Origin of the sequence: Pseudomonas cyclaminis (genome assembly GCF_015163715.1) — a bacterium.
In the GTDB taxonomy this organism is placed as follows: Bacteria; Pseudomonadota; Gammaproteobacteria; order Pseudomonadales; family Pseudomonadaceae; genus Aquipseudomonas; species Aquipseudomonas cyclaminis.
In genome coordinates this window covers 1-55165 of the sequence record NZ_JADDUM010000095.1, presented here as the reverse complement: position 1 = coordinate 55165, position 55165 = coordinate 1, and the positions used below count along the sequence as shown (strand labels likewise).

The window sequence follows — 55165 nt, the reverse complement described above, 5'->3', positions numbered from 1 at the left end:
TAATGGCTACGAAGATTTCGAGCGCTTGGGGCTCGATCGCTGGCTGGCGATGCTTGGTGGATTTAAGTTGGCATCCGGCGCTTGCTTGGTCCTGGACTTCGGCACGGCGGCGACGGCAGATTTTATAGCTGCGGATGGAGAGCACCTGGGGGGCTTCATTTGCCCGGGCATGTCTCTCATGAGGAATCAGCTGCGAACGCATACGCGCAAGATACGGTATGGCGATGCCGCCGCTGAAAGGGCCTTGGAGTGCTTGTCACCAGGTCGCACCACGGTCGAAGCTGTAGAGCGGGGCTGTACGTTGATGCTAAGAGGGTTTGTACTGACCCAGCTGGAGCTGGCCAGGAGCTACTGGGGTGATGACTTCACTGTGTTCCTGACAGGCGGCGACGCTGATCTGGTATTGGATGCTGTGCCGCAGGCTCGGCTCGTTCCTGATCTGATCTTCGTTGGTTTGGCGATGGCGTGCCCGTTATCTTGAGGTGTTTATGCGTTGGCTGTTTTTGCTTTTACTGATCCTCAACGCCTTTTACTACATATGGCATCAACAAGAGGCGCCGTTGCGCGCTAAGGATGTCACTCCTCTGAGTCTCTACCGAGGCACCCAGCAGGATATTCGTCTGCTGAGCGAGTCCTCTGACGCCGTGGTCCGCAGAGAGCGGGCAAAGGCGTCTGATGCGCAAAATACCTGTTTGTATATTGGTGGTTTTGAAGATCAGCGCCAGGCGCAATCTGTCGAGCAGCGCCTCATCAGCCTGGATATAAAGGTCAGGATTCAATTGCTGAGCTTGCCTGATGCCCAGGGTTACTGGCTCCGGGTTGCCCCGGAAAGCAGGCGTCTGGCTGACGATCTGCCCTTTGAAAACCTTGCTAAGGAATTCAATGAGTTAAAACATAAAATAATGCTGTGCGAAGGCATTGCAACTGTCGAATAGTTTGAATAGAATGGCGCCCGCTTCGCAGTGAAGACCTTTAGGGGGATTTGATGAGAGGCGGCGTCAATGCAGCTAACCTCATAATTTAAATGAGAAAATGCTTGACAGAAGGTCGGCGTGATGTAAAATGCCGGCTCGCTTAGGAGGGGTTCCCGAGCGGCCAAAGGGATCAGACTGTAAATCTGACGTCTACGACTTCGAAGGTTCGAATCCTTCCCCCTCCACCATTTTTAGCGTGAGCTGCAAGCTCCGCGGGTATAGTTTAGTGGTAGAACCTCAGCCTTCCAAGCTGATGATGCGGGTTCGATTCCCGCTACCCGCTCCAAGTTTGCAGGTTGTGCAGGTGTTTTGCTCTTGTAGCTCAGTTGGTAGAGCACACCCTTGGTAAGGGTGAGGTCAGCGGTTCAAATCCGCTCAAGAGCTCCATATAACAAGGCAGATATGAAAATATCTGCCTTTGTTTTAACAGCTGCCTCGGCTTGAGGGTTTTGTATCTGGCGATGTTGTCAGGTGATTTCAAGTCTAGTGGGGTTGGTTGTTGTAAAGTCTTTTTCAGGCCTGCATAATGGTCGGCCTGATTTTGTTTTAGGTCAGTAGCTCAATTGGCAGAGCGACGGTCTCCAAAACCGTAGGTTGGGGGTTCGATTCCCTCCTGACCTGCCAGATTCACGTGGTGTGTCTGGCTTTCTTTTCACAGGATCTTCATAGATGACTCCTAAGGCTGAAGCTCAAAGCTCTCGTTTCGATCTCGTCAAGTGGCTCGCTGTGGTCGCATTGGTGGTCGTAGGCGTTGTTGGCAATCAGTACTACTCTGCTTCGCCGATCCTGTACCGCGTTCTCGCTTTGCTTGCTCTTGCTGCTGTAGCTGCCTTTGTAGGCTTGCAGACTGCCAAAGGCAAGTCTTTCGCGGTTCTGGTAAAGGAAGCTCGCACCGAAATCCGTAAAGTCGTTTGGCCGACTCGCCAAGAAACCACGCAGACCACGTTGATTGTTGTGGCTGTTGTTCTGGTTATGGCGTTGCTGTTGTGGGGGCTTGATTCCCTGCTCGGCTGGCTTGTTTCCTTGATTGTTGGCTAAGGGTGTCCCGTGGCTAAGCGTTGGTACGTTGTGCATGCTTACTCGGGTTACGAGAAGCATGTTATGCGCTCTTTGCTGGAGCGCGTAAAGCTGGCAGGCATGGAAGATGGCTTCGGCGAAATTCTGGTTCCCACTGAAGAAGTGGTTGAAATGCGGAATGGTCAGAAGCGCAAAAGTGAGCGTAAGTTCTTCCCTGGCTACGTGCTGGTTCAGATGGACATGAATGAAGGTACTTGGCACTTGGTCAAGGACACTCCTCGTGTCATGGGTTTCATTGGCGGTACTGCTGATAAGCCTGCTCCGATCACTGACAAAGAGGCAGAAGCAATTCTGCGTCGCGTTGCTGATGGTAGCGACAAACCTAAGCCGAAGACGTTGTTCGAGCCGGGTGAGGTTGTTCGTGTCACAGATGGTCCGTTTGCTGATTTCAACGGTACCGTCGAAGAAGTTAACTACGAAAAGAGCCGGATCCAAGTGGCGGTGCTCATTTTCGGTCGCTCTACTCCGGTAGAGTTGGAGTTCAGCCAGGTCGAGAAGGTCTAGCTGAATAAGCATCCCAACCCCGCAGCCTTAGGCTGTGGGGTTTTGTCGTCACTGGGATAAACGCGCAAGTAACCGGGGAGCCTTTCGAGGCGTTTGAACCCGTAATTGGAGTGCCTCATGGCCAAGAAGATTACCGCTTACATCAAGCTGCAAGTGAAGGCCGCTCAGGCCAACCCAAGCCCACCTGTTGGTCCAGCTCTGGGTCAGCACGGCGTGAACATCATGGAATTCTGCAAGGCTTTCAACGCCCGTACTCAGGGTCTTGAGCCAGGTCTGCCGACTCCAGTGATCATCACTGTATACAGCGACCGTAGCTTCACTTTCGAAACCAAGTCGACCCCGGCTTCGGTTTTGCTTAAGAAAGCTGCTGGTCTGACTAGCGGTTCCGCTCGTCCTAACACCGTTAAGGTTGGCACCGTAACTCGTGCTCAGCTGGAAGAAATCGCGAAGACCAAAAACGCGGATCTGACTGCAGCTGATATGGATGCAGCCGTGCGTACCATCGCCGGTTCTGCTCGTAGCATGGGCCTTAACGTGGAGGGTGTGTAATGGCTAAGCTGACCAAGCGCCAAAAGGCTATCGCCGGCAAAATCGAAGCGGGCAAGTCCTACAACTTTGTAGACGCTGCTGCTCTGCTGACCGAGCTGTCGACTGTCAAGTTCAGCGAGTCTGTTGACGTTGCTGTAAACCTGGGTGTTGACCCACGTAAATCCGACCAGGTCGTTCGTAGCGCTACTGTGCTGCCACACGGTACTGGCAAGACTGTACGTGTAGCTGTCTTCACCCAAGGTCCAGCTGCTGAAGCAGCTCTGGCCGCTGGCGCTGATCGCGTTGGCATGGACGACCTGGCTGCCGAAATGAAAGGCGGCGACCTGAACTATGACGTAGTTATTGCTTCCCCGGATGCAATGCGCGTTGTAGGTCAATTGGGTCAGATCCTGGGTCCACGCGGCCTGATGCCTAACCCTAAAGTCGGCACCGTAACCCCAGACGTAGCTACCGCGGTTAAAAACGCCAAGGCTGGTCAGGTTCGTTATCGCACCGACAAAAACGGCATCATTCACACCTCCGTTGGCAAAGTCGGCTTCGACGCCGTCAAGCTGAAGGAAAACGTTGAAGCCCTGATCGCTGATCTGAAGCGTATCAAGCCAGCTTCCTCGAAAGGTATCTACGTCAAGCGCGTTACCCTGAGCACCACTATGGGCCCAGGTCTGGTCATCGACCAAGGCTCGCTGGACGTATAAGACACAGATTGGCGCAAGCGATTGCGTCAATTGGAAAAAATTGGGGTCCCTGCCTGGCGGGGGCTATCCAAGACCGTAGGCGACGCAAGTCTTAAACCAAAAGCCTACGCAGATGGTGCTCCCGGTTCCTTACCGAATCAGACACCAAAACGACATCCGGCTCCGGCCAGATGAAACGGTAACAAGCAGGAGTTAAACCCGTGGCAATTAATCTCGAAGACAAGAAGGCCATCGTCGCTGAAGTCAACGAGGCTGCCAAAGCTGCTCTGTCCGCTGTCGTGGCTGATGCCCGTGGTGTGACAGTAGGCGCTATGACCGGACTCCGTAAAGAGGCTCGTGAAGCTGGCGTATACGTACGTGTTGTACGTAACACCCTGCTCAAGCGCGCCGTTGCTGACACTGAATACAGTGTCCTCAACGATGTGTTCACTGGCCCGACTCTGATCGCGTTCTCCAAGGATCATCCAGGCGCTGCTGCCCGTTTGTTCAAGGAATTCGCCAAGAGTCAGGATAAGTTCGAGATCAAGGCAGCTGCGTTCGAGGGCAAGTTCCTCGCAGCTAACCAAATCGACGTACTGGCAACACTGCCGACCCGCGACGAAGCCATTTCGCAGCTGATGAGCGTGATTCAAGGCGCTACCAGCAAGCTGGCTCGTACTCTGGCTGCAGTTCGCGAGCAAAAAGAAGCTGCCGCAGCCTAAGGCTGAGCAAATTCTCTCGCGTATTTTTGTTTATTTCGATGGCCGCGTAGGCCGTCCCCCAATTCAGGAAATACAGCAATGTCTATCTCCCAAGACGATATCCTCAACGCCGTAGCTGAAATGTCGGTTCTGCAGGTTGTTGAGCTGATCAAAGCTTTCGAAGAAAAATTCGGCGTTTCCGCTGCCGCTGCTTCCGCTGGCCCAGCTGCTGCTGCTGCCGTTGTTGAAGAGCAAACCGAATTCAACGTCATGCTGCTTGAAGCTGGCGAGAAGAAAGTAAACGTGATCAAGGCAGTACGTGAACTGACCGGTCTGGGCTTGAAAGAAGCCAAGGCTGTAGTTGACGGCGCTCCTGCTATGGTTCTGGAAGCAGTGACCAAAGATGCAGGCGACAAAGCCAAGGCAACTCTGGAAGAAGCAGGCGCTAAAGTCGAGCTGAAGTAAGCATCGACATTGCGTCTCCAGCCCAAGCGTTAAGCTGAAGGCTGATGGCTGGTGGCTCTTGCCACCGGCCTTTTTCCGTTCTTGGCTGCCGACTCGGTCGCCGCCATTAACGCGCTGTAGCCACCCGATGCGGTGGTGCAAACCATGGGGTTTGCAAGATTTTCTGGCTGCTCCCGTCGGAGGGGCCAAACAAGCAGGTGACCAAGCTGGGGAACGCTGATGGCTTACTCATATACTGAGAAAAAACGTATCCGCAAGGACTTTAGCAAGTTGCCGGACGTCATGGATGTCCCGTACCTTCTGGCTATCCAGCTGGATTCGTATCGTGAATTCTTGCAGGCGGGAGCGACCAAAGATCAGTTCCGCGACGTGGGCCTGCATGCGGCCTTCAAATCCGTTTTCCCGATCATCAGCTACTCCGGCAATGCTGCGCTGGAGTACGTCGGTTATCGCCTGGGCGAACCGGCATTTGATGTCAAAGAATGCGTGTTGCGCGGTGTTACGTACGCCGTACCTTTGCGGGTAAAAGTCCGCCTGATCATTTTCGACAAAGAATCGTCGAACAAAGCGATCAAGGACATTAAAGAGCAAGAAGTCTACATGGGCGAAATCCCATTGATGACTGAGAACGGTACCTTCGTTATCAACGGTACCGAGCGTGTAATTGTTTCCCAGCTGCACCGTTCCCCGGGCGTGTTCTTTGACCACGACCGCGGCAAGACGCACAGCTCCGGTAAACTGTTGTACTCCGCACGCATCATTCCGTACCGCGGTTCGTGGTTGGACTTCGAGTTCGACCCGAAAGACTGCGTGTTCGTGCGTATCGACCGTCGTCGCAAGCTGCCGGCCTCGGTACTGCTGCGCGCGCTCGGTTACACCACTGAGCAAGTGCTGGACGCTTTCTATACCACCAACGTGTTCAGCCTTAAGGATGAAACTCTAAGCCTTGAGCTGATTGCTTCGCGTCTGCGTGGTGAAATTGCGGTCCTGGACATTCAGGATGAAAATGGCAAGGTCATTGTTGAAGCGGGTCGTCGTATTACTGCGCGCCACATCAACCAGATCGAAAAAGCCGGTATCAAATCGCTGGACGTGCCTCTGGACTACGTCCTGGGTCGCACGACCGCTAAAGTCATCGTTCACCCTGCTACTGGAGAAATCCTGGCTGAGTGCAACACCGAGCTGAACACTGAGATCCTGGCCAAGATTGCCAAGGCTCAGGTTGTTCGCATCGAGACTCTGTACACCAACGATATCGACTGCGGTCCGTTCGTCTCCGACACCCTGAAGATCGACTCCACCAGCAACCAATTGGAAGCGCTGGTCGAGATCTATCGCATGATGCGTCCTGGCGAGCCACCTACCAAAGACGCGGCCGAAACCCTGTTCAATAACCTGTTCTTCAGCCCTGAGCGCTATGACCTGTCTGCGGTCGGCCGGATGAAGTTCAACCGTCGTATCGGTCGTACCGAGATCGAAGGTTCGGGCGTGCTGTGCAAGGAAGACATCGTTGCGGTCTTGAAGACTCTGGTCGACATCCGTAACGGCAAAGGCATCGTCGATGACATCGACCACCTGGGTAACCGTCGTGTTCGCTGCGTAGGCGAAATGGCCGAGAACCAGTTCCGCGTTGGCCTGGTACGTGTTGAGCGTGCGGTCAAAGAGCGTCTGTCGATGGCTGAAAGCGAAGGCCTGATGCCGCAAGACCTGATCAACGCCAAGCCAGTGGCTGCGGCGGTGAAAGAGTTCTTCGGTTCCAGCCAGCTCTCGCAGTTCATGGACCAGAACAACCCGCTCTCCGAGATCACCCACAAGCGCCGTGTTTCTGCACTGGGCCCGGGCGGTCTGACCCGTGAGCGTGCAGGCTTTGAGGTTCGTGACGTTCACCCTACGCACTACGGTCGTGTATGCCCGATCGAAACGCCGGAAGGTCCGAACATCGGTCTGATCAACTCCCTGGCCGCTTATGCGCGCACCAACCAGTACGGCTTCCTTGAGAGCCCGTACCGTGTGGTGAAAGACGCTCTGGTCACCGACGAGATCGTGTTCCTGTCTGCCATCGAAGAAGCTGATCACGTGATCGCTCAGGCTTCGGCCACGATGAACGACAAGAAAGTCCTGATCGACGAGCTGGTAGCTGTTCGTCACTTGAACGAGTTCACCGTCAAGGCGCCGGAAGACGTCACCTTGATGGACGTTTCGCCGAAGCAGGTAGTTTCGGTTGCAGCGTCGCTGATCCCGTTCCTGGAGCACGATGACGCCAACCGTGCGTTGATGGGTTCCAACATGCAGCGTCAAGCTGTACCGACCCTGCGTGCTGACAAGCCGCTGGTAGGTACCGGCATGGAGCGTAACGTAGCCCGTGACTCCGGCGTTTGCGTCGTGGCTCGTCGTGGCGGCGTGATCGACTCCGTTGATGCCAGCCGTATCGTGGTTCGTGTTGCCGATGACGAAGTTGAAACTGGCGAAGCCGGTGTCGACATCTACAACCTGACCAAATACACCCGCTCGAACCAGAACACCTGCATCAACCAGCGTCCGCTGGTGAGCAAGGGTGATCGCGTTCAGCGTAGCGACATCATGGCTGATGGCCCGTCCACCGACATGGGTGAGCTGGCTCTGGGTCAGAACATGCGCATCGCGTTCATGGCATGGAACGGCTTCAACTTCGAAGACTCCATCTGCCTGTCCGAGCGTGTTGTTCAGGAAGACCGCTTCACCACGATCCACATTCAGGAACTGACCTGTGTGGCACGTGATACCAAGCTTGGGCCTGAAGAGATCACTGCAGACATCCCTAACGTGGGTGAAGCTGCACTGAACAAGCTGGACGAAGCCGGTATCGTTTATGTAGGTGCTGAAGTTGGCGCAGGCGACATCCTGGTCGGTAAGGTCACTCCGAAAGGCGAGACCCAACTGACTCCGGAAGAGAAGCTGTTGCGTGCCATTTTCGGTGAAAAAGCCAGCGACGTTAAAGACACCTCCCTGCGTGTACCTACCGGTACCAAAGGTACTGTCATCGACGTACAGGTCTTCACCCGTGACGGCGTTGAGCGTGATGCTCGTGCACTGTCCATCGAGAAGACTCAACTCGACGAGATCCGCAAGGACCTGAACGAAGAGTTCCGTATCGTTGAAGGCGCGACCTTCGAACGTCTGCGTTCCGCTCTGGTAGGCCACAAGGCCGAAGGCGGCGCAGGTCTGAAGAAAGGTCAGGACATCACCGACGAAATCCTCGACGGTCTTGAGCACGGCCAGTGGTTCAAACTGCGCATGGCTGAAGATGCTCTGAACGAGCAGCTCGAGAAGGCTCAGGCCTACATCGTTGATCGCCGCCGTCTGCTGGACGACAAGTTCGAAGACAAGAAGCGCAAACTGCAGCAGGGCGATGACCTGGCTCCAGGCGTGCTGAAAATCGTCAAGGTTTACCTGGCAATCCGTCGCCGCATCCAGCCGGGCGACAAGATGGCCGGTCGTCACGGTAACAAAGGTGTGGTCTCCGTGATCATGCCGGTTGAAGACATGCCGCACGATGCCAATGGCACCCCGGTCGACGTCGTCCTCAACCCGTTGGGCGTACCTTCGCGTATGAACGTTGGTCAGATCCTTGAAACCCACTTGGGCCTCGCGGCCAAAGGTCTGGGCGAGAAGATCAACCGTATGATCGAAGAGCAGCGTAAGGTCGCAGACCTGCGTAAGTTCCTGCACGAGATCTACAACGAGATCGGCGGTCGCAACGAAGAGCTGGATACCTTCTCCGACCAGGAAATCCTGGATCTGGCGAAGAACCTGCGCGGCGGCGTTCCAATGGCTACCCCGGTGTTCGACGGTGCCAAGGAAAGCGAAATCAAGGCCATGCTGAAACTGGCAGACCTGCCAGAAAGCGGCCAGATGCAGCTGTTCGACGGTCGTACCGGCAACAAGTTTGAGCGCCCGGTTACTGTTGGCTACATGTACATGCTGAAGCTGAACCACTTGGTAGACGATAAGATGCACGCTCGTTCTACCGGTTCGTACAGCCTGGTTACCCAGCAGCCGCTGGGTGGTAAGGCTCAGTTCGGTGGTCAGCGTTTCGGGGAGATGGAGGTCTGGGCACTGGAAGCATACGGTGCTGCATACACTCTGCAAGAAATGCTCACAGTGAAGTCGGACGATGTGAACGGTCGTACCAAGATGTACAAAAACATCGTGGACGGCGATCACCGTATGGAGCCGGGCATGCCCGAGTCCTTCAACGTGTTGATCAAAGAAATTCGTTCCCTCGGCATCGATATCGATCTGGAAACCGAATAACACGTGACGCGAATCGAGAGCGGGGCTGTTTAGCCCGCTCTCTGCTCCGCCAGGAGGAAAGGCCTTGAAAGACCTACTGAATTTGCTGAAAAACCAGGGTCAAGTCGAAGAGTTCGACGCCATCCGTATTGGATTGGCATCGCCTGAGATGATCCGTTCGTGGTCGTTCGGTGAAGTTAAAAAACCGGAAACCATCAACTACCGTACGTTCAAACCTGAGCGTGACGGCCTGTTCTGCGCCAAAATCTTTGGCCCGGTAAAGGATTACGAGTGCCTGTGCGGTAAGTACAAGCGCTTGAAGCACCGTGGTGTGATCTGCGAGAAGTGCGGCGTTGAAGTCGCGCTGGCCAAGGTTCGTCGTGAGCGCATGGCGCACATCGAACTGGCTTCGCCGGTTGCCCACATCTGGTTCCTGAAATCGCTGCCGTCCCGTATCGGCTTGCTGATGGACATGACCCTGCGTGATATCGAGCGCGTTCTCTACTTCGAGAGCTATGTCGTTATCGATCCAGGCATGACCACCCTTGAAAAAGGTCAGCTGTTGAACGACGAGCAGTACTTCGAAGCGCTGGAAGAGTTCGGCGACGATTTCGATGCCCGCATGGGTGCCGAAGCTGTCCGCGAACTGCTGCACGCTATCGACCTGGAACACGAGATTGGCCGTCTGCGCGAAGAGATTCCGCAAACCAACTCCGAAACCAAGATCAAGAAGCTGTCCAAGCGTCTGAAGTTGATGGAAGCCTTCCAGGGTTCCGGCAACCTGCCAGAGTGGATGGTGCTGACCGTTCTGCCGGTTCTGCCGCCAGACCTGCGTCCGCTGGTACCGTTGGATGGTGGTCGTTTCGCAACGTCCGACCTCAACGACCTGTACCGCCGCGTGATCAACCGTAACAACCGCTTGAAGCGTCTGCTCGATCTGTCCGCTCCGGACATCATCGTGCGCAACGAAAAGCGTATGTTGCAAGAAGCGGTCGATGCCCTGCTCGACAACGGCCGTCGTGGTCGCGCTATCACCGGTTCGAACAAGCGTCCTCTGAAATCCTTGGCTGACATGATCAAGGGTAAGCAAGGTCGTTTCCGTCAGAACTTGCTCGGCAAGCGTGTTGACTACTCCGGTCGTTCGGTAATTACCGTAGGCCCGACCCTGCGTCTGCACCAGTGCGGTCTGCCTAAGAAGATGGCACTTGAGCTGTTCAAACCGTTCATCTTCGGCAAGCTGGAAATGCGCGGTCTCGCGACCACCATCAAAGCGGCCAAGAAAATGGTCGAGCGCGAACTGCCAGAGGTTTGGGACGTTCTCGCTGAAGTGATCCGCGAACACCCGGTTCTCCTCAACCGTGCACCGACCCTTCACCGTTTGGGTATCCAAGCGTTTGAACCGGTACTGATCGAAGGTAAGGCTATCCAGCTGCACCCTCTGGTCTGTGCTGCGTACAACGCCGACTTCGACGGCGACCAAATGGCCGTGCACGTACCGCTGACACTGGAAGCCCAGTTGGAAGCGCGTGCGTTGATGATGTCGACCAACAACATTCTGTCGCCAGCCAACGGTGAGCCAATCATCGTTCCGTCGCAGGACGTTGTATTGGGTCTGTACTACATGACCCGTGAAGCGATCAACGCCAAAGGCGAAGGTCGTGTGTTCGCTGACCTGCAAGAAGTTGACCGTGTGTTCCGTGCCGGCGAAGCCGCACTGCACGCCAAGGTCAAAGTGCGGATCAACGAAACCGTCAACGACCGTGACGGCGGCAGCGTGAGCGGCACCCGTATCGTCGACACCACTGTCGGCCGTGCGCTGCTGTATCAAGTTGTGCCAAAAGGTCTGTCCTACGACGTCGTCAACCTGCCGATGAAGAAAAAGGCGATCTCCAAGCTGATCAACCAGTGCTACCGCGTGGTTGGTTTGAAAGAGACCGTGATCTTCGCTGACCAGTTGATGTACACCGGTTTTGCTTATTCGACCATCTCCGGCGTTTCCATCGGTGTTAACGACTTCGTTATCCCGGATGAAAAAGCCCGCATCATCGCAGCTGCAACCGATGAAGTGAAAGAGATCGAAAGCCAGTACGCCTCGGGCCTGGTAACACAGGGCGAGAAGTACAACAAAGTGATCGACCTTTGGTCCAAGGCCAACGACGAAGTCTCCAAGGCGATGATGGCCAACCTCTCGAAAGAGAAAGTCATCGACCGTCACGGCGACGAAGTTGACCAGGAATCCTTCAACTCGATGTACATGATGGCCGACTCGGGCGCACGGGGTTCTGCTGCGCAGATCCGTCAGCTCGCCGGTATGCGTGGCCTGATGGCCAAGCCGGACGGTTCCATCATCGAAACGCCGATTACTGCGAACTTCCGTGAAGGTTTGAGCGTACTCCAGTACTTCATCTCCACTCACGGTGCTCGTAAGGGTCTTGCGGATACCGCGTTGAAAACCGCTAACTCCGGTTACCTGACTCGTCGTCTGGTAGACGTTGCACAAGATCTGGTTGTAACCGAGATCGACTGCGGCACCGAGCACGGCTTGCTGATGACTCCGCACATTGAAGGCGGTGACGTTGTAGAGCCGCTGGGTGAACGCGTATTGGGTCGTGTAATTGCCCGTGACGTATTCAAGCCAGGCACCGAGGAAATTATCGTTCCTGCCGGCACCTTGGTAGATGAAAAGTGGGTCGAGTTCATCGAACTCAACAGCATCGACGAAGTGATCGTTCGTTCGCCGATCAGCTGTGAAACCCGCTACGGCATCTGCGCCAAGTGCTACGGCCGTGACTTGGCTCGTGGTCACCAGGTGAACATCGGTGAAGCTGTCGGCGTTATCGCTGCCCAGTCGATCGGTGAGCCTGGTACCCAGCTGACCATGCGTACGTTCCACATCGGTGGTGCGGCAAGCCGGACCTCCGCTGCGGACAGCGTTCAGGTGAAGAATGGCGGTACCGTTCGTCTGCACAATTTGAAGCACGTTGAGCGAGTGGATGGTCATCTGGTTGCTGTGTCCCGTTCCGGTGAACTGGCCATCGCTGATGACTACGGTCGTGAGCGTGAGCGCTACAAGCTGCCGTACGGTGCTGTGATTTCGGTTAAAGAAGGTGACAAGGTCGACGCTGGCGCTATCGTGGCGAAGTGGGATCCGCACACTCACCCAATCGTTACCGAAATGAAAGGTACCGTGACCTACGTGGGCATGGAAGAAGGCATCACGATCAAGCGTCAGACTGACGAATTGACCGGTATGACCAACATTGAAGTACTCGACGCCAAAGATCGTCCAGCTGCCGGTAAAGACATCCGTCCTGCCGTGAAGATGGTCGATGACAACGGCAAGGATCTGTTGCTGCCAGGCACTGACGTAATCGCTCAGTACTTCCTGCCAGCCAACGCCCTCGTCGGTGTAGCGGATGGTGCGAAGATCGCGATCGGTGATGTTATCGCGCGTATCCCGCAAGAAACTTCGAAGACCCGCGACATCACCGGTGGTCTGCCGCGTGTTGCCGACTTGTTCGAAGCTCGTCGTCCGAAAGAAGCGTCGATTCTGGCAGAAGTCAGCGGCACCATCGCGTTCGGCAAAGAGACCAAGGGCAAGCGCCGTCTGGTTATCACCCCGAACGACGGTACCGATCCGTACGAAGAGCTGATTCCAAAGTGGCGTCACCTGAACGTCTTCGAAGGCGAACAGGTAAACCGCGGCGAAGTAATCTCCGACGGCCCAAGCGATCCACACGACATCCTGCGTCTGCTGGGTGTGAGTGCGCTGGCCAAGTACATCGTTAACGAGATCCAGGACGTTTACCGTCTGCAAGGCGTGAAAATCAACGACAAGCACATCGAGACCATTTTGCGTCAGATGCTGCGGAAAGTTGAAATCGCTGAATCCGGCGATTCCAGTTTCATCAAGGGCGACCAGATGGAGCTGACTCACGTACTGGTAGAAAACGAGCGTCTGGCTGGCGACGAGAAATTCGTTTCCAAGTTCACTCGTGTGCTGCTGGGTATCACCAAGGCGTCGTTGTCCACTGAGTCGTTCATCTCGGCGGCCTCCTTCCAGGAGACCACTCGCGTACTGACCGAAGCAGCGGTAACCGGCAAGCGCGATTACCTGCGCGGCCTGAAAGAGAACGTGGTCGTGGGTCGTTTGATCCCGGCGGGTACCGGTTTGGCTTATCACAGCGAGCGTAAGCGTCGCCGTGATGCTGACAAGCCGTTGCGCGTTAGCGCCAGTGAAGTGGAAGCTGCACTGACCGAAGCACTGAACTCAAGCGGTAACTGAGTTCTGCACTAGATAAGACTGGGCCCTGGCAGCCCCATTCGTCGGATCGAGGCAGTTTTGCCCTGGTTCGACGAGTGGGGAGGTCGGGGCCTTGCCTTGACTGGGGACAAGATCCTCTTTAGACTCTTGTACCCCTAAATTTGGCGGGAATTCGTTCCTGCCATTTTGCTTTTCTTGCAAGACAATAGCGTCGCAAGACAACAGTGGAGCTAGTAGATGGCAACTATCAACCAGCTGGTACGTCAGCCGCGTAAGCGTATCGTCGAGAAATCCGACGTGCCTGCGCTGCAGAACTGCCCGCAACGTCGTGGCGTATGCACCCGTGTGTATACCACCACGCCGAAAAAACCTAACTCGGCACTGCGTAAAGTATGCCGTGTGCGTCTGACCAACGGTTTCGAGGTTTCCTCGTACATCGGCGGTGAAGGCCACAACCTGCAAGAGCACAGCGTGGTACTGATCCGCGGCGGTCGTGTAAAAGACTTGCCAGGTGTTCGTTACCACACCGTACGCGGCTCCTTGGATACTTCCGGCGTTAAAGGTCGTAACCAGGGTCGTTCGAAGTACGGTACCAAGAAGCCTAAGTAGTAGCGGCTTTTTGTAAAACTGAATCATCTTATTTTCTGAGTCGATAAGAGTAAGGTCGGAGGCGTCCCGTAAGGGCACCGATTCCGAACGAACCTGAAGACCGTTTGAGGGCTTATCCATGCCAAGAAGACGCGTAGCAGCCAAGCGCGAAGTGCTTGACGATCCAAAATACGGAAGCCAAATCCTGGCCAAGTTCATGAACCACGTGATGGAAAGCGGCAAGAAAGCCGTTGCCGAGCGTATCGTTTATGGCGCGCTGGAAAAGGTTAAAGAACGCAAGAACAGCGATCCCCTGGAAATCTTCGAGAAAGCTCTCGACGCCATCGCTCCGCTGGTCGAAGTGAAGTCGCGCCGTGTAGGCGGTGCTACTTACCAGGTTCCGGTCGAAGTTCGTCCGTCCCGTCGTAACGCTCTGGCAATGCGCTGGTTGGTAGACTTCGCCCGTAAGCGTGGCGAGAAGTCTATGGCTCTGCGTTTGGCCGGCGAACTGTTGGACGCTGCTGAAGGTAAAGGTGCTGCTGTTAAGAAGCGTGAAGACGTGCACCGTATGGCTGAAGCTAACAAAGCTTTCTCGCACTACCGCTTCTAATCTTAGCTTCACTAATTTTGCGAGGGCTTTATGGCTCGTACTACTCCGATTAGCCGCTACCGTAACATCGGTATCGTTGCTCACGTGGATGCTGGTAAAACCACCACCACCGAGCGCGTACTGTTTTACACCGGCAAAAGTCACAAGATGGGCGAGGTGCATGATGGCGCCGCGACCACAGACTGGATGGTTCAGGAGCAGGAGCGTGGTATTACCATTACTTCTGCTGCTATTACCGCCTTCTGGAAAGGTTCCGAGAAGCAGTACAAAGATGAGCACCGCTTCAACGTAATCGATACTCCGGGCCACGTTGACTTCACCATTGAAGTTGAGCGTTCCCTGCGCGTACTCGACGGCGCTGTCGTTGTGTTCTGCGGTACCTCGGGTGTTGAGCCTCAGTCGGAAACCGTATGGCGTCAGGCCAACAAATACGGCGTTCCACGTCTTGTTTACGTAAACAAGATGGACCGTGCTGGTGCCAACTTCCTGCGCGTGATCGGTCAGATCAAGCAGCGTCTGGGTCACACCCCGGTTCCAATCCAGTTGGCTATCGGTTCCGAAGACAACTTCCAAGGTCAGATCGATTTGCTGACCATGGAAGCTGTTTACTGGAATGATGCTGACAAAGGTATGGTTCCTGTTCGTAAGCCAATCCCTGCTGAATTGCAGGAACTGGCTGATGAGTGGCGCAACAACATGGTTGAGGCTGCCGCCGAAGCCAATGAAGATCTGATGAACAAGTACCTCGAAGGTGAAGAACTCACCAACGTGGAGATCAAGGCTGCTCTGCGTCAGCGTACTATCGCCGGCGAAATCGTCTTGGCTGTTTGCGGTTCTTCCTTCAAGAACAAGGGCGTTCCCCTGGTTCTCGATGCTGTGATCGACTACCTGCCGGCGCCAGTTGATATTCCTGCCATCAAGGGTACTGACCCGGATGACGAGACTATCGAGCTGGAGCGTCATGCAGACGACGCAGAACCGTTCTCCGCTCTGGCATTTAAAATTGCCACTGACCCATTCGTGGGTACCTTGACCTTCGTCCGTGTTTACTCGGGCGTGTTGAACTCCGGCGACGGCGTGATCAACTCGGTTAAAGGTAAGAAAGAGCGTGTGGGTCGTATGGTGCAAATGCACGCAAACGCCCGTGAAGAGATCAAGGAAGTGCGCGCTGGTGACATCGCGGCCCTGATCGGCATGAAGGACGTCACCACTGGTGAGACTTTGTGCAACGCTGACAAGCCAATCATCCTGGTTCGCATGGACTTCCCGGAGCCGGTTATTTCGGTTGCCGTAGAGCCTAAGACCAAGGATGACCAGGAAAAAATGGGTATCGCTCTGGGCAAACTTGCTCAGGAAGATCCATCTTTCCGCGTTAAAACTGATGAAGAGACTGGTCAAACGATCATCTCTGGCATGGGCGAGTTGCACCTGGACATCCTGGTTGACCGGATGCGCCGCGAGTTCAACGTCGAAGCCAACATCGGTAAGCCTCAGGTTTCCTATCGTGAGCGCATCACGAAGAACTGTGAAATCGAAGGCAAGTTCGTTCGTCAGTCCGGCGGTCGTGGTCAGTTCGGTCACTGCTGGATCCGTTTTGCTCCTGCTGACGAAGGTCAGGAAGGTCTGCAATTCGTGAACGAAGTAGTAGGTGGTGTGGTTCCTAAGGAATACATCCCTGCTATCCAGAAGGGCATCGAAGAGCAGATGAAGAACGGTGTTGTTGCCGGCTATCCGCTGATCGGCCTGAAAGCAACCGTTTTTGACGGTTCTTACCACGACGTCGACTCCAACGAGATGGCGTTTAAGGTGGCTGCTTCCATGGCAACCAAGCAACTGGCCCAGAAGGGCGGTGGTGAGTTGCTTGAGCCAATCATGGCGGTAGAAGTTGTTACACCTGAAGACTATATGGGTGATGTCATGGGCGACCTTAACCGTCGTCGCGGCATGATCTTGGGTATGGAAGACACGGTTTCCGGCAAAGTGATTCGCGCCGAGGTTCCGTTGGGTGAGATGTTCGGTTATGCGACCGACGTTCGCTCCATGTCCCAGGGTCGCGCAAGCTACTCTATGGAATTCAAAAAATACAACACAGCTCCGGCGCACATCGCTGAAACTGTATCCAAAAAACAAGGCTGATTCAGTCCTTTAGGCAAGGAGTTAATTGTCGTGGCTAAAGAAAAATTTGATCGTTCCCTACCGCACGTCAACGTTGGCACTATCGGTCACGTTGACCACGGTAAAACCACTCTGACCGCAGCTCTGACTCGCGTCTGCTCCGAAGTTTTCGGTTCGGCAGTCGTTGATTTCGATAAAATCGACAGCGCTCCAGAAGAAAAAGCTCGTGGTATCACCATCAACACCGCGCACGTAGAGTACAACTCTTCGATTCGTCACTACGCTCACGTTGACTGCCCAGGTCACGCTGACTATGTGAAGAACATGATCACTGGTGCTGCCCAGATGGACGGCGCGATCCTGGTTTGCTCGGCCGCCGATGGTCCGATGCCACAAACCCGTGAGCACATCCTGCTGTCCCGTCAGGTAGGCGTTCCGTACATCGTGGTCTTCCTGAACAAGGCTGACCTGGTAGACGACGCTGAGCTGCTGGAACTGGTTGAGATGGAAGTGCGCGATCTGCTGAGCACTTACGACTTCCCAGGCGACGACACTCCGATCATCATCGGTTCTGCTCGTATGGCTCTGGAAGGCAAAGACGACAACGAAATGGGCACTACCGCTGTTAAGAAGCTGGTAGAGACTCTGGATAGCTACATCCCAGAACCAGTTCGTCTGACCGACAAGCCGTTCCTGATGCCAATCGAAGACGTATTCTCGATCTCCGGTCGTGGTACTGTTGTGACTGGTCGTATCGAGCGCGGTATCGTTCGCGTTCAAGATGCACTGGAAATCGTTGGTCTGCGTGACACCACCAACACCGTCTGCACTGGTGTTGAAATGTTCCGTAAGCTGCTCGACGAAGGTCGTGCTGGCGAGAACTGCGGCGTTCTGCTGCGTGGTACCAAGCGTGACGACGTTGAGCGTGGCCAGGTTCTGGTTAAGCCGGGTTCGGTTAAGCCGCACACCAAGTTCACCGCTGAAGTCTACGTTCTGAGCAAAGAAGAAGGCGGTCGTCACACTCCGTTCTTCAAAGGCTACCGTCCACAGTTCTACTTCCGTACTACTGACGTGACTGGTAACTGCCAGCTGCCAGAAGGCGTTGAAATGGTAATGCCAGGCGATAACATCCAAATGGAAGTTACCCTGATCAAAACCATCGCAATGGAAGACGGTCTGCGCTTCGCAATTCGTGAAGGCGGCCGTACTGTTGGCGCTGGTGTTGTAGCTAAAATCATCGAGTAAGCATCTCTTCTGAGATAGCTTCGATGCTTTGAAAAGGCCCCCGCTCAGCGGGGGCTTTTTTATTGGGTTGACACCTATCTGGGGCGTCTATAGAATTGCGCCTCCTTTTAACGGGCGTATTGCGCTCGCTGGGAATAGCAGCCGGAGTCTGAAATCCAATGCAAAATCAGCAAATCCGTATCAGGTTGAAGGCTTTTGACCATCGCCTGATCGACCAATCCACCCAGGAAATCGTGGAAACCGCGAAACGTACTGGTGCTCAAGTGCGTGGTCCAATTCCACTGCCTACCCGCAAAGAGCGGTTCACCGTTCTGGTCTCCCCGCACGTCAACAAAGACGCGCGTGACCAGTACGAGATCCGTACTCATAAGCGCGTTCTGGACATCGTCCAGCCAACGGATAAAACCGTTGATGCACTTATGAAGCTTGATCTGGCGGCCGGTGTGGAAGTACAGATCAGCCTCGGCTAAGACTTGGGTCTTAGTCGTGTAACGCTCTGAAATGGGCGGCCATAGCGGGTGAAAGCCCCGTACACTCATGAGGTTTACAACATGACTATTGGTGTAGTCGGTCGTAAATGCGGTATGACCCGTATTTTCACCGAAGAAGGTGTCTCCATTCCGGTTACGGTCATTGAGATCGAGCCGAATCGCGTCACCCAGTTCAAAACTGAAGAAACCGATGGCTATCGTGCAGTGCAAGTCACTGTCGGCGAGCGTCGTGCTTCGCGCGTGACTGCTGCTCAAGCAGGTCACTTCGCAAAAGCAAACGTTGCAGCTGGTCGTACTGTTATGGAGTTCCGTCTTGAAGATGGCGACTACCAGGCTGGCGATCTGATCAACGCTGAAATCTTCGCCGCTGGTCAACTGGTTGATGTAACCGGTCAGTCCAAGGGTAAAGGCTTCCAGGGTACGATCAAGCGTTGGAATTTCCGTGGTCAAGACAACACTCACGGTAACTCCGTTTCCCACCGCGTCCCGGGCTCTATTGGCCAGTGCCAGACTCCTGGTCGTGTATTCAAGGGCAAAAAAATGTCCGGTCATATGGGCGCTGAGCGCGTGACCGTGCAGTCCCTCGAAGTAGTGCGCGTCGACGCTGAACGCAATCTGTTGTTGGTCAAGGGTGCTGTTCCTGGCGCTACTGGCGGCAACCTGGTTGTACGTCCAGCGGCCAAGGCTCGCGGTTAAGGGGAAGCTGACATGCAATTAAATGTAAATGACGCTCAAGCGATCGAAGTTTCCGAACTGACATTTGGCGGCGAATTCAACGAGACGCTGGTTCACCAAGCAGTCGTGGCCTACATGGCCGGCGGCCGTCAAGGTAGCAAGCAGCAAAAGACCCGTTCCGACGTACGTGGTGGCGGTAAGCGCCCTTGGCGTCAGAAAGGCACTGGCCGTGCTCGTGCCGGTACTATCCGTAGCCCAATCTGGCGTGGCGGCGGTACCACTTTCGCAGCTCGTCCACAGGATCACTCTCAGAAGCTCAACAAGAAGATGTACCGCGCAGCTCTGCGCTCCATCCTTGCTGAACTCGTGCGTACTGATCGTCTGGTCGTGGTTCAGGACTTCGCTGTTGAAAGTCCAAAAACCAAAGATCTGCTGGGCAAACTGAACAATATGAGCCTGACCGACGTTTTGATCGTGTCTGAAGCTGTTGATCAGAACCTGTACCTGGCTGCTCGCAACCTGCCACACGTTGATGTACGTGACGTGCAAGGTTCCGATCCAGTTAGTCTGATCGCATACGACAAGGTGTTGATCACCGTGTCGGCCGTGAAGAAATTCGAGGAGCTGCTGGGATGAACCAGGAACGCGTATTTAAAGTTCTGCTTGGCCCGCACGTTTCCGAAAAGGCTACGGTTCTGGCTGACAAGAAAGGCCAGTTCGTTTTCAAGGTTGCAACTGACGCAACCAAGCTGGAAATCAAGAAGGCCGTCGAAAGCCTGTTCAGCGTGAAAGTTGAGCGTGTTACTACCCTGAATGTTCTGGGTAAGAGCAAGCGCACTGCTCGCGGTCTGGGCAAGCGTAATGACTGGAAGAAGGCAGTTATCTCCCTTCAGCCAGGCCAAGATCTCGATTTCAGCAGCAGTGCTGAGTAAGGAAGGGGTGCATCATGGCAATCGTTAAATGCAAACCGACTTCCCCTGGCCGCCGTTTTGTGGTCAAGGTGGTCAACCAGGAGCTGCATAAAGGCGCTCCTCACGCACCGCTGCTCGAGAAGAAATCGAAGACTGGTGGTCGTAACAACAATGGTCGCATTACCACTCGTCACATCGGTGGTGGCCATAAGCAGCATTATCGTCTGGTCGACTTCCGTCGCAACGACAAAGATGGCATCTCTGCCACTGTCGAGCGTATCGAATACGATCCAAACCGTACTGCTCACATCGCTCTGCTGCTGTACGCAGATGGCGAGCGTCGCTACATCATCGCCCCTAAAGGCGTGAGTGCTGGCGACCAGCTGATCGCAGGTGCTTTGGCGCCGATCAAGCCGGGCAACGCTCTGCAGCTGCGTAACATTCCAGTTGGTAGCACCGTACACGGCATCGAATTGAAGCCAGGTAAAGGCGCGCAAATCGCTCGTTCCGCTGGTGCTTCGGCTCAGCTGATCGCTCGTGAAGGTGTCTACGTGACCCTGCGTCTGCGTTCTGGTGAGATGCGTAAAGTGCTGGCTGAATGCCGCGCGACCCTGGGCGAAGTCTCGAACTCCGAGCACAGCCTGCGTTCGCTGGGTAAAGCTGGTGCCAAACGCTGGCGTGGCGTTCGCCCAACCGTTCGTGGTGTTGCCATGAACCCGGTTGACCACCCACACGGTGGTGGTGAAGGTCGTACCTCTGGTGGTCGTCATCCGGTATCGCCATGGGGCTTCCCGACTAAGGGCGCGAAGACTCGTGGTAATAAGCGTACCGACAAAATGATCGTCCGTCGTCGCAAGTAAATAGAGGGATACGACAGTGCCACGTTCTCTGAAAAAAGGTCCTTTTATTGATCTTCACCTACTGAAGAAGATCGAAGTGGCGGCGGAAAAGAACGATCGCAAACCAGTTAAGACCTGGTCGCGTCGTTCGATGATCCTGCCACAAATGGTCGGTTTGACCATCGCTGTACACAACGGTCGTCTGCACGTCCCAGTTCTCGTGAACGAAGACATGGTTGGCCACAAACTGGGCGAGTTTGCCGGTACCCGCACTTATCGTGGGCACGTGGCAGACAAGAAAGCCAAGCGTTAAGGGGTTAGGAAATGGAAGTAGCCGCTAAGTTGTCGGGCGCTCGAATCTCCGCCCAGAAAGCCCGCTTGGTCGCCGACCAGATCCGCGGGAAGAAGGTGGGCGAAGCGCTCAACCTGTTGGCTTTCAGCAGTAAGAAAGCCGCCGAGATCATGAAGAAAGTGCTGGAGTCGGCCGTAGCCAACGCCGAGCATAACGAAGGCGCAGACGTTGATGACCTTAAGGTCAGCACCGTTTTCGTCAACGAAGGGCGTTCGCTGAAGCGCATCATGCCACGTGCCAAAGGCCGTGCTGATCGCATCGTCAAGCGGTCTTGCCATATCACTGTCAAGGTTGCTGACAAGTAACGGAGTCGAAGAGATGGGTCAGAAAGTACATCCCATTGGCATTCGCCTGGGAATCGTCAAGGAGCACACCTCCGTCTGGTACGCAGACGGTCGGACTTATGCGGACTATTTGTTCGCTGATCTGAAGGTGCGTGAGTATCTCCAAGACAAACTAAAAAGCGCGTCCGTAAGCCGTATCGATATCCATCGTCCGGCACAAACTGCACGTATCACCATCCACACCGCTCGTCCAGGTATCGTTATCGGGAAGAAAGGTGAAGATGTTGAGAAACTGCGTCAGGACCTGACCAAGCAAATGGGTGTGCCTGTGCACATCAATATCGAAGAGATCCGCAAGCCGGAGCTCGACGGTATGCTGGTTGCGCAGAGCGTAGCTCAGCAGCTGGAGCGTCGCGTAATGTTCCGTCGCGCTATGAAGCGCGCCGTACAGAACGCCATGCGCATTGGTGCCAAAGGCATCAAAATCCAAGTGAGCGGTCGTCTCGGCGGTGCTGAAATCGCACGTACTGAATGGTATCGCGAAGGTCGTGTGCCACTGCACACCCTGCGTGCCGACATCGACTATGCCAACTACGAAGCTCACACCACTTACGGTGTGATCGGTGTAAAGGTTTGGATCTTCAAAGGCGAAGTAATTGGTGGTCGCCAAGAAGAACTGAAACCACAAGCACCAGCGCCTCGTAAAAAAGCTGCTAAGTAAGGGGTACGCCAAATGTTGCAACCAAAGCGTACGAAGTTCCGCAAGCAGATGACAGGCCACAACCGTGGTCTGGCTCAGCGCGGTAGCAAAGTCAGCTTCGGCGAGTTCGCGCTGAAGTCTGTAGCTCGTGGTCGTCTCACCGCTCGTCAGATCGAGTCAGCGCGTCGTGCTCTGACCCGTCACGTAAAACGTGGCGGCAAGATCTGGATCCGTGTATTCCCGGACAAGCCGATCTCCAAAAAACCTCTTGAGGTTCGTATGGGTAAAGGTAAGGGTAACGTGGAATACTGGGTAGCCCAGATTCAGCCAGGCAAAGTCCTGTATGAAATCGAGGGTGTAACTGAAGAGCTGGCGCGTGAGGCTTTTGCCCTGGCTGCTGCAAAGCTGCCGCTCGCCACCGCCTTTGTTAAACGGACGGTGATGTGATGAAAGCGAATGAACTTCGTGAAAAATCCGCACAGCAGCTGAACGAGCAACTGCTCGGCCTGCTGCGCGACCAGTTCAATCTGCGTATGCAGAAAGCAACTGGCCAGTTGGGGCAGTCTCATCTGCTCTCGCAAGTTAAGCGTGACATTGCTCGCGTGAAGACTGTGCTCAACCAGCAGGCAGGTAAGTGATCATGGCTGAAGCCGAAAAGACTGTCCGTACGCTGACTGGCCGTGTTGTCAGCGACAAGATGGACAAAACCATCACCGTACTGATCGAGCGTCGCGTTAAGCACCCGATCTACGGTAAATATGTTAAGCGTTCGACTAAGCTGCACGCGCACGACGAAACCAATCAGTGCCACATCGGCGACAAAGTCACTATTCGTGAAACTCGTCCGCTGGCCAAGACCAAGTCTTGGGCACTGGTTGATGTTCTCGAACGCGCTGTGGAAGTCTAAGGACTAGGGGTCGGAGAAATTATATGATTCAGACTCAATCCATGCTCGATGTGGCCGATAACAGCGGCGCCCGCCGTGTTATGTGCATCAAGGTGCTGGGTGGCTCCCATCGTCGTTACGCTGGTATCGGTGACATCATCAAAGTTACCGTGAAGGAAGCAATTCCTCGCGGTAAAGTGAAAAAAGGCCAAGTGATGACTGCTGTTGTAGTCCGCACTCGTCACGGCGTACGTCGTGCTGATGGCTCCATTATCCGCTTTGATGGCAACGCTGCTGTTCTTCTGAACAACAAGCAAGAGCCGATCGGCACCCGTATCTTTGGGCCAGTGACCCGTGAACTTCGTACTGAGAAGTTCATGAAGATCGTCTCGCTCGCCCCAGAAGTGCTGTAAGGAGATCCGACATGCAAAAGATTCGTCGTGACGACGAGATCATCGTGATCGCCGGCAAAGACAAAGGTAAGCGCGGTAAGGTGCTTAAGGTTCTCGCCAATAACCGTCTGGTTATCGGTGGTCTGAACCTGGTTAAGCGTCATACCAAGCCTAACCCGATGTCGGGCGTACAAGGCGGTATCGTCGAAAAAGAAGCTCCGCTGGACGCTTCTAACGTCGCCATTTTCAACGGCGAAACCAACAAGGCTGACCGCGTTGGTTTCAAAGTAGAAGACGGCAAGAAAATTCGTGTCTTCAAGTCGACCCAAAAAGCGGTTGATGCTTGAACACTGCTAGGTAGAAGACCATGGCACGACTAAAAGAGATTTACTGGAAAGAAATCGCACCGAAGCTTAAGGAAGAACTTAAGCTTTCGAACGTGATGGAAGTTCCACGCGTTACCAAAATCACCCTGAACATGGGTCTGGGCGAAGCTGTCGGCGACAAAAAAGTCATCGAACACGCTGTTGCTGACCTGGAAAAGATCACCGGCCAGAAAGTCGTTGTGACCTACGCTCGGAAATCCATCGCTGGCTTTAAAGTCCGTGAAGGTTGGCCGATCGGCGTCAAAGTGACCCTGCGCCGTGAGCGTATGTATGAATTCCTGGATCGTCTGCTGTCGATCTCCCTGCCTCGGGTTCGCGACTTCCGCGGCCTGAATGCCAAGTCCTTCGATGGTCGTGGTAACTACAGCATGGGCGTGAAAGAGCAGATCATCTTCCCGGAAATCGACTACGACAAGATCGATGCTCTCCGCGGTCTGGACATCACCCTGACCACCACTGCCAAGAACGATGATGAAGGCCGCGCTCTGCTGCGTGCGTTCAAATTCCCGTTCCGCAACTGATTGGAGTAGGACCATGGCCAAGATGAGCATGAAAAACCGCGAGCTGAAGCGTCAGCTCACGGTTGCCAAGTACGCCAAGAAGCGTGCAGCACTGAAAGCGATCATCGTTGATCTGAACGCAAGTCCAGAAGCACGTTGGGAAGCTACAGTTGCCCTGCAGAAGCAGCCACGTGACGCAAGCGCTTCGCGCATGCGTAACCGCTGCCGCCTGACCGGTCGTCCACACGGCGTTTACCGCAAGTTCGGCCTCGGCCGTAACAAACTGCGTGAAGCGGCAATGCGTGGTGACGTACCAGGTCTGGTTAAAGCCAGCTGGTAAGTACTTTCAGCGTCCGGGCGGTCAAAATCGCAAGATACTGACCGCCGGTGACCTTGAATCTGGAACAAGCCCCTTTTGGGGCTTGTTTCATTTCCGGAGTGTGTCTAAAATACGCGGCTCGCCTGAGCCCGTGTTTTTTTACCCGGAGATTCTCGGCGACATATGTAGCCGCAAGGCTAATTTTTTTGTATTAGGAGCGTCTAGCCCATGAGTATGCAGGACCCGTTAGCGGACATGCTAACTCGTATCCGTAATGCCCAGATGGCTGAAAAGTCCGTCGTAAGCATGCCATCTTCCAAGTTGAAGGTAGCTGTTGCCAAAGTCCTGAAAGACGAAGGCTACATTGCGGGTTATCAGATCAGCAGCGAAATCAAACCACTGCTGTCCATCGAGCTGAAGTACTTCGAAGGCCGTTCGGTCATCGAGGAAGTGAAGCGCGTTAGCCGTCCAGGCCTGCGTCAGTACAAGTCCGCTGAAGATCTGCCGAAAGTTCGTGGCGGTCTGGGCGTGTCTATCGTCTCCACCAACAAAGGTGTGATGACGGATCGTGCTGCGCGCGCTGCCGGTGTCGGCGGCGAAGTTCTTTGCACTGTGTTCTAAGGGGGGATAAGCATGTCTCGCGTCGCTAAGAACCCCGTTAAGCTGCCAGCCGGTGTCGAAGTAAAATTCGCAGGCCAACAGCTTTCGGTGAAGGGTGCCAAGGGCACTCTTGAACTGAACATCCATTCGTCCGTTGAGATCGTTGAAGAAGCTGGTGAGCTGCGTTTCGCTGCTCGCAATGGCGATCAACAAACTCGCGCAATGGCCGGTACCACGCGTGCGTTGGTAAACAACATGGTCCAAGGCGTAAGCCAAGGCTTCGAGCGTAAGCTCCAGCTGGTCGGTGTTGGTTACAAAGCGCAAGCAAAAGGCACGGTTTTGAACCTGGCCCTTGGCTTCTCGCACCCAGTGGATTACGAACTGCCGGAAGGCATCACCGCTGAGACCCCTAGCCAGACCGATATCCTGATCAAGGGTATTGATAAGCAGCTGGTAGGTCAGGTGGCCGCTGAGATCCGCGACTTCCGTCCACCAGAGCCGTACAAAGGCAAAGGTGTGCGCTACGCGGACGAAGTCGTCCGTCGTAAAGAAGCCAAGAAGAAGTAGGGCATAGCAAATGACCGACAAAAAAGTTACTCGACTGCGTCGCGCTCGCAAAGCACGCCTGAAAATGCACGAACTAGAAGTCGTGCGTCTCTGCGTGTACCGCTCGTCGCAGCACATCTACGCCCAGGTCATCTCGGCCGACGGCAACAAAGTCCTGGCAAGCGCCTCGACTTTGGATAAAGAACTGCGTGATGGTGCCACCGGCAACATCGACGCGGCCACAAAGGTTGGCCAGCTGGTCGCTACACGTGCTAAGGCCGTGGGCGTCTCGCAAGTGGCTTTCGACCGCTCTGGCTTCAAGTACCACGGTCGCGTTAAAGCGCTGGCTGATGCTGCTCGTGAAGCTGGGCTGGAGTTCTAAGTTATGTCAAATAACGACCAAAAGCGCGACGAAGGCTACATTGAGAAGCTGGTTCAAGTTAACCGCGTAGCCAAAACCGTTAAAGGCGGCCGTATCTTCACTTTCACCGCGTTGACCGTGGTGGGTGATGGTAAAGGGCGTGTTGGCTTCGGCCGTGGCAAGTCACGTGAAGTGCCTGCTGCGATCCAGAAGGCAATGGAAGCTGCTCGTCGCAACATGATCCAAGTTGATCTGAACGGCACCACGCTGCAATACGCTATGAAGTCCGCTCACGGCGCTTCGAAGGTGTACATGCAGCCTGCTTCTGAAGGTACCGGTATCATCGCTGGCGGCGCTATGCGTGCTGTCCTCGAAGTTGCTGGCGTTCAGAACGTTCTGGCCAAGTGCTACGGTTCGACTAACCCGGTAAACGTGGTTCACGCCACTTTCAAAGGTTTGAAAGCTATGCAGTCTCCTGAATCCATTGCCGCCAAGCGTGGCAAAAGTGTCAAGGAGATCTTCTGATCATGGCTACCGTTAAAGTTACGCTGATCAAAAGCATGACCGGCCGCATTCCTAACCACAAACTGTGCGTTAAGGGTTTGGGTCTGCGTCGCATCGGTCACACTGTAGAAGTCCAGGATACTCCCGAGAATCGCGGGATGATCAACAAGGCTTACTACATGCTGCGTGTAGAGGGTTAATCGATGAAACTCAATGATCTGAGTCCAGCGCCGGGTTCCCGTCGCGAAAAGCATCGTCCGGGCCGTGGTATCGGTAGCGGTTTGGGTAAGACTGGTGGCCGTGGCCACAAAGGTCAAACCTCCCGCTCCGGTGGCACCATCGCTCCAGGCTTTGAAGGCGGTCAACAGCCGCTGCATCGTCGCCTGCCTAAGTTCGGTTTCGTGTCCCTGAAAGCTATGGATCGCGCAGAAGTGCGTCTGTCCGAGCTGGCTAAAGTGGAAGGCGACATCGTTACTGTGCAGACCCTGAAAGATGCCAACGTGATCAACGTCAACGTACAGCGTGTGAAAATCATGCTGTCCGGTGAAGTGACTCGCGCTGTCACTATCGGCAAGGGAATCGGCGCCACCAAAGGTGCGCGTTCGGCTATCGAAGCAGCTGGCGGCAAGTTCGAGGAATAAATGGCTAAGCAAGGTGCTCTCTCAGCGCTCGGCAAAGGCGGTATGTCTGAACTTTGGGCTCGTCTGCGTTTTCTGTTCTTGGCGATTATCGTCTACCGAATAGGCGCACACATCCCGGTTCCAGGTATCAACCCGGACCGACTCGCAGACCTGTTTCGACAGAATGAGGGGACCATTCTTAGCTTGTTCAACATGTTTTCCGGCGGCGCGCTGGAGCGGATGAGCATCTTTGCACTGGGGATCATGCCGTACATTTCGGCATCGATCATCATGCAGCTGATGACCGCCGTCAGCCCGCAGCTGGAGCAGTTGAAGAAGGAAGGTGAAGCTGGCCGTCGCAAGATTAGCCAGTACACCCGCTACGGCACTGTCGCTCTCGCCTTGGTTCAAGCTATCGGCATGTCCGTTGGTTTGGCAGGGCAGGGCGTTGCGTTCACTGGTGACTTTGGCTTCCATTTCGTTGCGGTATCCACGTTTGTGGCTGGCGCAATGTTCATGATGTGGCTGGGTGAGCAGATTACTGAGCGTGGTGTTGGTAACGGTATCTCGATGTTGATTTTCGCAGGTATCGTCGCCGGTCTTCCGAGAGCGATTGGGCAGTCTTTCGAGTCTGCACGTCAGGGTGATATCAATATTTTCGCCCTCGTCGCCATCGGTTTGCTGGCAGTAGCGATTATCGGTTTTGTGGTGTTCATTGAGCGTGGTCAGCGTCGTATTGCTGTTCACTACGCCAAGCGTCAGCAGGGCCGTAAGGTCTTTGCTGCGCAGACCAGCCACTTGCCGCTGAAAGTGAATATGGCCGGTGTTATTCCGGCAATTTTCGCGAGCAGCATTTTGCTGTTTCCGGCTTCGTTGGGTACCTGGTTTGGTCAGTCTGAAAACATGGGCTGGCTGCAGGACCTCTCTCAGTCGATCGCTCCTGGTCAGCCGTTGAATATTCTGCTGTTTAGTGCAGGGATTATTTTCTTCTGCTTCTTCTATACGGCGTTGATGTTCAATCCGAAAGACGTAGCGGAAAACCTGAAGAAGTCCGGTGCCTTTATTCCGGGCATCCGTCCAGGTGAGCAGTCTGCACGCTACATTGATGGCGTTCTGACTCGTTTGACCCTGTTCGGTGCTCTATATATGACGGCCGTGTGCTTGTTGCCCCAGTTCCTGGTGGTTGCAGCAAACGTTCCGTTCTACCTTGGCGGGACCTCGTTGCTGATCGTCGTCGTGGTTGTGATGGACTTCATGTCCCAAGTACAATCGCACCTCGTTTCGCACCAGTACGAATCCCTGATGAAGAAAGCCAACCTGAAGGGCTACGGCAGCGGCATGTTGCGCTGAGTACCCCATAAGGTTCGAGGAGTTGGTGATGAAAGTTCGTGCATCGGTGAAAAAGCTGTGCCGTAACTGCAAGATTATTCGCCGCGAAGGTGTTGTTCGAGTAATTTGCAGCGCGGAACCGCGTCACAAACAGCGCCAAGGCTGAGTGTGATCCGCTTGAAGCCCGGCAGCTAGTGCGCTGCCGGGTTGATTATTTGTTATTACAGCGATATTATCTCGCGCCCTATTTCTTGGCTTCCGGGGCGTAGGTAGCTGTCAATTGGAGTCCCACTGAATGGCCCGTATTGCAGGCGTTAACATTCCAGATAACAAGCACACTGTTATCTCGCTGACCTACATCTATGGTGTTGGTCGCACTACTGCGCAGAAAATTTGCGCAGATACTGGGGTAAACCCAGCCGCAAAGATCAAAGATCTGAGCGACGAGCAGATTGAGCTGTTGCGTGGCGAAGTGGCGAAGTTCACCACTGAAGGTGACCTGCGTCGCGAAATCAACATGAAAATCAAGCGTTTGATGGACCTCGGTTGCTACCGTGGTCTGCGTCATCGTCGTGGTCTTCCAGTACGCGGTCAGCGTACCAAGACTAACGCGCGTACCCGTAAAGGTCCGCGTAAGCCGATCCGCAAGTAATCGCCCACGCGAATCGACAGGAAAATTATCATGGCAAAACCTGCTGCTCGTCCTCGTAAAAAAGTTAAAAAGACAGTGGTTGATGGCATCGCCCACATCCATGCATCTTTTAACAACACAATCGTGACCATCACCGACCGTCAAGGTAACGCGCTTTCTTGGGCTACCTCCGGTGGTTCGGGTTTCCGCGGTTCCCGCAAGTCCACCCCGTTTGCTGCTCAAGTAGCTGCTGAACGTGCTGGTCAAGCTGCGCTGGAATATGGCCTGAAAAACCTCGACGTTAACGTCAAAGGTCCAGGTCCAGGTCGTGAGTCTGCTGTCCGTGCTTTGAACGGCTGTGGCTATAAGATCGCCAGCATCACCGACGTGACGCCAATCCCGCACAACGGGTGCCGTCCGCCGAAGAAGCGCCGCGTGTAATCCAGGAGATTGTAAAGAATGGCTCGTTACATTGGTCCAAAATGCAAACTCGCTCGTCGTGAAGGCACCGATCTCTTCTTGAAGAGCGGCGTGCGCGCGATCGAATCGAAGTGCAACATTGAAGCAGCACCTGGTATACACGGCCAACGCCGCGGTCGCCAGTCCGATTACGGCACCCAACTGCGTGAAAAGCAGAAGGTCCGTCGTATCTACGGCGTTCTCGAGCGTCAGTTCAGCGGCTACTACAAAGAAGCTGCTGGCAAGAAAGGTGCAACCGGTGAAAACCTGCTGCAACTGCTCGAATGCCGTCTGGACAACGTTGTATACCGTATGGGCTTTGGTTCGACTCGTGCCGAATCCCGTCAGCTGGTATCGCACAAATCCGTAAGCGTAAACGGCCAAACCGTTAACGTCCCGTCCTACCAGGTTCGTGCTGGTGACGTGGTAGCGATTCGCGAGAAAGCTAAAAACCAACTTCGCATTGTCCAAGCTCTCGATCTGTGTGCCCAACGTGGCCGCGTAGAATGGGTAGAAGTAGACACTGAGAAGAAGTCGGGCGTTTTCAAGAACGTTCCTGCTCGCAGTGATCTGTCCGCCGACATCAACGAAAGCCTGATTGTCGAGCTCTACTCCAAGTAAGGGCTAGAAAATAGGTGCATCCATGCAGATTTCGGTAAATGAGTTCCTGACACCCCGCCACATTGATGTGCAGGTTGTCAGTCCAACCCGCGCCAAGATCACTCTCGAGCCTCTCGAGCGTGGTTTTGGCCACACCCTGGGCAACGCGCTGCGCCGCATCCTGTTGTCCTCAATGCCCGGCTGTGCAGTAGTCGAGGCCGAGATTGACGGTGTGCTCCACGAGTACAGCGCCATCGAAGGTGTACAGGAAGACGTAATTGAAATCCTGTTGAACCTTAAAGGTCTGGCTATCAAGCTGCACGGCCGTGACGAAGTTACGCTGACCTTGTCGAAGAAGGGTTCGGGGGTGGTTACCGCTGCCGATATTCAGCTGGATCATGATGTCGAGATCGTTAATCCCGATCACGTAATCGCTAACCTGGCGTCTAACGGCGCCCTGAACATGAAGCTCACTGTAGCTCGTGGTCGTGGTTATGAACCGGCCGACTCGCGTCAGAGCGATGAAGACGAAAGCCGCAGCATTGGTCGCTTGCAGCTTGACTCTTCGTTCAGCCCGGTTCGCCGTATCGCATACGTGGTGGAAAACGCCCGTGTCGAACAGCGTACTAACCTGGACAAGCTGGTTATTGATCTGGAAACCAACGGTACTCTGGATCCTGAAGAGGCTATCCGCCGCGCTGCAACCATTCTGCAACAGCAGTTGGCTGCGTTCGTCGACCTCAAAGGTGACAGTGAACCAGTGGTAATCGAGCAGGAAGACGAGATCGATCCGATCCTGCTTCGCCCGGTTGACGATCTGGAACTGACTGTACGTTCGGCTAACTGCCTTAAGGCGGAAAACATTTACTACATCGGCGACCTGATTCAGCGTACCGAAGTAGAACTGTTGAAGACTCCGAACCTTGGCAAGAAATCCTTGACTGAAATCAAGGACGTTCTGGCCTCCCGCGGTCTGTCCCTCGGCATGCGCCTCGACAACTGGCCGCCTGCAAGTCTTAAGAAGGACGACAAGGCGACTGCCTGATCGTCGTAATCACCGAACGTGAGTTTGGTAAGGAATGAACCATGCGTCATCGTAAAAGTGGTCGTCACCTGAGCCGTACCAGCTCGCACCGCAAGGCCATGTTTCAAAACATGGCGGTGTCGCTGTTCGAGCACGAGCTGATCAAAACTACACTGCCGAAAGCTAAAGAACTGCGTCGCGTTGCTGAGCCGCTGATCACTTTGGCCAAGACAGACAGCCTGGCTAACCGCCGTCTGGCTTTCGACCGTACTCGCTCGAAAGCTATCGTTGGTAAGCTCTTCAACGACCTGGGCAAGCGTTACGCTACCCGTGAGGGTGGCTACCTGCGCATCCTCAAGTGCGGTTTCCGCGCTGGCGACAACGCGCCTATGGCGTACGTCGAGTTGGTTGATCGTGCTACTGCCGGCGAAGCTGTAAGCGCCGAGTAAGACGACAAGCTGTAACGGAGAACCGGGCCTAGTGCCCGGTTTTTTGTGTGTGTAAAAAACGTTGTCTATATTAATTGAGTCGCTGCCAGCATCAGAGTCCAATCCATAGCTAATTACTCTGTTGGGTGTGTTAGTTATTTTCTATCAATGACCATGATTTAATAAATTTGATGGTGTCATCTTGATCGTCAATACTCCCTCTAAGCCGATTAGCCGGCAGTTCCAAGTCTGACCTGAGGAAGATTGAGCATGAGCCAGAATAAAGTCCTTACTACCGCCAGCGGTGCTCCCGTTGCGGATAACCAGAATTCCCGTTCAGCCGGCCCGCGTGGCCCGCTGTTGCTCGACGATTTCCATCTGATCGAGAAGCTCGCTCACTTCAACCGCGAAAACATTCCTGAGCGCCGTGTACACGCCAAGGGCTCCGGTGCCTACGGAACCTTTACAGTCACCCAAGACATCACCCGCTACACGAGCGCCAAGCTGTTTGAAGCTGTCGGCAAGCAGACCCCGACCTTCCTGCGGTTTTCCACCGTAGGAGGGGAGCGCGGTTCTGCGGATACCGAGCGCGACCCACGCGGTTTTGCCTTGAAGTTCTATACCGAAGAAGGCAACTGGGACATCGTGGGTAACAACACGCCAGTGTTCTTCATCCGCGACCCGCTGAAATTTCCGGACTTCATCCACACCCAAAAGCGCCTCCCACAAAGCAACCTGAAAAGCGCGCAAATGATGTGGGACTTCTGGTCGCACTCGCCTGAGGCGCTGCACCAGGTGACCATCCTGTTTTCGGACCGTGGCATTCCAGACGGCTATCGCCACATGCACGGCTTCGGTAGTCACACCTATAGCCTGATCAATGCGAAGGGCGAGCGCCACTGGGTTAAATGGCACTACAAAACCAAGCAGGGCATCAAGAACCTGGCTCCAGCGGATGCCGCACGTTTGGCCGGTACTGACCCTGATTACGCCCAGCGTGATCTGTTCGGCGCGATTGAGCGCGGCGACTTTCCGAAATGGCGCGTCTGCATCCAGATCATGACTGAAGCCCAGGCTAACGCTCACTATGAGAATCCTTTCGACGTGACCAAAACCTGGTCTCAAAAGGAGTTTCCGCTGATCGAAGTGGGTGAACTGGAGCTCAACCGCAACCCTCTGAACTACTTTGCCGAAGTGGAGCAAGCCGCGTTCGGGCCAAGCAATATGGTGCCCGGTGTTGGCCTGTCGCCAGACCGTATGTTGCAAGGTCGTGTTTTTGCTTACGCCGATGCCCATCGTTATCGTGTCGGCACCAATCACCAGCAATTGCCGGTAAATGCGCCGCGCAGCCCGGTAAACAGCTACCAGCGCGACGGCTCGATGGCTTTTGGCAGCAACGGTGGTGCAGCCCCTAACTACGAGCCGAACAGCTACGCCGATGCCCCCAAGCAAGCCCCGCAGTACGCTGAGCCTGCTTTGGCGCTGAGCGGTGCCGCTGATCGTTACGATCATCGTGAAGACACTGACTACTACAGCCACGCGGGTGCGCTGTTCCGTCTGATGAATGCTGAGCAGCAGGCACTGCTCACCACCAACATCGCCGGTGCAATGGCTGGGGTTTCCAGTGATGTTGTCCAGCGTCAATTGGCGCACTTCTACAAGGCAGACGCTGCTTACGGAGAAGCAATCGCAAAGGCGTTGGGTGTATCGCTTAACTGACTCTAAACGATAAGCAGAACCGCCCTCATTTGGGCGGTTTTTGCGTTATTTCAGCTACTTTTCTCCGGAAATGTGCGTTTTTATGCCGTTGATCCCGTGACCTCCGGGTCATGATGGTTCAAACTACAGACTTTCAAGCAGGGAGATGTAGGGCGATGCAAGGTCACCCCGACGTAATCGATTACCTCAACACGTTGCTGACGGGCGAACTGGCAGCTCGTGACCAATATTTCATCCACTCGCGGATGTACGAAGACTGGGGTTTCACCGAACTCTATGAGCGTATCAACCACGAGATGGAAGAAGAGGCACAGCACGCCGACGCACTGATGCGCCGTATCCTGATGCTCGAAGGCACGCCGCGTATGCGTCCCGACGACCTGGACGTGGGCACCACCGTACCTGACATGCTGGCAGCCGATCTTCGCCTCGAATACAAGGTGCGTGCTGCGCTTTGCAAGGGCATTGAGCTCTGCGAGCAGCACAGTGACTTCGTCACGCGTGAAATCCTTCGTGTGCAATTGAATGACACTGAAGAAGACCACACCTACTGGCTGGAAAAGCAGCTGGGTCTGATCAAGCTCATTGGCCTGGAAAACTACCTGCAATCGCAGTTCTGATTCCCGGCTACGAAAAAGCCCCTGTCACCGCAAAGTGACAGGGGCTTTTTTATGGGACGACAAGTCAGGCGCGGTCCCGCTCCAGCAACGGTTTCAAGTAGTAACCGGTGTGGGACTGCGGCATTTCAGAGACTTGCTCCGGCGTGCCTACCGCGATGATCTGTCCACCCTTGGAGCCGCCCTCCGGCCCCAGGTCCACCAACCAGTCAGCCGTCTTGATCACGTCAAGGTTGTGCTCAATTACCACTACAGTGTTGCCGTGGTCGCGCAATCGGTGCAGCACGTCGAGCAGTTGCTGGATATCCGCGAAATGCAGTCCCGTAGTCGGTTCGTCGAGGATATACAGGGTCTTGCCCGTATCGCGCTTGGACAGCTCCCGGGACAGCTTCACCCGCTGTGCCTCGCCACCGGACAGTGTGGTCGCTGATTGCCCCAGCTTGATATACGACAGCCCCACATCCATCAGCGTCTGCAGCTTGCGCGCCAACGCTGGAACCGCGTCGAAGAACACGCGAGCTTCCTCGATGGTCATCTCCAGGGTTTCGTGGATGTTCTTGCCCTTGTACTTGATCTCAAGAGTTTCGCGGTTATAGCGCTTGCTCTTGCACACATCGCACGGCACATAGATATCCGGCAGGAAGTGCATCTCTACCTTGATCAAGCCATCGCCCTGACACGCTTCACAGCGTCCGCCCTTGACGTTGAACGAGAACCGCCCAGGCCCGTAGCCACGCGAGCGAGACTCCGGCACACCCGCGAACAGCTCGCGAATCGGCGTGAACAGCCCCGTGTAAGTCGCCGGGTTGGAGCGAGGTGTACGCCCAATCGGGCTCTGGTCGATATCGACCACTTTGTCCAGGTGCTCAAGGCCCTTGATGCTGTCATGCGCAGCCGCTTCCAGCGTGGTTGCGCCGTTCAGGGCGGTTGCACTAAGGGGGAACAGCGTGTTGTTGATCAGCGTCGACTTGCCCGAGCCCGATACACCGGTCACACAGGTCAGCAAGCCCAGCGGAATCTCCAGGTCGACATTACGCAGGTTGTTCCCGCGTGCGCCCTTGAGATGTAGCGCCATCTTCTTGTTGCGCGGTGTACGTTTCGCCGGCACTGCAATCTTCACGCGGCCAGACAGATACTTGCCGGTCAAGGAGTCCGGATGAGCCATGACTTCGGCCGGCGTGCCTTCAGCAACAATGTGTCCACCGTGCACGCCGGCGCCTGGGCCAATATCGACCACATAGTCCGCCAGGCGAATCGCGTCCTCATCGTGCTCGACCACAATGACCGTATTGCCGATATCCCGCAGGTGCTTCAATGTGCCCAACAGACGATCGTTGTCCCGCTGGTGCAAACCAATGGACGGTTCATCCAGGATGTACAACACGCCCACCAGGCCCGCACCAATCTGGCTGGCCAGGCGAATACGTTGCGCTTCACCGCCGGACAAGGTGTCGGCGCTACGATCCAGTGAAAGATAATCCAGGCCCACGTTGACCAGGAACTGTAACCGCTCACGAATTTCCTTGAGGATCTTGTCGGCAATTTCCCCGCGGCGTCCGGTCAGCTTGAGTACACCGAAGTATTCACATGCATCGCCGATCGGCAGGTTGGTCACTGCCGGCAGGGTCTTCTCACCCACCCAGACATGCCGCGCCTCCCGACGCAAACGCGTGCCACGGCAATCTGGACAAGGTTGAGTGCTGAGGAATTTGGCCAACTCTTCGCGCACGCTCGCCGATTCGGTCTCGCGGTAGCGCCGCTCCAGGTTCGGCACAATGCCTTCGAACGGGTGCGAACGTTTAACGATGTCGCCGCGGTCGTTCAGGTATTTAAAGTCGACGTTCTGCGAACCACTGCCATTGAGGATGACCTTCTGCTGATCTGCCGGCAGTTGGTTGAATGGCACTTCAAGGCTGAATTTGTAGTGGGACGCCAGCGACCCCAGCATCTGGAAGTAATAGACGTTGCGCCTGTCCCAGCCGCGTATCGCACCTTCCGCCAACGTCAGCTCGCCATTCACCAGGCGCTTTATATCGAAGAACTGCTTCACACCCAGGCCATCGCAGGTTGGGCAGGCGCCAGCCGGGTTGTTGAAGGAAAACAGTTTGGGTTCCAGTTCGCTGATGGCATGGCCACAGATCGGGCAGGCAAAGCGCGCAGAGAAGATGATCTCTTCGCCCGGCTCGTCATCCATCGGCGCAACCAGCGCAATACCATCCGCCAGCTTAAGCGCGGTCTCGAACGATTCCGCTAGACGCTGCTGCAGGTCGGCGCGCACTTTGAAGCGGTCGACCACTACATCGATCGAATGCTTCTTCTGCTTGTCGAGCTTCGGTGCTTCGTCCAGCTCATACAGCTTGCCGTTGATGCGCGCGCGTACAAAACCCTGCGCCCGCAGCTCTTCGAAGACGGAAAGGTGTTCGCCCTTGCGCTCGCGAATCACCGGCGCCAGCAGCATCAGCTTGGCACCCTCCGGCTGGGCCAGTACCAGGTCGACCATCTGGCTGACGGTCTGGGCTTCCAGTGGAATGTCGTGATCCGGGCAGCGGGGGATACCGACCCGCGCGTAAAGCAGGCGCAGGTAGTCGTAGATTTCAGTGATGGTGCCCACGGTGGAGCGTGGGTTGTGGGAGGTCGACTTCTGTTCGATGGAAATCGCCGGCGACAGGCCTTCAATGGTGTCGACGTCGGGCTTTTCCATCATCGACAGGAACTGCCGGGCATAGGCCGACAGCGATTCCACATAGCGGCGCTGACCTTCGGCATACAGCGTGTCGAACGCCAGGGACGATTTGCCCGAGCCAGACAAGCCGGTGATGACAATCAGCTTGTCCCGGGGCAGGGTCAGGTCGATGTTCTTCAGGTTGTGGGTTCTAGCCCCACGAATCAGGATCTTGTCCAAGATGGCCTCGCACGGCGGGCGTAAATAATGCCGGAGTATACGGCTAAAGACTGGATGAATATACACTGTCAAAGTGCCGGGTGCAGCCTTACATGAAAGCTGCGCGGCAAAGCGCCGCATATACCCTCTCAATCGATGGGACTGGTAGAATCGCCGCCGGTTCACACGAGGTTTTTCCATGCACGATCCCCACAGCGAACGCATGAGTAGCGGCGAGACCCGAGCAGCAAGCGGTCTGGCCCTGGTGTTCGCCTTCCGTATGCTGGGCATGTTTATGGTGTTGCCAGTGCTGGCGACCTATGGCATGGACCTGGCCGGCGCGACCCCCGCGCTGATCGGCCTGGCGATTGGCGCCTATGGCCTGACACAGGCGGTTTTTCAGATTCCGTTCGGGATTATTTCCGACCGCATTGGCCGTCGTCCGGTGATTTACCTCGGGTTGATCGTGTTTGCCCTCGGCAGTGTGCTCGCGGCCCAGTCCGATTCGATCTGGGGCGTGATCGCCGGACGTATTCTGCAAGGTGCCGGGGCGATTTCCGCTGCGGTGATGGCGCTTCTCTCTGACCTGACCCGCGAGCAGCATCGCACCAAGGCCATGGCGATGATCGGCATGACCATCGGCCTGTCCTTTGCCGTGGCCATGGTGGTCGGACCCTTGCTGACACGTGCGTTCGGCCTGCACGGTTTGTTCCTGGCCACGGGCGGCATGGCATTGTTCGGCATCGTGATCGTGGCCTTCATGGTGCCGCGCTCCACCGGCACACTGCAGCACCGCGAATCCGGCGTTGCGCGCAACGCGTTGTTGCCGACGCTCAAGCACCCGGACCTGCTGCGCCTGGATTTAGGTATCTTCGTATTACACGCAATGCTGATGTGCAGCTTCGTCGCCTTGCCCCTGGCCCTGGTACAAAAAGCCGGGCTGCCCAAGGAGCAGCACTGGTGGGTCTACCTCACCGCTCTGTTGATTTCGTTCTTCGCCATGATCCCGTTCATCATCTATGGCGAGAAAAAACGCAAAATGAAACGAGTTTTGCTGGGCGCCGTCGCGACATTGATGCTCACTGAACTATTCTTCTGGCAGTTCGGCGACAGCCTACGGGCGCTTGTAATCGGCACGGTGGTGTTCTTCACCGCGTTCAACCTGCTGGAGGCTTCATTGCCTTCGCTGATCAGCAAAGTTTCACCGGCGGGTGGCAAGGGCACGGCGATGGGGGTGTATTCCACCAGCCAGTTCCTCGGCTCGGCGTTAGGCGGCATCATGGGCGGCTGGATGTTTCAGCATGGCGGTTTGTCGGTTGTCTTCCTCGGATGCGCCGGGCTGGCTGCACTTTGGCTGGTCTTTGCTGTTACCATGCGCGAACCTCCCTACGTCACAAGTCTGCGTTTGCCGCTATCGCCCGAGGCGATCCGCGAAGCCGGTCTGGCAGAGCGCCTGAAGGCCGTCGTAGGGGTAACGGATGCAGTCGTGGTCGCTGAAGAGGCGGCCATTTACATCAAATTGGACACCGAATTATTGGATCGCGCGACGCTTGAGCAACTGGTCAACCCAGTGCCGACAGCGCGCCCAGCCTAGGAGAACGTTATGGCCCGTGGGGTTAACAAAGTCATATTGGTCGGTACTTGCGGCCAGGATCCCGAAGTTCGCTACTTGCCTAACGGTAACGCCGTGACCAACCTGAGTCTGGCGACCAGCGAACAGTGGACCGACAAGCAAACCGGTCAGAAAGTCGAAAAAACCGAATGGCACCGTGTGTCGATGTTCGGCAAGGTCGCAGAGATCGCCGGTGAATACCTGCGCAAGGGTTCGCAGGTCTACATCGAAGGCAAACTGCAGACCCGCGAGTGGGAAAAAGACGGCATCAAGCGTTACACCACTGAAATCGTGGTCGACATGCAAGGCACCATGCAACTGCTGGGAGGCCGTCCACAGGGCGACCAACAGGGCCAGGGCGGCATGTCCAACTCGGCACCGCGTCCACAGCAGTCGCGTCCGCAGCCAAGCCAGCAGCCACAGCGTGAGTCGCGTCCAGCGCCACAGCAGGCCGCTCCACAACCGGCTCCGGATTTCGACAGCTTTGATGACGATATTCCGTTCTAACGTATGTTGAAGTAAAAAGCTGCACACTGAAAAAACCGCGCTGCCGAACAGGCTGCGCGGTTTTTTTGTGCGTGCAGGTTGCTTAACGCCGTGCGAAAGCCAGCATATCGGTGTTGACGCGCTGCTTGTGCGTGTCCGTCAAGCCATGGGGCGCGCCGGAATATATCAACAGCTCGGCGTGTGGAATCAGGTAGCTGCTTGGCAGCGCCGAAGCCTGTATCGGCACGATTTGGTCGTCGCTGCCGTGGATGATGAGCGTGGGTATGGAGAAGAGCTTCAGGTCCTCCGTAAAGTCGGTTTCCGAAAATGCCTTGATACTGTCAAAGGTATTTTTATGCCCGCCCATTACGCCCTGCATCCAGAACGAATTGATCAGGCCTTGAGAGGCAATGGCGCCCTCGCGGTTGAACCCGAAGAACGGGCCGCCTGCCACATCAAGATAGAGCTGCGAGCGGTTGGCGATGGAGTCGGCACGCATCCCGTCGAACACTTCGATCGGTGTTCCCTGCGGGTTGGCAGGGGTTTTCAGCATCAACGGCGTCACGGCGCAGATCAAGCCTGCCTTGGCCACTCGCGCCGTACCATGGCGAGCGATATAACGCGCCACTTCGCCGCCTCCGGTGGAGAAACCGAAAAGGATTGTGTCTCTAAGATCCAGGTGCTCGATCAGTTCCGCCAGGTCATCTGCGTAATGATCCATATCATTGCCATCCCACGGCTGGCTTGAGCGGCCATGCCCTCGGCGATCGTGCGCAATGACGCGAAAACCATTGTTGGCGAAATGCAGCATTTGCGATTCCCAACTATCGCTGTTGAGCGGCCATCCGTGGCAGAACACGACGGGCTGACCGCTGCCCCAGTCCTTGTAGTAAAGATCGTTTCCTTCGCGAGTTTTCAGATAAGCCATGGCGTAGCTCCATTGATGTCCGAACTGATTTGGCGAGTGAAGGCCAGAAAAATCGTCCGTGGACACTACGCTGGCGTTTGGATTAACGGCTATCGGCAGACTGAGCCTGGTTGCGTCAGCAGTAAGGTTAGTCCGGTTTCACGGGCTGCGCTTCGGGCGGTATTTGTTCTCGTGGCCCATACGATTTAGGCTGTGGCCACCGTTAAAACCAAGGAAACGCGCGATGACCTGGTCTGCCAAGCAGTACACGATGTTTGAACAACAGCGCACTCGCCCGGTCCGCGACCTGGTGGCGGCCATTCCCAATACTGGTATACGCAGTGCGGTCGACCTGGGGTGTGGGCCTGGCAACTCCACCGAAGTGTTGGCCGAACGGTTCCCTAACGCGCACGTTACGGGCCTGGACAGCTCTGACGACATGTTAGTCGACGCCCGCAAACGCTTGCCCGCGCTGAACTTCGAATTGGCGGACATCGGCACCTGGGTCCCCGCGCAACCCTACGATGTGATCCTCGCCAATGCCTCCCTGCAATGGCTGCCGGACCACGCCACGCTCTATCCACACTTGGTCAGACAACTGAGCCCGGGTGGCACCCTGGCGGTGCAAACCCCGGACAATCTCGACGAGCCTGCACACCGGCTGGCTCGCGAAGTGGCCGCAGATGGCCCGTGGGCGGCCAGGATCGGCGCGGTCAAGCACAATGAGCGCCACCCGGCGAGCTACTACTACGAACTGCTGAGCAAACACTGCAGCACTGTGGATGTATGGCGCACCACCTACCAGCACCCGTTGGCGGATCACGCAGCAGTGGTGGAGTGGTTTAAAGGGACTGGTTTGCGGCCATTTCTCGCGCCGTTGTCCGATAGCGAAAAAGTTGCCTTCCTACAGGAGTATCAGGCGCGGATTACCCAGGCCTATCCAGCCCTGGCCGATGGCACCGTATTACTGCCATTCCCGCGCCTGTTTATCATCGCGACCCGCTAAAAGCCCAGGCAAGCAGTGGTCACGCCGCCGCTGCTTGCGCCTTCAAATACTCATCCGCCGACACCACGCCCGCATACCCAAAGGCCAACGATGCCATATACGCGCCATGCACCTGCGCGGCCGGGATCACTTGCCCGTTGAATTCTTGATCGCGGGTCGCACAAGCGTCATGAATCACCGTGACCTTGTAGCCCAGGTCCGCCGCCGCCCGCACCACGGCGTCGACGCACATATGGCTCATGCTGCCGACCACCACCAGGTCGGTGATGCTGCGTTGTTCCAGCAGGGCGCGCAGATTGGTTTCACGAAACGCATTCACAAAGTGTTTAAGCACCACGGGCTCATCGCGTTGGTTCAGTACCTTCGGATGCAGATGTGCGCCTTCGGACCCAGGCGTGAAGAACGGCGCCTCTTCGGACGTGAATTCATGGCGCACATGAATCACTGCGTCCCCCGCCTGGCGAAACGCTTTGAGCACTTGCGCCGCCTTGTCCGCTGCAGCTTCCACGCCATCCAGCGGCCACTTGCCCTGAGGGAAGTAGTCGTTCTGGATATCGATTAGGATGAGCGCTTGCTTGGCCATGGGTATTGCCTCGTGATGGGTTGATGGGCCCAGTATCTTAGCTGGCGCCGACGCCGGGGATTGGCTGCACCGACAATAACAGGGGGAAAACTGACAATGGCGGTTGTTGAGCTGGGTGTGTTGATCTACCAAGGGGCGCAATTGGCCGCCGTGCATGGCCTGACCGACCTGTTCGGCGTGGCCAACCGGATCGCCGCCGAGCATCAGTCGGCACAACTGCCGCTGCTGCGGATCAGCCATTGGCAAGTGGATACCGATGGCCAACCGACACGGGTATTCGACAGCCACCCAGGCCCCGAGCAACCGATGATGGCCGTGCTGGTACCACCGTCGATTGGTGTGTTCACCGATGAACAGTCGCCGCCTGCGCTGTTGGCGTGGCTTCGTCAGCAGCACGCGACGGGTACAGTGCTGGGCGGCGTGTGCATCGGCTCGATCATGCTGGCGCGCAGTGGCTTGCTGGATGGGCGCAGCGCGACCACCCATTGGTCTTCCGCCAAGTCTTTTGCCGCGCAGTACCCGGCCGTGCGCCTGGAAGCGGACAAACCCATCGTCGATGACGGCGACCTGATCACCACCGCCGGGCTGATGGCCTGGTCAGAGCTGGGCCTGCGTCTGGTTGACCGCCTGATGGGGCCGAGTATCGCTGCCGACACCGCGCGGTTTTTGGTCATTGAACACAGCGACAGCGCGAGCCAGTGCGGCAGCAACTTTGCGCCGATCCTCGGCCATGGCGACGCGGCGATTCTCAAAGTCCAGCATTGGCTGCAAGCCAGCGGCGCGGTGGAGGTGTCCGTGGCAGCCATGGCGCAGGAGGCCGGGTTGGAGGCGCGCACTTTCCTGCGGCGCTTTCGCGGCGCCACCGGTTTGAAACCTACCGAATACTGCCAGCACCTGCGGGTGGGCAAGGCGCGGCAGATGTTGGAATTCACCAACGGCACCATTGACCATATCGCCTGGACCGTGGGCTATCAGGACCCCAGCGCCTTTCGCGCCACTTTCAAGAAAATCACCGGTCTGGCGCCCAGCGATTACCGCAGCCGTTTTGGCGTGTGAATCGTGCAGAACGCCGCGCACTTGAGGCGTCGTCGTGCAGAATAAAACAGGCCAACTGCCATTGGTTTTTCAGTAACTGCTTGATTTCAAAACACTCCCGCTCACCGCTGTTTTGGCCTGATCCCTGCAGCCTTCCTGATACACACATGGCGGGAAGGCCAAGGGGGATGCATGACCCCAACACAACGCAAGAAATGGGTGGTCGCTCACTCCACACGAGTAGGCGCGCCCCAGCATGAGGTCGACACCAACCACGCCCTGGCCCGCTGGCTGGCGCAGATTCTGGGGCTTAAATTCGATGGCAGCTACGACCCGCAAAAACATGCTGGCCGTGAGCTTTATCTACTGCCCACTCAAACCCTGGTGGGCCCGGCGCAAGCCCTCGCGCTCAACATCAAAGGCCCCGAAGACCTGTGGGGCGGCTATGTCGATCACGACTTCATCTGCACCAAAGCCATCAGCCATGGTTTGTTGAGCCCTGAAGCCAACGCGCCAGAAGGGTGGTCGCCGTTGTTCTGTGAGCGCGTAAGAACAGTCGTGTTGGACGGCCTCAGTGTGTTTTCGCTCGAAGACGCTTTGCCCGCCGCGGCCCATTTGCTCGACGACGGGCCCATCCGCCTGAAACCGGTGCACGCCTGCGCCGGACGCGGCCAGGAAGTTATCCACAGCCTCGATGCCTTCAAGGCCGTACTGGCCCGATCCGACGCCGCGCAGTTGTTCAACGATGGCGTGGTGCTGGAACAAGATCTGCGCGACGTGGTCACCCATAGCGTGGGCCAGAGTTTTATCGGCGATCACGTATTCAGCTACTGCGGCCAGCAATACCTGACCGAGGACGGGCAGGGCGAAAGCGTCTATGGCGGCTCCGACCTGTTGGTCGTTCCGGGTTACTACGAAGATTTGCTTGAACTCGATCTGCCCGACGACGTGCGACTGGCGATCGAGCAAGCCCAAATCTTCGACACGGCGGCGGACGAGGCCTACCCCGGCTTCTACGCTTCCCGGCGCAACTACGACATCGCTCAAGGCCTGGATAGCCACGGCCAGCGCCGCAGTGGCGTGCTCGAACAATCCTGGCGCATGGGCGGCGCCAGCAGCGCGGAGGTCGCGGCGCTGCAAAGCTTCATCAATCACCCGGGCCTTAACGCCATTCATGTGTCCTCGGTAGAAACCTATGTGGACCAGGCGCTGCCAGCGGATGCCATTGAGGTGTATCGCGGCCCCGCGGAAAACAGCGACTTTCTTCTCAAGTACGTGACGGTCAAATCTTATGACGGCTAGAAGTGAAACCATTTCCATCGACATCGACGACGAACAAATGAGCGGCACCTTCCTGAGCCCCAAATCCAAAGTACCGGGCGTGTTGTTTGTGCACGGTTGGGGCGGTAGCCAGGAGCGGGACCTGGAACGGGCCAAAGGCATCGCCGGCCTTGGCTGTGTGTGCCTCACTTTCGACCTGCGCGGTCACGCCGGTACCGGCATTCCATTGAACCGCGTCACCCGCGAAGACAACCTGCGCGACCTGCTGGCGGCCTACGACCGGCTGCTCGCCCACCCGGCCATCGACACCTCGGCGGTGGCGGTCGTGGGCACCAGCTATGGCGGCTACCTCGCCGCCATCCTCACCTCGCTGCGCCCGGTACGCTGGCTGGCGCTGCGTGTGCCGGCGCTGTACCGCGATCAGGAATGGCTCAAGCCCAAGCGCGACCTGGATAAGATCGATTTAATGGATTACCGCAACACCCTGGTGCACGCCGAAACCAATCGCGCATTACACGCCTGCGCGGCGTTTACCGGTGATGTGCTGATCGTCGAATCGGAAACCGACGACCACGTGCCCCATGCCACCATCATGAGCTACCGCGCGGCGTGCCAGCAGACGCACTCCCTGACACACCGCATCATCGATGGCGCTGACCATTCCCTCAGCGATCCGGTGTCCCAGCAGGCCTACACCTCAATCCTGGTCGACTGGATTACCGAGATGGTGGTCGGCGAGCGGTTGAGCATCATCCAGTCCCAGTAGTGCGTTCAGGCGGGTGTTTTCTTCACCCGCAACGCCTTGGCCTTGGCTTCTACACCCACGTACATCAGCAAGGCGATCAGCAGCGGGCAGATGAAGTAGATCGCCCGGTACGCGATCAACCCCGCCAGCAAACTGCCCCGCGACGCCTCATGTTGCAACAGCCCGATAAACACCGCTTCCAGTACCCCAAGCCCAGCCGGAATATGGGTGACCACACCGGCAATCGCACTGATCAGCAACACCCCGAGCACCAGCGGATAGTCCAACTTGGCGGGCAGCAGGGTAAAAATCACCGCCGCCATCAGCGACCAGTTCAACGCCCCCAACGCCAGTTGCAAACAGGCCATGCGCAGCGACGGCAGGTTGATCTCAATGCCGCGGATCGACCACGCGCGTTTTTTCGAAAACTGGCAGGCCGCCAGGTAGCCGAGGCTGGCCAACACCAGCAACACGCCCACCCCTTGCAACGCGCCGCTGCTCAGTTTCCAGCCTGGTGGCATGGTCACCAGCCCGCTGCTGAATACCGCGCCGGCCAACGCCATGTAGCCAAACCAATTGGTGGCCAGGCTCAGGCCGAGAATCTTGGCGATATTGCCGCTGCTCACCCCCAGCCGCGAATACAGCCGATAGCGCATGGCAATACCGCCAACCCACGCGCTGAGGTTGAGGTTGAACGCGTAGCTGATGATTCCCACGGGCAATATCTGCTTCCAGCGCAACGGCTGGCGGATGTAGGTGCGGCCGATCAGGTCGAAGCAGGCGTAGACGATAAAGCTGCACAGGGTCAACGCGCCCGCGATCAGCAAGGTGCGCAGTTTGAACTCACCGAGGGTCTGGACCACCTCGCTCCAGTCGATCCGGCGGGCGAGCAGGGTGAATAGCACGATCAGCAGCAGGAAGAAGAGGATGGTCAGTGGCTTCTTCCAACGCTTGAAGCGATCAGCTGTCATGGCGCTGGCCCTCCTGCACAAAGGGTTTTAAACGCGGCTTATGTGCGGGCAACCAGCCGGTCAGCGCGGGGAAATGGCGCATCACATGGAACACCAGGAAGCCGACGGTCAATCGCCATAACCACAGGCGTGGCTTGCGCTTTTCCGGCATGGTCTGGCAGTGATTTTGACTGAGCACTTCCAGGCGCTCGTACAGTTGCTGATTAAACGCACGGTCGCGAATCAACACATTGGCTTCCAGGTTCAGCGCCAGGCTCAGCGGGTCGAGGTTGCTCGAACCCACCGTGCTCCACTCGTCATCCACCAGCGCGACCTTGCCGTGCAGCGGGCGCTGGCAGTATTCGTGAATCACCACGCCGTCCTTGAGCAGATAGTCATAGAGCATGCGCGCCGCCAGCTTGGCCAACAGTACGTCGGGCTGGCCCTGCATGATCAATTGCACATGCACTCCACGGCGCGCCGCGTTGCGGATTTCCCGCAGCAGGCGGTACCCAGGGAAGAAATACGCGTTGGCGATCACGGCTCGATGTCGTGCCTTGCTCAAGGCGTGGATATACGCTTCTTCGATGTCGTCGCGGTGTTGCAGGTTGTCGCGATAGATCAGGCGCACCATGCCGTCGCCGTGCTCGTTCGACCACGCGGAAGGCCGTTGCTGGCGCCGCCGCCAACCGCGCCGCGTGCGCACCTGGCGGCCACTTTGCGCCAGGGCAAAGTGATGCAGATCGGCCACCGCCGGGCCAGTCACTTGCACCGCGTAATCCTGTTTGGCCTCGGGGCCGAAATCCCCCAAGTGATCGGCAGAGAAGTTGATCCCGCCGATAAACCCCACCGTGGCGTCCACCACCACAATCTTGCGGTGCAGGCGGCGGAACCAGTTGGTGCGAATGCCCAGGGTCTTGGACGCCGGGTCGAACATCTGCACCGTCACCCCAGCCTCGGCCAATTCACCGAGAAACGCCGGGCTCAGCTCACCGCAGCCAAAACCATCCAGGCTGACCACCACCTTGACCCCGCGCTGCGCGGCCTCGATCAGGATGCCTTGCAGCTCATGGCCGACCTTGTCCTCGAAGAGAATGAAGGTCTCCAGCAGGATCTCGCGCCGGGCCTGGCGCATCGCTTCGAAGACCTTGGGAAAGTACGCTTCGCCGTTTTCCAGCAACTCGACCTGATTGCCGTTTTGCCAGCCGTAATCCAGGTCGCGGGCCTTGGTTTCATCCGGCGGTTGGTCGGTGGAAATGTGCTCGACGGCAACGTTCATAGCTCAATCTCCACCGACAGCGGTACATGGTCTGACAGATGGGACCACGGCCGGGTGGTCAGCACCTTGGGGTTGTGCACCTTTACATTGCGCACGTAAATGCGATCCAGCGGCAGCAATGGCAGGCGCGCTGGAAAGGTGCGCGCCGGTTTGCCAAGGGCGTGCACAAACACCTCGGTGAGGCCGCTTTGGCTCAGGTCGGCACGCTGGCGCCAGTCGTTGAAATCCCCGGCGACCACCAGCGGTGCATCGGCGGGAATCTCGCGGATGCGCTGCTCCAGCAAACGCAATTGCTGTTGGCGATGCACCTCGCGCAAGCCCAGGTGGATACAGATCGCATGCACTTCCTGCCCGTTGCCCGGCAGACGCAACACGCAATGCAGCAGGCCACGGTTTTCATGGCCGCTTTGGGAGATATCGAGATTGTCGTAGCTCACGATCTGGAATTTCGACAGCAACGCATTGCCGTGGTCGCCATGGGGATAAACCGCGTTGCGCCCGTAAGCAAACTGCGGCCAGATGCTGTCGGCCAGAAACTCGTATTGCGGCATGTTCGGCCAGTCGCTGTAGCGCTGCGGATGGCGCTCATGGGTGCCGTGGATTTCCTGCAAGAACACCATATCCGCGCCCACACTGCGCACCGCTTCGCGCAGCTCGGGCAGGATGAAGCGTCGGTTCAGGGCCGTGAAGCCCTTGTGGATATTGACCGTCAGCACCGTAAAGCGCGTGATGGCGACGCTGGGGGTAACGGGCACCCAGTCGGGGATCGCAGTCATGTGTATTCCTGTGAAGAGTGGCGCAAGGCTTCATGTAATGGCTGACTGCCGGTGGCTGAAGAAAGTTTCGAGCGTCCTACGGACGGTTCTGGAGGACGCATAGAGTTACAAATGCTATTGAATTGCCATCAGTGACGTGATCCAATCCCGCGCTATCTACCCCATTCAACGATTGTGCAGGGCCTGTTCATGGATGATGCAGTTGGCGCTTTTCGGGCGTTGGCAGTGGGTCGGCGGCTCTTTTCATGAAGGCCGGAACCCATCAAGTGAATACCTCCTTTACCCGAAAAATCAGCCTGCTTGCCGGCGCCGTGGCGCTCAGCGGCTGCGCGACGCTTAACGATGCGGGGAAAAACTACGGCACGGCCATTGGTTGCGCCGGTGGTGCATTGCTCGGCGCCGGCTTGACGTACGCGATCACCGGCGACGCCAAAAAGGCCATCGTCGGCGGTGGCGTGGGCGCGGCCGCCGGTTGTGTGGCGGGTAACTTGTGGCAGAACCGCTTGCAGGAACTGGAGCGGATTGCCAAAGAAGAGAACCTGAACATTCAGGTGCAAACCCTGCAAAGCCAGGACGTGGCTACCGGCACCGCCCGTGCCCCTGCGCCGACCGAGGCAGGCATCGTCGCCCAGGTGCAGGATGAAGGCATGTTCGCCACCGGCAGCGCGCAGTTGAGTACCAACGGTCAGCGCCAGGTGCGCAAGCTGGCCGCCGCGTTTGCGCCCAAGCAGGGCCAGAACAGCCAAGCGGCGATTTTGGTCGTCGGCCACACCGACGCCACCGGCAGCGCCGCCACCAACCAGCGATTGTCCGAGCAGCGTGCCCGCGCTGTGGCGTCGATCCTGGCCGAGCAAGGCATCGCGCCGCAGCGCATGTTCTTCCAGGGCGCGGGGGCTTCGCGGCCGATCGCCGACAATAGCGATGTGCAGCAACGCGGCAAGAACCGTCGGGTTGAGATCGTTGAAGTGACCGACCGCAACATGCTGGTCAAACGGGTCAACGCCGAACAGAACAATTCTAAATACCTGGCGCATGGTACCTCGACCGAGCCTGCGCGCACCGTCGCCAGCGCGCCGAAAAACAAGCCCGCCGTCACAGCCAAGCCAACTGCCGAGAGCAAACCCACTGACGCGGGCACCGCCCTGGTCGACTTCGGTGGCCAGCCTGCCAGCGACACGCGCTGGACCCTGGCTCAAGGCATCGCGCCGAAAAAGGCCGGCTTTGCCCTGGTCAGCAGTGCCCACGCCAGCGACCTGCCCAACAGCAGTTGCGAGGCCGACCGCCCGCGTGAAACCGGCAAGGTGTTCAACCTCGCCAGTGGCAAGGCGCTCGACACCCAAGTCACCACCGAATACCTGCCGGGCTACAACAACCGTGTGTGGGCCAACGTAGTCAATGGCCACCTGGTGACACTGTCGCCGGTTTCGATCCTGCGCGATGGCGCCAGCGTCGACCGCCAGCCCTTCATCGAAGTGGTCAAGGATTACAAAGAGGGCAACCGCAAGTCGATCAAGAGCAAAGCCGTGGCCAACACCTACGAGGGTGAGGAGCTGGTGCTCTATCGCGTATTCATCCAAGACTCCAAGGCACCGGTGTCGTGTATCGACGTGGTGTTCAGCAAGAAAAACTCCGAAGCCACGGACGGTGCGTTGTTCTACCCGCGCAGCCGTGAAGCTTTCACTACCCGTTTCGTGCCGATTCGCGCGTAAGACTCAAGGACATACACCATGGAAGACTTCAGCTTCAATGCGCTGACGGCCCTGCTCTGGGCAAACAAGCTAATCACCGGCCTGGTGATTTCCACGCTGCTGGCGGCCATCCTGATTCAAGCGTATTGGGACAAGGTGGGGTATTTCGTCATGCGTGTGTGGCACGGCGTGCCCGTGATCGGCAAAGTGGCGCGCTTGTCCAAGCAGAGCCTGATGCTTGATGCCCATGGCTGGCCGAAATCCGAAAGCGAGCTGTGCGACGCCTACTATTCGCGCTATGAAAAAATCGGCGCGGAAGATGTCGATTTCTTCAACAAGAGCGAATCCTACCTGCGCACCATTGGTGAGCGCGGGCGCCGAGAGCGGCCGTTCTGGGTGTTTGCCCTGATCTTTATGCTGATCATGTTCGAGGCCGTGGGTTTTGCCTACGTGCTGGTGCCCTTTATCAACCAGAACCTGTCGGCTAACGATCAAAGCTGGATGGGCTGGTTGTTCGCCTTCTTGCTGGCGGTCGCCTCGGCGATCCTGGCCGAAGTCACTGGCCGCGCCGCGCACAAGAACGCGCTGATCAGCAAGGCACGCCACTGGTGGGAAAACGACAGCGACAGCGACCGCCCGAACCAGCTCAAGGAGTTGCCGGGCATCGGCATCAAACACACCGACAGCGATAAAGACGGCAAGGACTACAACCGCATCCTGGCGCGCATCAACACCAACCACACCGTGACGCCGAGCCGTGGCTGGATGATCACCACCGGTATCTGGATCGCGATTATCGCGATTGCCGCGTTCGGTATCCGCACGATGCAGCTCAAAAGCATCGAGACCGAAATGGTCGGCAGCCCCCATGCTTTTGCCCAGCAGAATTACGACTCGGCCAGCCCGTTCGAACTGCCGGCCGATTCGGCGGCGATCAACGATCAGGCAGATAAGCAAACCCTGACCGACAAGATGGACGCGATCCGCAAAGCCTCGCTGATCACCTTCATTGTGCTGTCGGTGATCTACATCGCGATCCAGATCACCAGCATTTGGCTGGCGTCGATCTTCGGGTTTGCCGGGGTTGAATCCAAGACAGCCTGGGAGCACACCCACAAATTCTCCAGCGGCGAAGCCCTGGAAAACTGGATGCAGAGCCAGCGCGTGGAAATTGCCTCCCACGCCGATCACAAACTGAGCAAGTTGCAGCTCAAGCTTGCCGGGCGCACCACCACCAACGCCCAGCAGCAGGCGGCGTTGACCACGGCACACAATCGCAGCTTTGAGACCTACGTAGCGCGTAAACAGGCGTTGCCGGGCAATCCGCAACCGGTGGCCAAACCCGTCAGTGTTCCGGTTGCACCTGCTGCACCGGTGGTAGCGGAAGTCGCGGCACCAGCACCAGCACCAGCAGCCCCCGTGCGGACGCCGGTTGCTGCCTCGGAAGGTCTCGACGCCCTGCGCGGCAAGGACCTGACGGCCTACAGCGAAGAACAATTGGCAACGATCAGCCGTGCCAAAGGCCACGCTTTGGAAGATGTGCTGGCGCTGCGTGCCGAACAGCAATTGCTTAAAGACTTTGACGCCACAGGTGCCTGAATGATGAACCCGCGCTTTTTCTGTGCCCTGTTGCTGGCGCCCTTGATGGCGATGGCCGGCGAGCGCAATGACATTCCGGATTGCTACCCCTACGCCAAGGTCGCCGAGTTTCGGCCCGTGGCCGCGGGGCGCGAGTTGACGGTGATCATCGATCAAACGATCCCGATGCCCGAGGTCATTCAGAAGTCTACCTGGGCCCAGATTCAGCGCTTTGTACAACCGGGCGACAAGGTCCGGCTATACAGCTTCTCGGCGTTTCTGCCGGGGCAGTTCATGCAATTGCGCTTTGCCGGCGAACTCAACCAGGGCATCGATGAGAAGGTCCGCGAGCGGGTCGGTATGCAATCGCTGCGCACCTTCGACACCTGCCTTGCCGAGCAGCGCAGCTTTTTCAACAAGACCTTTGGCAATGTGTTTGTGACCACGCTGCGTGAAGCGTCCGAAGACATTGCACGCAGTGAGATCTTCCAGTCGTTGCGTGATATCGGCAACGACCTGGGCCAGCAACCGGCCCAGGAACGTGTGGTGTTGTTGATTTCCGACATGCTGGAAAACAGCGACTTCGGCAGCTTCTACGCCAACAACCGGATTCGCGACCTGCAACCCGACGCCGAGCTCAAGCGTGTGGCTGACAAGGGCCTGTTCGCCGACCTGCAGGGCGCGCGCGTCTATGTGGCCGGTGCGGCGCTGGTGACCAAGGACGTCAAGCAGGCTTATCGTTCCGGCAAGACTATCCAAGCGCTGGAAGGCTTCTGGAAAGGCTATTTCGCCGGTTCCAACGCGCAGTTGGTAGCGTTTGGCGCACCGAGCCTGAATGTCGACCTGAAGTGAACCATCCCCGCTGAAACCCGTCAGTTCCTTACAGACCCTTCTGTAAGGAGCCCGGTGTTTTGCTCAATCTCAAGACAGCTTTACTGCTTGGTGCGCTGCTCTGTTGCGGCAGTGGCGCATTGCACGCCGCGGCCGCGGCGCCTGAACCCGAGGCGCGGCCAAGCCGGAGTTGCTGGTAGAAGGCGGTCTGCTTGGTGCGATCAGCTCCAGCATCGACGATGTGCAGGACAAGCTCGATCTCAATCAAAACCTGATCGACGCCTGGCGCCTGCGTGCGGACAGGGCGGCGGATGAAGTAGGGCGGTTGGTTAACCAAACGTCAGAACGTTCGCCGTGGACTGTGGCCGGAAATTTCCTGCTGCTGTCCGGGGTGTGGGTCGGCGCGTTTACCGTCCTGACGCTGTTGGGGCGGTTTATCGTGCAGCGCCTGGGGCGACGGTCATTTGTTGCACAGCGCAAGCGCCTGCACGCGGTGCTCGGCTATGTGGTGCCCTACACGATCCCGGCGCTGATCTGCTTGCCGCTGACCCTTTATGTCAGTCACTTTCTGCCCACTTCAGTGGGGCGTGCGCTGGCGCTGTGTTTTGCCTATGCCACCAGCAGCGGCATTTTTTCCACGTCGATGCTCTTGTGCGTCATTGTCATGTTCAACGTCGGCCACAAGCGCCCGGCGGTGCAGATTATTCGCGATTACTGCCCCAAGCCGCTGTTCTTGATCGGCTTCCTCGCCGCCCTCAGCGATGCCCTGACCAGCCCACAAATCGCCCGTCAACTGGGCGGCAATATCACCAGCAGCATCGCGGTGTTTACCGGCCTGTTCGCGGCGGTGATTTTCGGCGTGCTGGTGGTGCGCCTGCGTCGGCCGGTCGCCCACCTGATCCGCAATCGACCTCTGGCTCAGCGCCTTAAACACCCGGCGTTGCAGCAATCGTTGCGGGTGTTTTCCGGCTTGTGGTACTGGCCGATTCTGTTGATGGTGCTGGTCTCGGCGATCAACTTGATCGGTGCCGGTGACGATAACCAGAAAGCCCTGCGTTGCGCGCTGTTCACCACGATTCTGCTGATTGGCACCGTGTTCCTGAGTACCGTGCTGCAGCACCTGTTCAAGTCCCGCAGCCAGGTGGCGATCCAGCGCAGCAGCGCCTACAAGGAACGTTTCCTCAGTCTGTTGCACGCCATCCTGCGCATCGTCATGGCCATCGCCTTTATCGAAATCCTCGGGCGGATCTGGGGTGTGTCGTTGTTCGAGTTTGCCCAGCGCAACTCCATCGGGCGGGCGATCAGCGACTCCTTGAGCAGCATCGGCCTGATCCTGCTGATGACGTGGCTGTTCTGGGTGGTGCTCGACACGGCGATCCAGGAAGCGCTGAAACCGCCGGTGAACAAACGCTCCAACCGCCAGCCGAGCACGCGGGTGAAAACCATCCTGCCGCTGGTGCGTAATGCGGTGAAGATCATTCTGGTGGTCATCTGCGCGATCACCACCATGGCCAACCTGGGCATCAATGTCGCGCCGCTGCTGGCGGGTGCCGGTGTGGTCGGCCTGGCCATTGGTTTCGGCTCCCAGCAACTGGTGCAGGATGTGATCACCGGGTTGTTCATCATCATTGAGGACACGCTGTCCATCGGCGACTGGGTGGTGCTCGACTCCGGCCACGCCGGCACCGTCGAGGGCCTGACCATCCGCACCCTGCGCCTGCGCGACGGCAAGGGGTTTGTGCATTCGGTGCCGTTCGGGCAGATCAAGGCTGTCACCAATCAGTCGCGGCAATTTGCCTATGCGTTCTTCTCGGTGCAGTTCACCTACGACACCGATGTGGACAAGGCCGTGGAGTTGATTCGTGAAGCCGGTCAGGCGATCCGCGACGATGTGTTCCTCAAGTACAACCTGCAAGGCCCGCTGGAGGTGTTTGGTGTCGACAAGATGGACCTCAATGGTGTGGTGCTCACCGCGCAGTTCCGCACGGTGTCGGGTGGGCAATATGCTGTCAGTCGTGCGTTTAATCAGCGTCTGAAAAAGCTTGTGGATAACTGCCCCGAGGTGCACTTCGCGCAGACTTATCCACAGCAGGTCATGGTGCCTCAGCGTGCGGCGCTGGAACACGCGCCCGCAGAGCCCGGTGTCAAGACACTTAATCCGTGACGGTTGCGCTACAAACCCGCAAAATGCAACGATTCTGGCAAATGCCAGCGGCAAGGCCCCTGGGCCTGCCGACCATAGCCAACGTTCCAAACAGACCGGGCCTGCTCAATCTATGCGAATGCGCCTTATGTTACTGGGCGGCGGGAATGCCCTCGGGCAGGCGCTGATTCGCCTCGGTGCAGAGGAAGACATCGGTTTCCTCGCACCCAAACCGCCCCAAGACGGCTGGGATGCCGCGAGCCTCACCCAATTGCTCGACGACACCCGTCCCGATGCCTTGATCAATCTCGCCTACTACTTCGACTGGTTCCAGGCCGAAGCCGTCAGCGAAACCCGTTTGGCTTCCCAGGAGTTCGCCATCGAACGCCTGGCCGAACTGTGCCAACACCACAACATCACCTTGCTGCAACCGTCCAGCTACCGCGTATTCGATGGCTCCCGTGCCACCGCCTACAGCGAAAAGGACGAGCCGGTGCCCCTGGGCCTGCGTGGCCAGGCGTTGTGGCGTATCGAACAGAGTGTGCGCGCCACGTGCCCGCAACATGTGTTGCTGCGCTTTGGCTGGCTGCTGGATGACAGCGTTGATGGCACCCTCGGGCGCTTCCTGGCCCGGGCAGAGAACGCCGACGAGTTGCTGATGGCGGATGACCGACGCGGCAACCCGACGCCGGTGGATGATGCGGCGCGCGTGATCATCTCGGTGCTCAAGCAACTCGATTGCGCGGCGCCGCTGTGGGGCACTTACCACTACGCCGGCCAGGAGGCCACCACGCCGCTGGCGCTGGGCCAGGCGATTCTCACCGAAGCGCGCAATTTCCACCCGTTGGCGATTGAATCCCCCACCGCCCAGGCCCACGCAGCCCGGCCGGATGCGGCAGATGAACCGCAACACGCGGTGCTGGCCTGCAAGAAAATCCTCCACACCTTCGGCATCAAGCCACGGGCGTGGCGGGCGGGGTTGCCGGCGCTATTGGATCGGTTCTACCGCCACAGCTGAATCCAACACAAAACCCAAATGTGGGAGGGGGCTTGCCCCCGATAGCAGAGTGCCAGCCAACAGATTCGTTGGCTGATCCACCGCTATCGGGGGCAAGCCCCAATGCCAGTCAGTTAAGGAGGAACACTGTAACTGTGGTGAGCGGGCTTGCCCCG

Annotated in this window: 60 protein-coding genes, 4 tRNA genes and 1 pseudogene (1 of these 65 cut by a window edge); 59 read left to right on the top strand and 6 right to left on the bottom strand. The window is 56.9% G+C overall.

Going from position 1 to position 55165, the window contains the following annotated elements:
* From IQK56_RS13670 to bfr, 48 genes are all read left to right on the top strand, one after another.
* Positions 1 to 481, top strand: partial view of a pantothenate kinase gene (locus tag IQK56_RS13670; protein WP_193863630.1) — the 3' portion only. 269 nt of this gene lie to the left of the window's left edge; 481 of the gene's 750 nt are visible here — the last part of the coding sequence; the start codon falls outside the window, past its left edge; its stop codon occupies positions 479 to 481.
* 7 nt (positions 482 to 488) lie between these two features.
* Positions 489 to 935: a hypothetical protein gene (locus IQK56_RS13665; protein ID WP_122307020.1), complete on the top strand. Its 447-nt coding sequence runs from the start codon at positions 489 to 491 to the stop codon at positions 933 to 935.
* A gap of 142 nt (positions 936 to 1077) precedes the next feature.
* Positions 1078 to 1162: transfer RNA gene (locus tag IQK56_RS13660), tRNA-Tyr, on the top strand.
* A 24-nt stretch (positions 1163 to 1186) separates the two neighbouring features.
* A tRNA-Gly gene (locus IQK56_RS13655) sits at positions 1187 to 1260 on the top strand.
* 25 nt (positions 1261 to 1285) lie between these two features.
* A tRNA-Thr gene (locus tag IQK56_RS13650) sits at positions 1286 to 1361 on the top strand.
* A gap of 161 nt (positions 1362 to 1522) precedes the next feature.
* Positions 1523 to 1598, top strand: a tRNA-Trp gene (locus IQK56_RS13645).
* Between the two features lie 45 nt (positions 1599 to 1643).
* Entirely contained in the window at positions 1644 to 2012 is a 369-nt protein-coding gene (gene secE, locus IQK56_RS13640; RefSeq protein ID WP_003194658.1) for a preprotein translocase subunit SecE, read from the top strand.
* Positions 2013 to 2021: 9 nt separating this feature from the next.
* Positions 2022 to 2555, top strand: coding sequence for a transcription termination/antitermination protein NusG (gene nusG, locus IQK56_RS13635; protein WP_003176436.1), 534 nt, complete (start codon positions 2022 to 2024; stop codon positions 2553 to 2555).
* A 117-nt stretch (positions 2556 to 2672) separates the two neighbouring features.
* Complete coding sequence (rplK, locus tag IQK56_RS13630; RefSeq protein WP_003176435.1) at positions 2673 to 3104, top strand: 50S ribosomal protein L11; 432 nt, start codon at positions 2673 to 2675, stop codon at positions 3102 to 3104.
* The gene (rplA, locus tag IQK56_RS13625; protein WP_003176434.1) at positions 3104 to 3799 is read left to right on the top strand and encodes a 50S ribosomal protein L1; all 696 of its coding nucleotides are present in this window, start codon (positions 3104 to 3106) and stop codon (positions 3797 to 3799) included. Before rplK ends, rplA begins: the two co-directional genes overlap by 1 nt.
* Positions 3800 to 3999: 200 nt before the next feature.
* Positions 4000 to 4500, top strand: a complete 501-nt coding sequence (gene rplJ, locus IQK56_RS13620) for a 50S ribosomal protein L10 (protein WP_003232405.1) — start codon at positions 4000 to 4002, stop codon at positions 4498 to 4500.
* Positions 4501 to 4578: 78 nt separating this feature from the next.
* Positions 4579 to 4944: a 50S ribosomal protein L7/L12 gene (rplL, locus tag IQK56_RS13615; protein WP_053138313.1), complete on the top strand. Its 366-nt coding sequence runs from the start codon at positions 4579 to 4581 to the stop codon at positions 4942 to 4944.
* 219 nt (positions 4945 to 5163) lie between these two features.
* Positions 5164 to 9237: a DNA-directed RNA polymerase subunit beta gene (gene rpoB, locus IQK56_RS13610; RefSeq protein ID WP_122307022.1), complete on the top strand. Its 4074-nt coding sequence runs from the start codon at positions 5164 to 5166 to the stop codon at positions 9235 to 9237.
* A 64-nt stretch (positions 9238 to 9301) separates the two neighbouring features.
* Entirely contained in the window at positions 9302 to 13501 is a 4200-nt protein-coding gene (rpoC, locus tag IQK56_RS13605; protein WP_099584605.1) for a DNA-directed RNA polymerase subunit beta', read from the top strand.
* 216 nt (positions 13502 to 13717) lie between these two features.
* The gene (rpsL, locus tag IQK56_RS13600) at positions 13718 to 14089 is read left to right on the top strand and encodes a 30S ribosomal protein S12 (RefSeq protein ID WP_002555494.1); all 372 of its coding nucleotides are present in this window, start codon (positions 13718 to 13720) and stop codon (positions 14087 to 14089) included.
* Between the two features lie 118 nt (positions 14090 to 14207).
* The gene (rpsG, locus tag IQK56_RS13595) at positions 14208 to 14678 is read left to right on the top strand and encodes a 30S ribosomal protein S7 (RefSeq protein ID WP_002555493.1); all 471 of its coding nucleotides are present in this window, start codon (positions 14208 to 14210) and stop codon (positions 14676 to 14678) included.
* Positions 14679 to 14708: 30 nt separating this feature from the next.
* Positions 14709 to 16814: an elongation factor G gene (fusA, locus tag IQK56_RS13590; protein WP_122307023.1), complete on the top strand. Its 2106-nt coding sequence runs from the start codon at positions 14709 to 14711 to the stop codon at positions 16812 to 16814.
* Positions 16815 to 16844: 30 nt separating this feature from the next.
* On the top strand, positions 16845 to 18038 hold the full coding sequence (gene tuf / locus IQK56_RS13585; protein WP_057010371.1) for an elongation factor Tu: 1194 nt from the start codon (positions 16845 to 16847) through the stop codon (positions 18036 to 18038).
* A 158-nt stretch (positions 18039 to 18196) separates the two neighbouring features.
* A complete protein-coding gene (gene rpsJ / locus IQK56_RS13580; RefSeq protein ID WP_003186070.1) occupies positions 18197 to 18508 on the top strand; it encodes a 30S ribosomal protein S10 in 312 nt (103 codons plus the stop codon).
* An 81-nt stretch (positions 18509 to 18589) separates the two neighbouring features.
* A complete protein-coding gene (gene rplC, locus IQK56_RS13575) occupies positions 18590 to 19225 on the top strand; it encodes a 50S ribosomal protein L3 (protein ID WP_003194649.1) in 636 nt (211 codons plus the stop codon).
* 12 nt (positions 19226 to 19237) lie between these two features.
* On the top strand, positions 19238 to 19840 hold the full coding sequence (gene rplD / locus IQK56_RS13570) for a 50S ribosomal protein L4 (RefSeq protein ID WP_003176424.1): 603 nt from the start codon (positions 19238 to 19240) through the stop codon (positions 19838 to 19840).
* The gene (gene rplW, locus IQK56_RS13565; protein ID WP_002555488.1) at positions 19837 to 20136 is read left to right on the top strand and encodes a 50S ribosomal protein L23; all 300 of its coding nucleotides are present in this window, start codon (positions 19837 to 19839) and stop codon (positions 20134 to 20136) included. Before rplD ends, rplW begins: the two co-directional genes overlap by 4 nt.
* 14 nt (positions 20137 to 20150) lie before the next feature.
* Positions 20151 to 20975: a 50S ribosomal protein L2 gene (gene rplB, locus IQK56_RS13560; RefSeq protein WP_003176423.1), complete on the top strand. Its 825-nt coding sequence runs from the start codon at positions 20151 to 20153 to the stop codon at positions 20973 to 20975.
* Positions 20976 to 20991: 16 nt separating this feature from the next.
* Complete coding sequence (rpsS, locus tag IQK56_RS13555) at positions 20992 to 21267, top strand: 30S ribosomal protein S19 (protein ID WP_003232420.1); 276 nt, start codon at positions 20992 to 20994, stop codon at positions 21265 to 21267.
* Between the two features lie 11 nt (positions 21268 to 21278).
* The gene (rplV, locus tag IQK56_RS13550) at positions 21279 to 21611 is read left to right on the top strand and encodes a 50S ribosomal protein L22 (protein WP_003103908.1); all 333 of its coding nucleotides are present in this window, start codon (positions 21279 to 21281) and stop codon (positions 21609 to 21611) included.
* Between the two features lie 13 nt (positions 21612 to 21624).
* Complete coding sequence (gene rpsC, locus IQK56_RS13545; RefSeq protein WP_003176422.1) at positions 21625 to 22311, top strand: 30S ribosomal protein S3; 687 nt, start codon at positions 21625 to 21627, stop codon at positions 22309 to 22311.
* Between the two features lie 12 nt (positions 22312 to 22323).
* Positions 22324 to 22737, top strand: coding sequence for a 50S ribosomal protein L16 (rplP, locus tag IQK56_RS13540; RefSeq protein ID WP_003232424.1), 414 nt, complete (start codon positions 22324 to 22326; stop codon positions 22735 to 22737).
* Positions 22737 to 22928 (top strand): 50S ribosomal protein L29, encoded by a 192-nt coding sequence (gene rpmC / locus IQK56_RS13535; RefSeq protein WP_002555481.1) that lies wholly within the window; start codon positions 22737 to 22739, stop codon positions 22926 to 22928. The genes rplP and rpmC overlap by 1 nt, the downstream gene beginning before the upstream one ends.
* A 2-nt stretch (positions 22929 to 22930) precedes the next feature.
* Complete coding sequence (rpsQ, locus tag IQK56_RS13530) at positions 22931 to 23197, top strand: 30S ribosomal protein S17 (protein WP_003176419.1); 267 nt, start codon at positions 22931 to 22933, stop codon at positions 23195 to 23197.
* A gap of 23 nt (positions 23198 to 23220) precedes the next feature.
* A complete protein-coding gene (rplN, locus tag IQK56_RS13525; protein ID WP_002555479.1) occupies positions 23221 to 23589 on the top strand; it encodes a 50S ribosomal protein L14 in 369 nt (122 codons plus the stop codon).
* A gap of 11 nt (positions 23590 to 23600) precedes the next feature.
* The gene (gene rplX / locus IQK56_RS13520) at positions 23601 to 23915 is read left to right on the top strand and encodes a 50S ribosomal protein L24 (protein WP_003176416.1); all 315 of its coding nucleotides are present in this window, start codon (positions 23601 to 23603) and stop codon (positions 23913 to 23915) included.
* Positions 23916 to 23935: 20 nt separating this feature from the next.
* On the top strand, positions 23936 to 24475 hold the full coding sequence (gene rplE / locus IQK56_RS13515; protein WP_003176415.1) for a 50S ribosomal protein L5: 540 nt from the start codon (positions 23936 to 23938) through the stop codon (positions 24473 to 24475).
* Positions 24476 to 24488: 13 nt separating this feature from the next.
* Positions 24489 to 24794: a 30S ribosomal protein S14 gene (gene rpsN, locus IQK56_RS13510; protein WP_003176414.1), complete on the top strand. Its 306-nt coding sequence runs from the start codon at positions 24489 to 24491 to the stop codon at positions 24792 to 24794.
* A 207-nt stretch (positions 24795 to 25001) separates the two neighbouring features.
* Positions 25002 to 25394 carry a 30S ribosomal protein S8 gene (gene rpsH / locus IQK56_RS13505; protein ID WP_003176413.1) on the top strand — a complete coding sequence of 131 codons (393 nt, stop codon included), beginning with the start codon at positions 25002 to 25004 and terminating at the stop codon, positions 25392 to 25394.
* 12 nt (positions 25395 to 25406) lie between these two features.
* Entirely contained in the window at positions 25407 to 25940 is a 534-nt protein-coding gene (rplF, locus tag IQK56_RS13500; RefSeq protein ID WP_003176412.1) for a 50S ribosomal protein L6, read from the top strand.
* Positions 25941 to 25950: 10 nt separating this feature from the next.
* A complete protein-coding gene (rplR, locus tag IQK56_RS13495) occupies positions 25951 to 26301 on the top strand; it encodes a 50S ribosomal protein L18 (protein WP_017135964.1) in 351 nt (116 codons plus the stop codon).
* Positions 26302 to 26304: 3 nt separating this feature from the next.
* Positions 26305 to 26805 carry a 30S ribosomal protein S5 gene (rpsE, locus tag IQK56_RS13490; protein ID WP_003186035.1) on the top strand — a complete coding sequence of 167 codons (501 nt, stop codon included), beginning with the start codon at positions 26305 to 26307 and terminating at the stop codon, positions 26803 to 26805.
* 2 nt (positions 26806 to 26807) lie between these two features.
* Complete coding sequence (rpmD, locus tag IQK56_RS13485; RefSeq protein ID WP_003176408.1) at positions 26808 to 26984, top strand: 50S ribosomal protein L30; 177 nt, start codon at positions 26808 to 26810, stop codon at positions 26982 to 26984.
* A gap of 3 nt (positions 26985 to 26987) precedes the next feature.
* Positions 26988 to 27425: a 50S ribosomal protein L15 gene (gene rplO / locus IQK56_RS13480; RefSeq protein ID WP_003176407.1), complete on the top strand. Its 438-nt coding sequence runs from the start codon at positions 26988 to 26990 to the stop codon at positions 27423 to 27425.
* The gene (gene secY, locus IQK56_RS13475) at positions 27426 to 28754 is read left to right on the top strand and encodes a preprotein translocase subunit SecY (RefSeq protein WP_017736663.1); all 1329 of its coding nucleotides are present in this window, start codon (positions 27426 to 27428) and stop codon (positions 28752 to 28754) included.
* A 28-nt stretch (positions 28755 to 28782) separates the two neighbouring features.
* Complete coding sequence (gene rpmJ, locus IQK56_RS13470) at positions 28783 to 28899, top strand: 50S ribosomal protein L36 (protein ID WP_002555468.1); 117 nt, start codon at positions 28783 to 28785, stop codon at positions 28897 to 28899.
* 129 nt (positions 28900 to 29028) lie between these two features.
* Positions 29029 to 29385: a 30S ribosomal protein S13 gene (rpsM, locus tag IQK56_RS13465; protein WP_003210063.1), complete on the top strand. Its 357-nt coding sequence runs from the start codon at positions 29029 to 29031 to the stop codon at positions 29383 to 29385.
* A 30-nt stretch (positions 29386 to 29415) separates the two neighbouring features.
* The gene (rpsK, locus tag IQK56_RS13460) at positions 29416 to 29805 is read left to right on the top strand and encodes a 30S ribosomal protein S11 (RefSeq protein WP_002555466.1); all 390 of its coding nucleotides are present in this window, start codon (positions 29416 to 29418) and stop codon (positions 29803 to 29805) included.
* A gap of 18 nt (positions 29806 to 29823) precedes the next feature.
* Positions 29824 to 30444 (top strand): 30S ribosomal protein S4, encoded by a 621-nt coding sequence (gene rpsD / locus IQK56_RS13455; protein ID WP_003210056.1) that lies wholly within the window; start codon positions 29824 to 29826, stop codon positions 30442 to 30444.
* A gap of 22 nt (positions 30445 to 30466) precedes the next feature.
* Complete coding sequence (locus IQK56_RS13450) at positions 30467 to 31468, top strand: DNA-directed RNA polymerase subunit alpha (protein WP_003176403.1); 1002 nt, start codon at positions 30467 to 30469, stop codon at positions 31466 to 31468.
* A 41-nt stretch (positions 31469 to 31509) separates the two neighbouring features.
* Positions 31510 to 31896 carry a 50S ribosomal protein L17 gene (rplQ, locus tag IQK56_RS13445; protein WP_003176402.1) on the top strand — a complete coding sequence of 129 codons (387 nt, stop codon included), beginning with the start codon at positions 31510 to 31512 and terminating at the stop codon, positions 31894 to 31896.
* 249 nt (positions 31897 to 32145) lie between these two features.
* A complete protein-coding gene (locus IQK56_RS13440; protein ID WP_150761987.1) occupies positions 32146 to 33594 on the top strand; it encodes a catalase in 1449 nt (482 codons plus the stop codon).
* Between the two features lie 155 nt (positions 33595 to 33749).
* Complete coding sequence (gene bfr / locus IQK56_RS13435) at positions 33750 to 34214, top strand: bacterioferritin (protein WP_033900044.1); 465 nt, start codon at positions 33750 to 33752, stop codon at positions 34212 to 34214.
* Positions 34215 to 34278: 64 nt separating this feature from the next.
* Here the strand turns inward: bfr and uvrA are convergent, their stop codons facing one another.
* Positions 34279 to 37113, bottom strand: coding sequence for an excinuclease ABC subunit UvrA (uvrA, locus tag IQK56_RS13430; RefSeq protein WP_099584608.1), 2835 nt, complete (start codon positions 37111 to 37113; stop codon positions 34279 to 34281).
* Positions 37114 to 37291: 178 nt separating this feature from the next.
* On the opposite strand from uvrA, the gene IQK56_RS13425 reads away from it, so the two are divergent.
* Together IQK56_RS13425 and IQK56_RS13420 are read left to right on the top strand one after the other, a co-directional pair.
* Positions 37292 to 38686, top strand: a complete 1395-nt coding sequence (locus tag IQK56_RS13425) for an MFS transporter (RefSeq protein WP_150676686.1) — start codon at positions 37292 to 37294, stop codon at positions 38684 to 38686.
* Between the two features lie 9 nt (positions 38687 to 38695).
* A complete protein-coding gene (locus IQK56_RS13420) occupies positions 38696 to 39211 on the top strand; it encodes a single-stranded DNA-binding protein (RefSeq protein ID WP_003232445.1) in 516 nt (171 codons plus the stop codon).
* 82 nt (positions 39212 to 39293) lie between these two features.
* Here the strand turns inward: IQK56_RS13420 and IQK56_RS13415 are convergent, their stop codons facing one another.
* Positions 39294 to 40118 (bottom strand): alpha/beta fold hydrolase, encoded by an 825-nt coding sequence (locus IQK56_RS13415; protein ID WP_122307027.1) that lies wholly within the window; start codon positions 40116 to 40118, stop codon positions 39294 to 39296.
* 223 nt (positions 40119 to 40341) lie between these two features.
* Between IQK56_RS13415 and tam the strand changes: the two genes are divergently transcribed.
* A complete protein-coding gene (gene tam / locus IQK56_RS13410) occupies positions 40342 to 41103 on the top strand; it encodes a trans-aconitate 2-methyltransferase (RefSeq protein WP_193901729.1) in 762 nt (253 codons plus the stop codon).
* A gap of 19 nt (positions 41104 to 41122) precedes the next feature.
* On the opposite strand, the gene IQK56_RS13405 is transcribed toward tam, so the two are convergent.
* Entirely contained in the window at positions 41123 to 41686 is a 564-nt protein-coding gene (locus IQK56_RS13405) for a cysteine hydrolase family protein (RefSeq protein WP_193863629.1), read from the bottom strand.
* A gap of 96 nt (positions 41687 to 41782) precedes the next feature.
* On the opposite strand from IQK56_RS13405, the gene IQK56_RS13400 reads away from it, so the two are divergent.
* The 3 genes from IQK56_RS13400 to IQK56_RS13390 all read left to right on the top strand — a co-directional run bounded on the left by IQK56_RS13400 (position 41783) and on the right by IQK56_RS13390 (position 44768).
* Complete coding sequence (locus tag IQK56_RS13400; RefSeq protein ID WP_122307029.1) at positions 41783 to 42742, top strand: GlxA family transcriptional regulator; 960 nt, start codon at positions 41783 to 41785, stop codon at positions 42740 to 42742.
* A 171-nt stretch (positions 42743 to 42913) separates the two neighbouring features.
* Entirely contained in the window at positions 42914 to 44023 is a 1110-nt protein-coding gene (locus tag IQK56_RS13395; protein ID WP_193901728.1) for a DUF3182 family protein, read from the top strand.
* On the top strand, positions 44013 to 44768 hold the full coding sequence (locus IQK56_RS13390) for an alpha/beta hydrolase family protein (RefSeq protein WP_122307031.1): 756 nt from the start codon (positions 44013 to 44015) through the stop codon (positions 44766 to 44768). Before IQK56_RS13395 ends, IQK56_RS13390 begins: the two co-directional genes overlap by 11 nt.
* Before the next feature lie 5 nt (positions 44769 to 44773).
* On the opposite strand, the gene IQK56_RS13385 is transcribed toward IQK56_RS13390, so the two are convergent.
* Genes IQK56_RS13385 through IQK56_RS13375 form a run of 3 tightly spaced genes read right to left on the bottom strand, consistent with a single transcriptional unit; the run spans position 44774 to position 47752 of the window.
* Positions 44774 to 45718 carry a lysylphosphatidylglycerol synthase domain-containing protein gene (locus IQK56_RS13385; RefSeq protein WP_122307032.1) on the bottom strand — a complete coding sequence of 315 codons (945 nt, stop codon included), beginning with the start codon at positions 45716 to 45718 and terminating at the stop codon, positions 44774 to 44776.
* Positions 45708 to 46976: a cardiolipin synthase ClsB gene (clsB, locus tag IQK56_RS13380; protein ID WP_150761993.1), complete on the bottom strand. Its 1269-nt coding sequence runs from the start codon at positions 46974 to 46976 to the stop codon at positions 45708 to 45710. The genes IQK56_RS13385 and clsB overlap by 11 nt, the downstream gene beginning before the upstream one ends.
* A complete protein-coding gene (locus tag IQK56_RS13375) occupies positions 46973 to 47752 on the bottom strand; it encodes an endonuclease/exonuclease/phosphatase family protein (protein WP_150676679.1) in 780 nt (259 codons plus the stop codon). Before IQK56_RS13375 ends, clsB begins: the two co-directional genes overlap by 4 nt.
* Positions 47753 to 48018: 266 nt before the next feature.
* On the opposite strand from IQK56_RS13375, the gene IQK56_RS13370 reads away from it, so the two are divergent.
* From IQK56_RS13370 to IQK56_RS13350, 5 genes and pseudogenes are all read left to right on the top strand, one after another.
* The gene (locus tag IQK56_RS13370; protein WP_206691826.1) at positions 48019 to 49461 is read left to right on the top strand and encodes an OmpA family protein; all 1443 of its coding nucleotides are present in this window, start codon (positions 48019 to 48021) and stop codon (positions 49459 to 49461) included.
* Positions 49462 to 49479: 18 nt separating this feature from the next.
* Entirely contained in the window at positions 49480 to 51039 is a 1560-nt protein-coding gene (locus IQK56_RS13365) for a hypothetical protein (protein WP_122307036.1), read from the top strand.
* The gene (locus IQK56_RS13360; RefSeq protein WP_246500219.1) at positions 51040 to 51870 is read left to right on the top strand and encodes a hypothetical protein; all 831 of its coding nucleotides are present in this window, start codon (positions 51040 to 51042) and stop codon (positions 51868 to 51870) included.
* Positions 51871 to 51929: 59 nt separating this feature from the next.
* Positions 51930 to 54013 (top strand): annotated as a pseudogene (locus IQK56_RS13355) (mechanosensitive ion channel family protein).
* Positions 54014 to 54125: 112 nt separating this feature from the next.
* Positions 54126 to 55010: a sugar nucleotide-binding protein gene (locus tag IQK56_RS13350; protein WP_122307039.1), complete on the top strand. Its 885-nt coding sequence runs from the start codon at positions 54126 to 54128 to the stop codon at positions 55008 to 55010.
* Positions 55011 to 55165 lie beyond the last annotated feature (155 nt).

Excerpts from the sequence above, each read along its gene's own strand:
- IQK56_RS13665 (WP_122307020.1), top strand. The coding sequence starts at position 489 with ATGCGTTGGCTGTTTTTGCTTTTACTGATCCTCAACGCCTTTTACTAC.
- secE (WP_003194658.1), top strand. The coding sequence starts at position 1,644 with ATGACTCCTAAGGCTGAAGCTCAAAGCTCTCGTTTCGATCTCGTCAAG.
- rplK (WP_003176435.1), top strand. The coding sequence starts at position 2,673 with ATGGCCAAGAAGATTACCGCTTACATCAAGCTGCAAGTGAAGGCCGCT.
- rplA (WP_003176434.1), top strand. The coding sequence starts at position 3,104 with ATGGCTAAGCTGACCAAGCGCCAAAAGGCTATCGCCGGCAAAATCGAA.
- rplL (WP_053138313.1), top strand. The coding sequence starts at position 4,579 with ATGTCTATCTCCCAAGACGATATCCTCAACGCCGTAGCTGAAATGTCG.
- rpoB (WP_122307022.1), top strand. The coding sequence starts at position 5,164 with ATGGCTTACTCATATACTGAGAAAAAACGTATCCGCAAGGACTTTAGC.
- rpsL (WP_002555494.1), top strand. The coding sequence starts at position 13,718 with ATGGCAACTATCAACCAGCTGGTACGTCAGCCGCGTAAGCGTATCGTC.
- rpsG (WP_002555493.1), top strand. The coding sequence starts at position 14,208 with ATGCCAAGAAGACGCGTAGCAGCCAAGCGCGAAGTGCTTGACGATCCA.
- fusA (WP_122307023.1), top strand. The coding sequence starts at position 14,709 with ATGGCTCGTACTACTCCGATTAGCCGCTACCGTAACATCGGTATCGTT.
- rpsJ (WP_003186070.1), top strand. The coding sequence starts at position 18,197 with ATGCAAAATCAGCAAATCCGTATCAGGTTGAAGGCTTTTGACCATCGC.
- rplC (WP_003194649.1), top strand. The coding sequence starts at position 18,590 with ATGACTATTGGTGTAGTCGGTCGTAAATGCGGTATGACCCGTATTTTC.
- rplD (WP_003176424.1), top strand. The coding sequence starts at position 19,238 with ATGCAATTAAATGTAAATGACGCTCAAGCGATCGAAGTTTCCGAACTG.
- rplW (WP_002555488.1), top strand. The coding sequence starts at position 19,837 with ATGAACCAGGAACGCGTATTTAAAGTTCTGCTTGGCCCGCACGTTTCC.
- rplB (WP_003176423.1), top strand. The coding sequence starts at position 20,151 with ATGGCAATCGTTAAATGCAAACCGACTTCCCCTGGCCGCCGTTTTGTG.
- rplV (WP_003103908.1), top strand. The coding sequence starts at position 21,279 with ATGGAAGTAGCCGCTAAGTTGTCGGGCGCTCGAATCTCCGCCCAGAAA.
- rpsC (WP_003176422.1), top strand. The coding sequence starts at position 21,625 with ATGGGTCAGAAAGTACATCCCATTGGCATTCGCCTGGGAATCGTCAAG.
- rplP (WP_003232424.1), top strand. The coding sequence starts at position 22,324 with ATGTTGCAACCAAAGCGTACGAAGTTCCGCAAGCAGATGACAGGCCAC.
- rpmC (WP_002555481.1), top strand. The coding sequence starts at position 22,737 with ATGAAAGCGAATGAACTTCGTGAAAAATCCGCACAGCAGCTGAACGAG.
- rpsQ (WP_003176419.1), top strand. The coding sequence starts at position 22,931 with ATGGCTGAAGCCGAAAAGACTGTCCGTACGCTGACTGGCCGTGTTGTC.
- rplN (WP_002555479.1), top strand. The coding sequence starts at position 23,221 with ATGATTCAGACTCAATCCATGCTCGATGTGGCCGATAACAGCGGCGCC.
- rplX (WP_003176416.1), top strand. The coding sequence starts at position 23,601 with ATGCAAAAGATTCGTCGTGACGACGAGATCATCGTGATCGCCGGCAAA.
- rplE (WP_003176415.1), top strand. The coding sequence starts at position 23,936 with ATGGCACGACTAAAAGAGATTTACTGGAAAGAAATCGCACCGAAGCTT.
- rpsN (WP_003176414.1), top strand. The coding sequence starts at position 24,489 with ATGGCCAAGATGAGCATGAAAAACCGCGAGCTGAAGCGTCAGCTCACG.
- rpsH (WP_003176413.1), top strand. The coding sequence starts at position 25,002 with ATGAGTATGCAGGACCCGTTAGCGGACATGCTAACTCGTATCCGTAAT.
- rplF (WP_003176412.1), top strand. The coding sequence starts at position 25,407 with ATGTCTCGCGTCGCTAAGAACCCCGTTAAGCTGCCAGCCGGTGTCGAA.
- rplR (WP_017135964.1), top strand. The coding sequence starts at position 25,951 with ATGACCGACAAAAAAGTTACTCGACTGCGTCGCGCTCGCAAAGCACGC.
- rpsE (WP_003186035.1), top strand. The coding sequence starts at position 26,305 with ATGTCAAATAACGACCAAAAGCGCGACGAAGGCTACATTGAGAAGCTG.
- rpmD (WP_003176408.1), top strand. The coding sequence starts at position 26,808 with ATGGCTACCGTTAAAGTTACGCTGATCAAAAGCATGACCGGCCGCATT.
- rplO (WP_003176407.1), top strand. The coding sequence starts at position 26,988 with ATGAAACTCAATGATCTGAGTCCAGCGCCGGGTTCCCGTCGCGAAAAG.
- secY (WP_017736663.1), top strand. The coding sequence starts at position 27,426 with ATGGCTAAGCAAGGTGCTCTCTCAGCGCTCGGCAAAGGCGGTATGTCT.
- rpmJ (WP_002555468.1), top strand. The coding sequence starts at position 28,783 with ATGAAAGTTCGTGCATCGGTGAAAAAGCTGTGCCGTAACTGCAAGATT.
- rpsM (WP_003210063.1), top strand. The coding sequence starts at position 29,029 with ATGGCCCGTATTGCAGGCGTTAACATTCCAGATAACAAGCACACTGTT.
- rpsK (WP_002555466.1), top strand. The coding sequence starts at position 29,416 with ATGGCAAAACCTGCTGCTCGTCCTCGTAAAAAAGTTAAAAAGACAGTG.
- rpsD (WP_003210056.1), top strand. The coding sequence starts at position 29,824 with ATGGCTCGTTACATTGGTCCAAAATGCAAACTCGCTCGTCGTGAAGGC.
- IQK56_RS13450 (WP_003176403.1), top strand. The coding sequence starts at position 30,467 with ATGCAGATTTCGGTAAATGAGTTCCTGACACCCCGCCACATTGATGTG.
- rplQ (WP_003176402.1), top strand. The coding sequence starts at position 31,510 with ATGCGTCATCGTAAAAGTGGTCGTCACCTGAGCCGTACCAGCTCGCAC.
- IQK56_RS13440 (WP_150761987.1), top strand. The coding sequence starts at position 32,146 with ATGAGCCAGAATAAAGTCCTTACTACCGCCAGCGGTGCTCCCGTTGCG.
- bfr (WP_033900044.1), top strand. The coding sequence starts at position 33,750 with ATGCAAGGTCACCCCGACGTAATCGATTACCTCAACACGTTGCTGACG.
- IQK56_RS13425 (WP_150676686.1), top strand. The coding sequence starts at position 37,292 with ATGCACGATCCCCACAGCGAACGCATGAGTAGCGGCGAGACCCGAGCA.
- IQK56_RS13420 (WP_003232445.1), top strand. The coding sequence starts at position 38,696 with ATGGCCCGTGGGGTTAACAAAGTCATATTGGTCGGTACTTGCGGCCAG.
- IQK56_RS13415 (WP_122307027.1), bottom strand. The coding sequence starts at position 40,118 with ATGGCTTATCTGAAAACTCGCGAAGGAAACGATCTTTACTACAAGGAC.
- tam (WP_193901729.1), top strand. The coding sequence starts at position 40,342 with ATGACCTGGTCTGCCAAGCAGTACACGATGTTTGAACAACAGCGCACT.
- IQK56_RS13405 (WP_193863629.1), bottom strand. The coding sequence starts at position 41,686 with ATGGCCAAGCAAGCGCTCATCCTAATCGATATCCAGAACGACTACTTC.
- IQK56_RS13400 (WP_122307029.1), top strand. The coding sequence starts at position 41,783 with ATGGCGGTTGTTGAGCTGGGTGTGTTGATCTACCAAGGGGCGCAATTG.
- IQK56_RS13395 (WP_193901728.1), top strand. The coding sequence starts at position 42,914 with ATGACCCCAACACAACGCAAGAAATGGGTGGTCGCTCACTCCACACGA.
- IQK56_RS13390 (WP_122307031.1), top strand. The coding sequence starts at position 44,013 with ATGACGGCTAGAAGTGAAACCATTTCCATCGACATCGACGACGAACAA.
- IQK56_RS13385 (WP_122307032.1), bottom strand. The coding sequence starts at position 45,718 with ATGACAGCTGATCGCTTCAAGCGTTGGAAGAAGCCACTGACCATCCTC.
- clsB (WP_150761993.1), bottom strand. The coding sequence starts at position 46,976 with ATGAACGTTGCCGTCGAGCACATTTCCACCGACCAACCGCCGGATGAA.
- IQK56_RS13375 (WP_150676679.1), bottom strand. The coding sequence starts at position 47,752 with ATGACTGCGATCCCCGACTGGGTGCCCGTTACCCCCAGCGTCGCCATC.
- IQK56_RS13365 (WP_122307036.1), top strand. The coding sequence starts at position 49,480 with ATGGAAGACTTCAGCTTCAATGCGCTGACGGCCCTGCTCTGGGCAAAC.
- IQK56_RS13360 (WP_246500219.1), top strand. The coding sequence starts at position 51,040 with ATGATGAACCCGCGCTTTTTCTGTGCCCTGTTGCTGGCGCCCTTGATG.
- IQK56_RS13350 (WP_122307039.1), top strand. The coding sequence starts at position 54,126 with ATGCGAATGCGCCTTATGTTACTGGGCGGCGGGAATGCCCTCGGGCAG.